Source organism: Ruegeria sp. SCP11 (genome assembly GCF_040329455.1).
Lineage (GTDB): Bacteria > Pseudomonadota > Alphaproteobacteria > Rhodobacterales > Rhodobacteraceae > Ruegeria > Ruegeria atlantica_E.
In genome coordinates this window covers 173,015-219,057 of sequence record NZ_JBDZYG010000010.1, presented here as the reverse complement: position 1 = coordinate 219,057, position 46,043 = coordinate 173,015, and the positions used below count along the sequence as shown (strand labels likewise).

The following is a 46,043-nucleotide window of genomic DNA, read 5'->3' as shown; positions in this document are numbered from 1 at the left end:
AGATGGACAGCACAGTTAGATATCTGGGCGTCGAACTTGAAGACGCTCTAGCTATCGCCGAAGCCATTGAAATCTAGTGCAGTTGGGTCGCTTTCACAGGCGGCCCAAACCAGTCATTCATCTTGCCAGGCGGTGCCGCAGTGCAGCTTCACCGAAGCTGCCATTTGCTGCACGTACGAGATCAAAGCGTTTCCCAAGGCCGACTGTGCGCAACAAAAGGGGCCTTGGAAATCGAGATGCCAGATGGTGCTTCCTCGTCACGACTTCTATCGAGGCTAAAAACAATTGCTATGGGAATTTCGGAGACCAGAAGTTGGTCATGTAGCCACAATATATCACCGAACGATGACTGCATTTTCTCACCGGCAATGGATTCTTCGAGGCTGATACGCTAGAATCTGTAGCTAGGGAGGGTGGTCAATGGAGCGCCGCCTAGCCGCCATACTCGCAGCCGACGTTGTTGGCTTCAGCCGCCTGACTGAGGCCAACGAGGAAGGGACTGTTACCCGCCTCAAAGAATTGCGCAGCGAAATCATCCATCCGGAGATCGCCGAACATCGCGGTCGCGTTGTAAAGCTCATGGGCGACGGCGCGCTCGTCGAATTTGCAAGCGTCGTCGAGGCCATAAGTTGCGCTGTGACTGTCCAGCGCGACGTAGCCGCCTACAATGCCGAACTCTCCGAGGACGACCGCATTGAATTTCGCATGGGGATCAATCTCGGCGACATTGTCGTTGAAGACGACGACATCTACGGCGACGGCGTCAATATTGCGGCGCGTCTTGAGGCCCTGGCTGATCCAGGCGGCATCTGCATATCGGGAACGGCGTTCGACCAAGTCAAAACTAAGTTTGGCGCCGGTTTCGAGTCGCTCGGCGCGCTTAAAGTCAAGAACATTGCAGAGCCGGTTCGCGCATACAGGGTGCTCTTGGGGCCGGAGGATGCAGGAAAGGTTGTTGGCGTGGCAAGGCCGGTGCTGGCGCGCTGGCTCCCCACGGCTATAACCTTCGCCATTCTGGCACTTGTTGGCGGGGCATTTGGTATCGCGTGGCAAAAACCATGGGCGTCCAATCAAGAACAAGTTCCAGTTGCGAGCTCGGCACTGCCTCTACCTGATAAACCCTCGATTGCGGTACTACCCTTCGCAAATATGAGTGGCGACATGGAGCAGGAGTATTTCGCGGACGGGATGACCGAGGACATCATCTCAGATCTATCCGATTTCGGGCTTTTCTTTGTCATCAGTCGCAACTCCAGCTTTGCGTACAAGGACGTCTCTGTGGACATTAAGGATGCCGCACGCGAACTTGGAGTTCAGTACATTCTGGAGGGCAGCGTCCGAAAATCCGGCGACAGCCTCCGGATCACGGCCCGGTTTGTCGACGCACTCGCGGACAAACACATATGGGCGGAGCGATACAACCGAGAGTTACAGGAAATCTTTCAAGTCCAGGACGAGATCACCCAGCGTATCGTCACATCGGTCGCCCCCGAATACCTTTCCGCAGAACTTAAGCGCGCTCAGCGAATGGAAACGCACAATCTCGATGCTTGGGACGCCTTCATGCGCGGCTACTGGCACTTACTGCGCTATACCAAAGACGACAATGCCAAAGCGCAACAGTTTCTGCGTCAAGCCATCGACTTAGAACCGAACCAGGCAAACTCTCATAGTGTTTTGGCTGTGACGTATCTGATGGACGGCTTTTTTGGCTGGAGCGAGTCGCGAGAAGAGTCGTTTCAGGAGGCCCTCCTCAGCGCGGAACGTGGTCTCGCGTTGGATAGTCAGGATTCTCAAGCGCTCAGGTCGATAGGGCTCGTCCACTTCTTTTCGAACAACCACGACGCCGCGCTCGGGTACTACGAGCGTGCCGTCGCCGCCAACCCGAAAGAAGCTGAAAATCTTGCTCTATTGGGGGCAGCTCTCGGGGTTGCGGGCAAATATGATGCAGCGCTCGAACAGTATGAAGCCGCATTTCGTCTAAGCCCGCGCGACGTTCATATCGCGACCTGGTATGGCTATTTGTCAATTGCCGCTTTTGTGGCTGGCTTGGATGAGGAAGCTGTCGGGTGGGCGAGAAAAGCCGTTGAGGCAAACCCTCAGTTTCCGGGCGGGTATCGTACGCTTGCCGCGAGTGCAGGAAATTTGGGGCAGTTTGCAGAAGCAGAAGCCGCACGCGGAAAGCTTCTGGAATTGCTGCCTCATTTAACAATCGCTCAACTTCGAGAGAACCTGCCCTATTTTAAGAACACAGGCGATTTGGAGCGCTATCTTGACGGATTGCTGAAAGCCGGGTTGCCTGAAGGAACAACTGAGTAGTTGCGGGCAAGTCAGCGGCGGCAACAGTCTGTTCCGGGTACTTGCAGAACAAATCCCTATGGAACGTCCGCATTTGCATTCTTGCCTGGAAACACCACTACGATCGGAATGATCGCCAATAGAACTTACCAGCAACCTTCGTTGGATATAGTAAAGGCTGCAACGGGCTCGTTCCAGACCTTGGAGACAGCGCAGCATCGGCCGAACAACAAGCCACGCTATCCTCATGGACGGCCCAAAGCTGCCGTTGACCATCACACTCGGTCGCTGCGCTGCAACTCGTCGAACCTGCCGTTCGCTGCGCCTGCGAGTTATCCTGCAGAACATGCGTCGAACCAGGCTGCGGTGGACTTGGCAGCATTTATTGATTTGGACGAAGGCAGCGTAAGAAAACGTCTTTCAATCTATCCGCAACAGCTGTCGCCCATCTGAATGGGCGGGCATGATACGGTGGCGTAGGAGCAGTATACGCAGCATTCACCTTCGAGTGGCTTCAACACTGCCTTGCGCGACTTGCATTCGTAGAACCACTGGCAGGCGTCAGTCGGCATTTTCTCAGTTTCTTTGTGTCCACATTCTGGACAGGTCAGTGTGCTTTCCCGCACAACGGTTTGTTCTGACATGATCTTACATCCGCATGATTAGGTAATCGTTGATCTGGGCCTCGTTGAGCACGATTGCCCATGCCAAGCACGTCATTGCTGTGCTTCCGACAAGCCACCATTTCAGTCGCGCCATCGATCCGCGTCGGTGAGAAACCAGCCACGATACCACTACCAGCGCAGTTGAAATGGTCAGCACATAGAAACTTGCCGCTGCAATTTCACCGAAAACAGCCAGCCAACTGCCACCCAACCCCAGCAACATCATAACCATAGGTAAGACGCAGCAGGTCGCCACACCCAGGGCCGACAACGATCCAATGTAACTGAGGCCAAGGTATTTATGCACTCCGTCCCTCCAATGGTCGCCATGGACTGCGTTGCAGTTATGGCTGTTGCCTGTATAACTTCTGTAGTTACTACAGGATCAAGAAGGGAAGCTTCACATGATTGCGATTGGAGAGGCCTCCCGACAAAGCGGCGTTGGGATTGAAACGATCCGCTACTATGAACGTGAAGGAATTGTACCAAAACCCGAGCGGGCTCCCAACAATCGTCGCCTCTACTCGGCTCATGACGTTGGCAGACTTCGCTTTCTGAGAAAGTGTCGCGATTTGGGGTTCCCGCTCGCAGATGCAAAGACATTCCTTGATTTGTCTGAGGGCGGCGGTGAAGATTGCCAAACCGTTAAAGATATGGCTGAGCTCCATATTTTCAAAGTGCGCGACAAGATAAGCGAGCTTCGACGTCTGGAAGCCGCACTGATTGAACTCACGACAAACTGTGACAGCGGAAATGTTTCCTGCCCAATGCTTTCTCGACTGCAAACTGCGCAAGACCACCCATAGTTCTTTGGGCGAAATCACCCCGGTGATACTCCTTGGTTTCACCGGAGGCTCCAAAGCAAGGAAGTATAGAGCGACAAAAGGAATAACTGCTGACGCCCCGAAATCTCCAAAAAGGGGCAAGCACCCCTACCGTGGTATTCTTAGGTTGGAGACCGCCGATCAGGCCGCCGCGTAGTGGTTGAACACTTCTGTGGTGCCATCCTTGCGGATCAGGAAGACCGAATAGGCCTCCCGTTCGCTCTCCGGCCCCATGCCGGGCGAGCCAAAGGGCATACCGGGAACGGACAGCCCCACCGCATCCGGGCGCTCGGCCAGAAGGCGCCGGATATCGGTTGGCGGCACGTGGCCTTCGATGACGTATCCCTCGACCAGGCCGGTGTGACAGGAGGCCATCTCCTCCGAGACACCCTTGGTGGCTTTATAGTGCGACAAGGTCTCCCATGAGGCGTTCTGCACCTCCATCTCGAACCCTTCGCGCTGCATGATGTCGATCCAGGCGCCGCAGCACCCGCAGTTGGGGTCTTTGAGGACCTCTACCCGCGGTTTGGCAGTTGCCAGGGCTGGTGAGGCCAGAGCGATGCCGGAGGCACCGAGGCCAGCCAGGAAGAGGCGGCGGCCGAGTATCGGGGTGGTCATTTCATTTCCTTTCCGTTTTCGCGCCTGCGGTGTGACGACGGTTCTTGTGACCGAAACCGCGGGCAATTGTCATGATATGTGTCAAGCGGGCGCTCACGAGCCGCCTTGCATCTGTTCGCTTTCGGTGCGCACCGCCTGCATCTCGCGGATGCGCTGTGGCCACGTGGATTTGATATAGCCCAGGATGTCCCAGATCAGCTGATCGCTCAGGCTGTCTCCGAACCCCGGCATGCCGCTGGCAAAATTGGACACGCCGCGGGCTTCCAGCGCCGCTTCACCGCCCTGTTTGGTGTAGTCAAACAGCAGCGCATCCCCGTGATGCCAGGTATGACCGGTCTCGTCGTGAGGCGGAGCAGGAAGGGTGCCATCCTCATTTGGAGCGCTCCAATTGGGCTGCCCCTCCAGTTCAGCGCCGTGGCAGGAGGCGTAGAATTCGGCATAGAGCACCGCGCCCTCTTCAATATCGGACTCTTTCGGCTGCACCGGCGGACCCGCCTGCGTGCTTGACGGCGCGAGCCACACGACCGCAGCACCGGTGACGACAATCCCGGCCAGGACAAATGCAAAGATTGTTTCGGTTTTCATTGCCTCATCCCCCTTCATGTTCGTCCATCAGATAGGTCGCGATAGCCATCTGGTCGGCCTCTGTCAGGAAACTTGTGCCGTAAATCACGACCTCGCCCATGGATCCGCCAAATGCATCCCCTTCGGGCGTGATGCCGGTGCGCAGGGCATAGGCCAGGCTGGCCACGTCCCATCCCTTGCCCGCCAATGTCAGGTGATCGATGGCTGGCGCTTTCTCTCCGCCGGGCAGCGCATTATTGCCCAGGAAGTGTTCCGTGTCGGATTTGCGCGCGCCAGCGAGGTTGCGCGCCGTATGGCAGGCCGCGCAATGGCCGGCGCCTTCGACCAGTTCGCGACCGCGGTTCCATACCGCGTCCTTACCCGCCACCGGTCCTGTCCGTGGAGACTCCAGATAGGTGGCGCGCCAAAGTTTCAACCCCCAGCGTTGGTTGAACGGAAAGACCATCTCAGGTGGGCGCGATGGTTCGGCGACCGGTGGCACGATTAGGAAGGCGGCCCAGAGATCGGCAATCTCTTGATCCGAGAAATTGGCATAGAAAGGATAAGGGAAGGCCGGGTAGTAGGCATGCCCGTCAGGCGAGACCCCTTCGCGGACGGCGCGAGCGAACTGTGCCTGGCGCCAACCTCCGATCCCGTGGTCAGGGTCGGTGGTGAGGTTCGGCGAATACAGCGTGCCAAACGGGGTTTCCAACGCCACTCCGCCCGCCAGTGGCGCTCCGCCTTTCGCGAAATCGGTATGACACGCGATGCAGCCGGAGGCGCGGGCCAGATAGGCACCGCGGTCAACATCCCCCTTGAGGGTTATGGGCGCGAGCGGCTGGCCGATCGGCCAGGCCATCAGGCCGACAAGGCTAACTGCGGCGATAACAGCCCCAGCCAGCCCCAGACGACAGAACATACGCATCATCCTGGCCTATTTCTCGACCCGAAAGCGTGTATGGCAGGCCGAGCAGACCTGTCCCATCATAGTGAAAACACGGTCGGCCGGCATCTGCGACAGGTCCATCATATTGGCGCCTACACCGGTTCCCATCGTGCTGCCACCCATCATTGAGCCGCCCTGACCGCCCATCATATCGCCGACTGCTGGTGCTTCGCCCGCCATCATCAATCCGTTTTCGGAAGCTTCCGCCAATCCGTCCGCCATCACACGTAACTGATCGGCAAGGGCCGAAAACGCCTCCCAATCCTGCCAGATCTCAGGTTTCGCCTCTGATGGTGCATCAAGGCTGCCTTCGGGGAACAGTCTGGTCAGCGCCTCGCCCGCATGGCGGCTGATATCCTCAGACCGTTCGCGCACCACAGCAGCATCATAGTCTACCTGACCCCGCATAATTGGCGTCAGCACTTTCATCGCCTCTTTCATCACGCCCATGCCATCCATGCGTTCCTTGACAACGCCGGTGGCACCGCCATGCGCAAACACCGATTGGCTTGCCACAACCAGAACGGACGCAACCACCGCGCCCAGCAACAGTTTTTCAGTTTTCATCGGTTTTCCCCGTCTGAGTTATCTCATCACGCCAAAGGGCGTGTGCGGATACGGATCAGATCAGGGATTTGGGTGGGGGCGGATCAAAATTCGAAACAACCGGGATGCCTTCCGTCGCGCGCGGCAGTCCATACCGTTCACTGCATCCGAATAAATCCGCGTTCAGATTCGACAGTTGGACGATCGCAGGACCGCTGCAGAACGCCCCACCGTGACAATGGCCCTGATGGTCCTCTGCAGCATGTTCAGCGTGCGTTTGAACTTCGACAGACACCACGGAGGGCTCATGTTTTCCATGGGCCTCAGCAACACCGCCGGACAAAAGCAGAGCAGCGGCGAACACGCCGGCCGCGACGAGCATCAGCCCGATCCATCTGCGATTGTCCAAAAGCACCGCTCAGCTCATCCCGTTGTCTTGTTCCAATTCTCTCACCGAGGCGATGATGTTCTCAACCTCCGCGCGGGTCAAGCCTTCGACCAGCGACAACTCGCCGAACCGCCAATGACGTGCGACTAAGCTCAACAAAACGTTCAAACATTTTGTTCCTCAGCTACCGACACCGCTAAATTTTCCTATTCGCCTGCCGTCGACTATGCTTCATCCATGTCAAACTTCTTCGAACGAAGGCTGGCCGCTATTCTGGCTGCGGACGTGGCAAACTACTCCAAACTCATGGGGGAGGATGAAGCCGCCATATTGACCGCGCTGCGCCGTTTTCGAATCGACATTCTTGTTCCAAAAGTTGGTGAGCACAGCGGCCGGGTGGTAAAAAGCATGGGCGACGGCTGGCTGGTTGAATTTCCCAGCGTGGTCAGTGGCATCGAGTGCGCAATGGCTGTCCAAAACGAACTGAGCAATGATCCTCAGTTCACGTTGAGGATAGGATTGCACAGCGGCGATGCGAGTTTTGCCGATGGAGACGTCTATGGCGACGGCGTCAACGTGGCCGCACGTCTTCAGGACCTGGCTGAACCCGGTTCACTCGTGATTTCCGAAACTGCGCGGCGCAGCATTGATGCTAAGCTTTCAAATCGGTTCACTTGTCTTGGCTCTCAAAAACTCAAAAACATTGCAGAGCCTTTGGTCGCCTATGGTTGGGGAATGTCAGCATCAGCCATCCAGAGGCACCTTTTTGAGTTACCGGAACGACCTTCGATTGCGGTCTTGGCCTTCGAGAATTTGTCCGACGATGCAGATCAGACATTTTTCGCCGAAGGTATCGCCGAAGATATCATTTCTGCGCTGTCCAAGTTTCACTGGTTCTTCGTGATCTCTCGAAATACAAGCTTTTCCTACCAAGGTCGTACTGTCGGGATAGAGCAAATCGTCCGGGAACTGGGAGTGCAATACGTTCTTGAGGGCAGCGTTCGAAGGGTCGGAAACAGGGTTCGCGTCTCAGCGCAACTGATCGACGCCGTTGCAAACCACTACGTCTGGACCGAACGATTTGAGGGTGTGATTGAAGACATCTTCGATCTGCAGGACGAGGTCACAAAAAGAATTGTGGGCACCGTCGCACCTGAATACCTGTCTGCTGAAATGCGTCGGGCACGGCGCAAGGTGATACCCGGGATGGACGCCTGGGAACTGACCGCGCGCGCTCACTGGCATCTCTCACAATTCACAAAAGCAGACATAGCCGAAGCCCAGAACCTATTGCTGAAAGCCGTCGATCTGGACCCGCAAAGCTCATTCGGGCTGGCGGATTTGTCATTTACGCATCTGATGCAATGCGTGAACGGCTGGAGTGATGATCCTGACGCTTCCAAGTCCGAAGCGGTAAGACTGGCGCAACGGGCGGTTTCGATGAGCGGCCGCGACGCGTATGCGATGGCCCTACTTGGTGCAGCGGATTTGTTTTCAGGCAATCATCACGACGCTGTGATGAAGTTGCGGGATGCCATATCGCTAAACCCCAACGACCCTCATGCCTATGCTTTACTTGCCAGATCCCAGGTTTACCTGGGCGACAGCAAAGAAGCCCTCAGCAACATCATGGCCGCGATCAGGCTCAGCCCGCGCGATCCTTTGTTGGCTTTGTGGTATTCCATTCGCTCACTCTGCGGATTTGTTGCAGGCCGATATGAAGAAGCCATCGTGTGGGCCGAGGCGTCAATCCGGGTCCAGCCAAACCGCAGCAGCTCTTATCTTGATCTTGCCGTGAACAATGCCATTTGCGGCAAGCTCGATGAGGCGAGGCAGGCTGTTCTCGACCTAAAGCGTCTTGAACCCGGCGCCTCTCTTCAGTTGGCAGAGCGCGCGCACCCATTCGCGCGATCGGAGGATCATAAGCGCTATCAACAGGGTTTGCGCACAGCGGGCTTGAATAGGTGAACGCGGCCCTTTGCAGACACTCAAAATTGTTCGCACCGCTGCATCGCAGCGTCCCTTAAGCAGACGTTGCATTTGCTTCCTATCATTGACTTAGGCTCAAGAAACCTGTCGTTTTTATACGTACAACTCGCCTCAAGCCTTACATTGAATACAGAACGTCACGTGAGTGGATTAATTTCGAAGCACCGCTATGAACTACGCAGAACGCTTTGGACATCACGTCCCGTGTTTGTTTTGAGACAGCTCGATACTGCGACTATGAGCAGCCTGCGCAGTCCTTAGAATGAGCGGGAGCACCCCTTTATCAAGGGACCTAAACTCATGCAGGCCGGCTTCAGTTGTTCCATTTGGGGATGTAACCTGATTTCGAAGTTCGGCAGGTGAGTTTGGGCTGAGCCGCATCAAATCGCCGCTCCCCGAAACCATTGCAGATGCCAGTTTGGCCGCAACTTCTTGAGCCAAACCCAATTGTCTCCCGGCTTCTGCCAATGCCTCTGTCATCGCAAACACATAGGCCGGACCACTTCCAGAAATCGCCGTCACTGCGTGAAGCATTTTTTCATCTTCTAGGACCACGGTCTCTCCAACTGCCTGCATCAATTGTATTGCAAGTTCCATATGACTGACGGTAGTGCATGCATTGCCGACAAGCGCGGTGATGCCAGAACCGACCGATGCAGGTGTGTTTGGCATTGTGCGTACAATTGGTGTCTGCGGACCCAGCAACTCTTCATATGTCGAAATCAAAGTGCCAGCGGCAACCGATACGAAAAGAGTTTGCCCGAACCCATGCAAACTCGGGTCCGACAAAGCGGAAGTCATGACCTGAGGCTTCGTCGCAATTACCGCAACAGCAGGCGGCTCATCTGGTTGTTGGTTCAATCGCAGACCGCGTCCCACAAGGCCCTCCAGCCAGTCTGATGGACGCGGGTCCAGGACGATGATCTGTTCGGGCTCCAACCCGGCATTGAGCCATCCGTTTAATAGAGCCGATCCCATCTTGCCGCACCCCAAAAGCAATAAGCCACGATCACCGATCTCTATCCATTTGTATTTCAACGCATCCCGGAACCAGTCGGCATCATAGCCACGATTCCTGAGCAGCCAGTCCGCATTTGGGATGCTTCTGAGCATAGTTTAGGTTTCAGAGAGTCCTGGTGGTCAGATCGTTTTGCTTGATCAGCAGCTTAGTTTGTTTAAAGTCGCCGAGGCAGTTTGGCCCGTTCAAAACTTTACAGCAGACCAGCTTTGAATTCTGTTTGATATGTACTCAGTCTCCGTCGCGCAACTTAGTCATGATCGCGGAACGCATTTCTGCAAAAATCGGATCGTCTTTCAGTTCCGCGATTTTTGCCCGGCGCCATGCGACCCCTTTGTCATGCAGCGTTTTGATCTTTGAATCTGCGAGCATCGCATCCATTTCTGCCAACATGGCGTCACGGTGTCGCAAGATACTGGTGTCCTTGGCGCCTGATTTATTCATCTTATCCCAGTAATCCACGTCCATCGTTTGCCGATAGTGGTTTACCCGTCCGCGGTCACGCTTGACGAGGAAAGCATCAACAGATCCGACAGCGTAATGGTTCACTTGGGCCGCTTCATAAGAAAAGTTGCGGACAGGGCGAGTCAGGTTGTCGTCTTCCCCTAATATGCGCCCGCTGGGCGACATCCAGACGAAATCCGCATCCGCAGCGACTATGGGGCCATGGGTGCCGAACCGCTCGACATCCTCGGTTGGCCGGAACAGCGTTTTCGCAAACCTGTTCTCTACGCCGCCGGCACCGATGGAGCGTTCACTGTCAAAGAATGTACTGATAACCGGTTGATCGGCGTATTCGATCACATCGCCGCACCCAAACAGTTTCCAAGTCACAGGAATGGCATCCGCGCCCGGAAGACTGTCAATCAATTCATCTACGGTGCCGCTACCGATATGAATGTTCAGAAACTCGTCGATGTCAGAGACCAGAATCCAATCTGCCTGTTCCACATCTAGGTGCTCGCGCGCATACTTTAGTGCGCTTTTCTGAGGTCCCCGGCGCAAAACGCGGTTTTCTTCATGCGACAGATACCCTCTTGCTTGCAGCGCTTTCAGAAGCTGGACGGTATGGTCACTGCAATCGTTGGTGTACACTAGAAAATTATTGAACCCGATCGCACGGTGATACGCTAGCCATTCCAGAATATAGGACGCCTCGTTTTTCATCGCGGTCACAATCAACTTGTGCCGATCTGCTTTGTGGCGCCCGCTCAGGGGAACCAGCGGCGGCCGGTTCCCGCGACCTCCAAAAACGGCTGACATCGCGTCTTGCAAGGGCGGATACGCCTCAAGCGCCTGACTGCCGATGCTGCGGTCCTCTTTCCAGCCAGTATTCAAGTTGCGAAAATGCCAAAGTTCAAAATCCGGGTCGACCGGGTCGCGGCGGCTCTGAATGAAATGGGTTAGCCACTGGCGTCCCGCCTGCGCCCCGGTCGGCGCGACGGCATATTTCCTGTTGGATTTCGGCCGGCCCCTTTTGGTGACAAACCCGTGATGCCGGTGCCGCGGCAGAAACTCACCTTTGATGTTATCGACATACACCCAACGGGCGTCGGCGCGGACATAACCGCTTTCACTTGTGGCAGTTGCGTCAAAAATCGAACGACCTGATTTCGAATGGAAAAGCTCATCGATATCAGTGTTTATGACGGCCCGCGCAGCCCCTAGAAAACGACGGCGGAAAAGCTCCGCCAATGAGCGCTGTAGAAACAAAGCGTTGTCATATTTTTCTTGCGTAGGACCAAACCGGTACCGGGCCCGAACCACCGTTGCCTGTTCTATGCCCTCGACCTCGGCAATGGCGCGAACGAGTTCTTCACGGCTGTAATCAGTCGACACATTATCCGCAAATACAACCGCATTCGCCCCATGGACCTTATGGTTGTAGTACAGCCAATCCTGAATCCACGAGAGCTTGTTGTTTTTGGAAAGAGCGAACAGCGCGTTGGTATCGCGATACGCCTCAATGAAAGACGCGCCAACCGGAATGTTGCTGCCAAACCTGTCATGGCTGAGTGTCAAGACGCTGGGCGTTCTGCCCGCCGTCGGCAGTGTCACGACCGAGCATCTTGAGAGTTTTTCAACAGCCAGCGGCTTAACCAGCAACCCATCCAGTCGGAAATCGGTTTCCTCAAGGAGCCGGCTCAGATTAAGAAGCTGCGGCCCAAGCAAGATGACTTGGGTTCCGGTTTGATCAAGAAAACAATCGTAAAAAAGTGTTTTTTGATCATATCTTTTGTAATAACTTTCCGGGTCAGCAATGTCTTCGTGGATGTCCCGGCGCATCAGCCGGTCGTCATCATAGGGTAAAACAAACCCCGAGAGCTCAATGTCACGCACCTTCAGGGTCATGAAAGATCAAGCTTCTTTTGGGGGTCGGCCTTTACGCGGCCCGGCAGCATATCCACGTATTTGTCAAGCACGCTGACGTCCAAGCGTTTGCGCTTGTGAAGCGCATCAAGGCATTTGAGCGTGACGTCGAAACTCTCCACCACTGCATCTGCCAGCAAGGCAATGCAGCAAAGCTGCTCGTCCGAAACGGTCTCTACATCACGCAAGTCTTTTAGAAAGACACAATCGCCATCCAAAAGCTGGCTGCCAACGCGTCTTTTCCTGAGATGGCTGATATGAGAACTGTCAACGGGGTTGGACTTCAGCGTCATGAACTTGTGAATCGAAAATCCCATACCCCGAAGCACCCTGATTTGTTCGTCAAACAGGTGTTCATCCTCATAAAGCTCGTAAAACCGGACTTCCGAAATGATCATGACCGCATCACGAAGCTTCTCGCGGCCATTCTTAAAAATGGCAACCTCGGCGCCTTGAACGTCGATTTTCAACAGGTCCAAATGGGTAATTTCTGCGATATCATCCAGCCGCGCCGTCCGCATCTTGACTGAATTCAGCTGCTTCGCTGCACGCTTAGAGCGGCCCAGAAACGCGCGGGTCTTTTCACTCAATGGGAAAATGGAAGACAAGCCGGACCCGGCATAGATATTGAGCGTAGCCTCTGTTCCGTCCCCCAATGCCAGGGGGAAGTAAGTTTCATTGTCTCCCTTAACCTCCAACAGCTCCTGATAGGCGCTTTCTTGCGGCTCGAAGCCGATCACATCGCAAAATCCTTGAGTCATCAAGGGTTTATAGGCTGGGTCTTCCAAAGGATTTGCGCCGACATCGACGACAACCGGGTTGCGCTCTATGGGGAGAACCTCGTGCAGGAATGCCCACCGTTCCGCCTGTGCCTGTCTCATTTGGTTACTGTCTTGTTTCAAAAGTCATGTTTCCCCACTACTTTACTAAAGGGGCTAGAACAAGCTGCGCTTTCTTGCAACGAAGCATAGTTGTTGAGAGCCAAAAGGCGCCAGCGCCTCCTTGCAGCACAGCACTAAATGGCGCACCATCGGATGGTGCTAGGGGAGAGCAGACCAGCCTTGACGCGGTAGGTTCCCGACTTCGAGAGCCTGCTGGGCAAAAAATAAAAGCAGAATGTTATGAAACAGACTTCAAACGTTAGAGTTAAGATCACTGGGTTTTCACATAAAAAAAAGCGTAAAGTGCTCGAAAGTGAAATCGATATGCCCCATTGCGCGGCTGACGATATGATTTTCGAAATGATTAATTCTGGAATTACGGGGGCCGATGCTTTTTCAGGTTGCTTGCAAGAGTTTCATTTTCCTATCTCTGAAAAAACCTTGAGATTTATACAGGAAGAGTTCCAAAGTCTGGCCCTTGCCAATTACTTAAGCGCTCATTTTGAATCCAATGACGACCTTCAGGGGGCAGTTGCGATATACTTCCCGAACGCTGCTTCAATGTGATGCGAGTGCACCCTGTCTAGAGAACCGCAAACTTCGGTGCAGTTGTTTTTTGGTTTGAGGGTTTAAGGAACGTGGAGCTTGTAGTGGGATGCGGTTGCAAGGTTGCCATACGGGCCAAACTCCATCTAGTTCAAGACTGACAAACCTTGGCTTCCGGTCTAAACATTGGATATGCTGCAAAGTTTTAGACCGTTGACGGTTACCAATGTAGCGAGCCAACGGCTATCGGTATTGCTGGTCGCAGGTCGTTCAGGTTTTCACTCCAAGCCGCACAGCACCCGAAGGATGTGAGCCTATTCGCGGCATTCTTGTATGTCCGTTACGGTGTGTCCTATCGCGATCTGGAAGAGATCATGCACGAGCGAAGGGTTGCGGCGATTCACACCGAGCTGAACCGCTTTGAGACACGGCATGCAGGCGCAATCGCAGGAGGAGCGCGTCGTCGCAAGGGACCGTGCGACCGTTCGTGGAGAATGGATGAAACGTACGTCAAGGTGAAGGGCGAGTAGGTGTATGGATGTCGGGTCCTAGACAAATCGGAAATAGTTTCACGGCGAGGGCTTTGACGTTTCATAAGTCAAATCGTGAAAAAGGCTGCAAAATGCTGTGGATCGGGTATCTATATTCTATTCGATAATACAGTTTTCGTTCTGTACTCGCAGGGCCGACATCTTTTTAGGAGAGTTCAATGTCCATGACTGCCCGCCGTGCAAACACTGCTGCGCATTCCATCCAGAAAGTCGAAACCTTCTTTACAACCTACAATGCCGCAGTCAAAGAAACGCCAGCTGTCGCAGATTTCACGTTTGGCAATCCGCACGAAATGCCTTTGCCCAGTGTCGTCGATGCGCTGAAAACGCACGCTGAACCTCAGAGCGTGGACTGGTTCGCGTATAAGACCAACGAAGCGGACCCGTGCGCGCTTCTGGCGGACGCCTTGTCCCAGGAGTTGGGGCTTCCGTTCGAGGCGGAAGACATCGCGCTGACGAAAGGCGCTTTTGGGCCATCAAGATGTGTTTCACCATGCTTCTTGAGCCCGGAGACGAATGCATCGTGACTCTGCCGGGCTGGTTCTGCTACGGACCGATGCTTGCCGCAGCCGACGCCAAAGAGGTGCAGGTGCCTCTAGATCCTAGCAGTTTTGACCTTGACCTAGAGGCTATTGCCAGTGCCATCACCCCGCGGACCAAGATCGTAGTTGTTAATACGCCTCACAAACCGACAGGTCGTATTTACTCACGTTCTGATCTGCAAAAGCTTGCCGACCTGCTCGAGGCTAAGTCAACTGAGGTCGGCCATCGAATTTGGATATTGTCTGACGAACCCTACCGCCGTATTCGGTTTGACGGGTTTGGTTTTACGACACCGGCCGCTGTCTATCCACACACTCTGATCGAATATTCCTATGAGAAATTTCTTCTCGCACCCGGTCTGCGCCTTGGCTATCTCGCGATCTCTCCGACCTTGCCTGCAGCGGAACGCAAAGAGCTTCAAACTTTGCAGTTTGCCGTGCAGATGGCGGATGGTTGGAATGTTCCGGATGCTCCATTGATCTATGCGCTGCCGGATCTTGAAAACGTCTCAATCGACATTGCCGCCCTGGCTCGCCGACGTGAACGTATGCTTGGTGCTTTGGGCCAATGGGGATACAGAATGACAAAGCCAGAAGGCACCTTTTATCTATGGGGGCGGGCCCCGGGAGGTGATAGCGACGCCTTTGCTGAATATCTTCAAAAGCATGGCGTCTATGTAATGCCAGGAACAGTTTTCGACCGGCCAATGGATTTTCGCATTTGCCTTACAGCCACTGACGAAATGATAGAAATTGCAATGCCTGCATTTCAGGCGGCCGCGAACCAAATGTTGGAATGAGAGCTGGCCTCCGATCGAGCCAGCGGCCCCTCGATCAAATATCAGCTTACTCCGTGATGTTTCAGTTCGCGCGAAGCTAGATCATGCTAGAGCAGCGAACGTCTCCTTTGACGGGCAGCAAATGTGGCCAACGTCTGCTTTGAGTTGAAGCGCCCTAGAGTAAAGTGCCGCAGTCACCAGCATTCATGCTGCCAGAAAGATATGACTTGGCTTCAGAGCTCGTCAAAGCTCACACTTGCCGGCTGCTCGTTAGCGCGCATTCGAGCGGTCTCCAGAAGGTCAAGGTCGTCTAAACGATCCAGCATCGCCTCATAGGTGTCCGCTGGCACGAAGTACGCCATCACCCGGTTATGGTTTAATACTGCGACGGCACCATCCTGAGCGTCGTCTATGACCGCAGTCGGACTTTTCTTGAGTTCCGATAGACGGCAGCACTTACATGCGCATTGATCAGGTCATGCTGGGCCAGATGGCCACTGCCGATGAGCTTGGTCGCTACGGGCTTGCGGTGCGTGTATCGGAAGTGGCGCTGGTGGTGCCGATGGCGCTTGGCACGAGCATCATCCGCGCCGAGGCGCGCGGCACGCTTCCAGAACAGGGCCAGCGTCTTTACAACGCGATGACGCCTGCCGTTGCCGCGATCTTCGGGCCCGCTTTTGCGCATGGCCTCTGGCCTACTCTCGTTCTCATTCTGGGCCTGCCCTTCTATAGTTGGGGCGTTGCGCGGGAAAAGGTGCTTCTGGCGCGGCGTCAATACTGCTCACACCGGTTATCGCGCTTTGTGGGGCCGCGTTGAACATCGGTTTGAACCTCGTGCTCATCCTGCATTTCGGCGGCATCGGTGCGGCCTGGGCCACGGTCGCAACATTCCTCGCCACCGCCCTTGGCGTTGCCATCATTGTCCCGGCCTTGAGATTCGAAGCTCGTGGCATGCTGCGTTCGCTCAACCTCTGGCGCGCCACGCAAAGATTGCACCGCGCCCTTGCCTAGCCGTCAAAGCCGCCAGAACCCGGCATAAAGCCAGCCGTGGGGCAGCGCGCCTTCGTCCTGAACCGCGTCCGTATGCCAGATCAGGCGAACCTCAGTGCCAACAGGGCCGCTTATCGTGACCACTCCGCTCCCCTCGATGATGTCTCCGCCCGACACGCGCCTGCCGTCGATTATCAACGCAACCGGGCTTTCCAGACGATATCGCCCCGGGATAGGCAGCGCGTGAGCCGTCGTTTCGGACCCAAGCGTCATCTCCAGACCTGCAAGCCATATGGTACCGGAGTAATGAACGTAAGATGCCCTCAATACGGCCTGGTCATCGGGCAAAAGCGTGTAGGGAAGATCGGTTATTTCAGATGCGGTCATCGTTTGATGAAGCGCCCAGCGATTGGTCAGCAGAAGCGGCGGCGCGTGCTTTTCGAGATAGGCGGCCATGACCGGTTCGCCCACGCCATGATAGCTCTCGATTCCCCAGCTCGACATAAAGAAGAGCTCACGCGGGAAGGTCGAGATCATCGCATTGTGATCGATGTAGTGGACGGGCTCGGGAAACAGGCGATGGACCTCGGCAATGGTCGCACGCTGCAGCCCGGCATTCTCGCCAAGCGCCTTCATGCCCTGCCAGGTGCCACTTACCAGCGAAAGGGCGATGATACTTGCCAGAAGCGGACCACGCCCGACGCGCATGGCCCCGAAGGCGACGACCACCATCAGGGGCGGCACGATATAAGGGAAGAAATACGGAAATGCATTGCGATAGAAAATCACTGACGCGAGAAGCGGTAATGCAAAGGACACAAGCATGATACCCCGTCGCAGGCTTCCGGCGCGCAGCATTCCGATGGCTGCCAGCGTGATGGGGCCAAGCGACAGGACCGCCCACAAAAGCGCTGTCTCGGACCGAGGGAAAAATCCCGATTGCACCAATGTCTTGCTGGCGGCGGCGCTGGCGTTGTCCACGGTGCTTGCCTCGGGTGGCGCGGGCAGTGCGGAGACATGAAGTGCGAACAGACCTGCCGTGATAGCCAGAGCGATCATGCCAGCCAACACGATCCGGCCAGCGACGGCGATACGATCCGACCGCCAGACCAAAGCACCCAGAAACGCCGGAAGATAAAGCGCTGCCTTGATCGTCACCAGAAGGGCAAGCGCGCTCAAAATCGCGACTGTGATTATCTGCCAAAGCGACATGCGCCCTGTCATCATAATCGAGAGCGCTCCCATCAGACAGGCCGCAGCGATTGGGTCGGCGCGAAAGCTGGTGCCATGGGCCAGTGCGAAACCCGAAGTTAGGAATGCCAGAACGGCGATATCCGCCGCGCGGCGGTCGCAAAGGTGCGTCGCGATCCGGTGAATAGACCAGGCGGTCCAGGTGAAAAGCCCGGTCATGCACAGCCGGGCCACGAAAATCTGCATCATCTCGTTGCCTGGCACATGCGCAAGCCAACCGAAGGCATGCACATGGAAGGTCTGCATCGGGGTTTCGAGGCGACCGGCGAGATTGTCATGGATCAGCGAGAGAAAATAGAATTCGTCCCAGTTGACGTTCCGTGTCCAGCTCAGGACCACGAGAAGCGCAAATCCGACCAGGATTGCGCCCCGTACCACCCCCGATGAAGTCAGCATGTCGGATCGGTTGGGCTCTGGCGCGGCGCCCGACAGCGTTGCATCAGGATGCATCGGTCAACTCGGCTATGCGGATCGGAACCGCATCGCTGCTATTGCGCGGCGCTCGAAGAAGTTCCCGGGCGCGGATGTCTTCCAGCAGGCTCCGGTTCGCCGAAATCAGATCTGCAAGCACGCCGACCGCCAGAAACACCGCCGACATGGCCAGAAGGGCTGCAGCAAGGATCAGCGACTGAATGTGACCGGTCCCGTCGCCGCTGACATAAAGGATTAAGAACCGGCTGATGACGATCAGAGCGGGCAGCGCTACGACTGCGGCGATCGTGGAAAAGAACCTAAGCGGCGCATAGATGACGAAGACGCGCAGGATCGTCTTGGCAGAGCGCAGAATGTATTCGAGCATGCCCGAAAACAACCGTGAGGGGCGCGTCACCGTGTTGACGCGCACGGGCACCGATGTCATCGGAATACGCTTTCGCCCGGCCTGAATGATAGTTTCTAGCGTATAGGTATAGGTATTGATCACGCAAAGCCGCGCCGCCGCGTCGCGTGCATAGGCGCGAAAGCCAGACGGGGCGTCAGGAATAGTAGAGCCGCTGGCCTGCCGGACAGCCCAGCTTCCCAGTCTTTGCAACACCTTTTTGAGGGGCGAAAAGCTTTCGATCTTGGTGATCGGGCGTGCGCCTACGACGATCTGTGCCTGGCGATCGAGAACCGGCTGGATCAGAGACGGGATGTCATCCGCGCAGTATTGATTGTCGGCATCCGTGTTGACGATGATGTCCGCGCCAAGCGACAGCGCCTCTTCGATCCCTGCGGTAAAGGCGCGCGCTAGGCCCACGTTGCTTGGCATGCGCAGGATATGATCTGCACCCGCCTCTTTCGCGACTTCGACCGTGCGGTCAGTGGACCCGTCATCGATGACCAGAATCTCGACACTTGAGATGCTGGGAATGTCGCGGGGAATGGCCCTGATGGCGGTGGCGAGGGTTTCCTCTTCATTCAACGCGGGAATTTGAACAATCAGTTTCATGATATCTCGTTATAAACGGAAAATTATCCAGTGTCTGACCATTTTTTGTGGCAAGAATGCGGCTTGCTTTGGGAATTGTTTCCGCTTTCTGATTTTTCCCCGGTTTTTTGTGCATTGTCGCCAGAATCGCCGCAATCGCGATCCGCGAAGGGATGCAGGTCATAGCGGACCATCCAGGTGCCGTCCGTCCGTCGATGATGTGGACCCGGATACAGGCGAAAACGACCGTATTAAGCGAAAGGGTTTTGGCAGTGGGTTTGTGCCACAGACCACATCGCTCAGATTTAGAAGGCGCTCATGGTGCAGTTCTGTTGGACTGGAGACATGCAAATCTGCGTCGTAGAAAAGAAGAGGATGGAACACGCAACGTCGAGATGCGCTTGAGCCTCGGCCGCAAGCTCTTTCGCAACAACGAAAAGGTTTGGACGGAGGTTGGCGAAGACAAGCTACTGTTCTACCCCGATGGAGGTTATTGGTCTTGCCCAGAAATGTCAGGCTACTATGCCAGCCTCGAAGACTGCGAACGCGGCGCGCGCTCTGATCTCGGTTGGCCAGAAAGCCGCTAATGTATCAAAATCCATACGTTTCTGGCTCGGCGATAACGATTGTTTTTTGCCGAGCTAACTGAAAGCGGTTATTGTGACAAGTGTAACGAAGGGCCGCTTTTTCCGCATTGCGTGAGTTCACGCGGAGTACCGCAAATGTTTACATCGAGCCCAATATGGGGTTCTCGTAACGAAGCTACGGTATGTTGCATAAGCAAGTGATTGTTTTGTTTGGTTTTCGTTGCAATGAATTAGTTAAGTTATTGATTTTATTGAATCTGGCCCTTGAGGTGGGTTAGGTCCATATTTTCCTCATTTTGGAGGAGAGTGATGATTCTTGAGGATGCCAGGATTGGTGCGCGTGCGTTTTCGAGCCCTTTGAGCGAGCTTGAGATTGATTTGTTTTCTACTCTGAGTCCTGAAGAAATTTCCACCGTTTGCGATCGCCGTGGGAGGCTCAACCGGCTTGGTCTTGCCCCGCATCTGAGCGTTGTGAAGATGACCGGTCGTGCGGAACTTTCAACGAATCTGGTTCCGCAGGCGGTGCTTGTTCATGTTGCGGGTCAGTTGGATGTGCCGTCGCCGAGTCTTGCGTCATTGCGGTCACTATACCGGGACAGGTCCAGGTTGATTAGGCATCGCAAAATGGGTGTTGAACTGGCCGGGTTTCGCGGGGCCGACACCGGTGCCCCGTTTGGCCTGCTGCAGTATCTCCGGCAGGAAGTCTTGGCAACAACAGCAGCGGACGTGCTCCGGGGCAAGGTCATGCGATGGCTGCATGCGCGGAAGTATGTTGTATTCCCGGCCCGCGACATTCGCAGTCTTGTCCGGCGCGAGGTGGAGCGGCGGGAAAAGAAGCTGGCAGCCTTGATTAATGGCGATGAAGGATCGAAATCGCGCCAATGGATTGAAGATCTGGCTGTCGATCTTGAGCCGTGTTTGAGGCGATTTGAGTGGTTGTTGGCCGGACCCCCCGCAAAAGCATTCCGGCACTGGAAGCCCAGGCGGCCAAAATCGCGTTTCTGCGGGGCATCGTTGCTGATCGTTTGTCATTGGACTTGTCCGATGCTGAAGTAACACGTCTTGCCAGACGGGTCACATTGCGCAAGACGTCCAACCTCGAACGGATCGCTGAGCCTCAGCGAACAATAGAGCTAGCCTGTTTTTTGAAGCATAGGCTGGAGGTGCTGACCGACGGTGCGATCGACCTCTTCAATCATCTGGTCAATGACATCATCCGCCGCGCGCGCGACCGAGCAATCCGCACCGTGGCACGGCAGGCATCACCCTTGCAGGCGTTGGTTGCGCAGATTGATGGGCTGGTTCAGAACGAGGACCTAACGCGTGATTCGCTTCGCGCAAGTCTTGTAGCTTTGATCAAGCCTTTCCGTTCGGAACGGCGGCCGATCACGCGCGCCATGGCAACGCGCCTGGGAGGAGTTCGTTTCAGATGGCGATCGCAAAGTGGCGCATAGCTCCTGGACGGTGGCAACCGTATTGCTGATCAAACGAAGCCTGCGCAACGGGTAGGCCAGTATCCCTCACAGTTGTGACCACCGTGATCTCGACAAGCATCTGATCCCAAATGATATATGGGAGAAACATCGGGGTCGCTTCCGCCGCAATCCTAGCGCTCGGGTCTGATCTCACACCCGCCGACATCGAGCGGATGGTGGCGAATGTCAGTGCCGAGAGTGTCGGTCAGATGATGCGCAAGCTGGAAGCATCGGGACGACTAAGGGAAGCAAATGACGTCCTCGCAGCCTTCACCGCAAAGCTTGATGTCACCCAAGCCTGGGGCGGGGGTATGACCGCGTCTGCGGATATGATGAGCCTTGATGCGACGCGCACGCTGTGGTCTGCCCGCTCCGACCCGCGACGCAAGACGCCAGCCATGGGAACTTATGCCCACCTTTCTGATCAGTGGACATTGATCCACGATCAGCCTCTCGTGTTGAACCAGAGACAGGCCGGTGCGGCGCTGGAAGGCGCACTACGCCACGACGGTGGAAGTCTCGAGAAAGTCGCCGTCGATACCCATGGTGTGACCCATTTCTCGATGGGCCTGGGCAAGCTTTTGGGGTCTGATATCCGCCCTAGACTGGCGCGTTTAGCAGATCGAAAACTCTATGTCTTTAAGGATACCAAAGTTCCGGAATCGCTCGAACCCATCGTCTCTCGAACTTTGTCGAGACGGGCAATCGCCCTTGGCTGGGACGGTCTGCTGAGGCTCGCCGCCTCAACTCAAGCCGGATGGTGCAGTGCTGTCTGGGCGGTAGAGCATCACAGTTCCGCGTCAATCGGCATGTCGGTTTACAAGGCCGGCGAGACCCTTGAAAACTCCAGAGATCAGTGTTCCTGTGTGACTATTTTGGGCGGCCTGCCTTCCGGCAGGAAATCCAGAGGCTCCTAAGCCAGGTCGAATCCATGCACACGCTGCAACGCGCCATCCACAATGGCCCGATCTCACCGCGAAGGGGCCGAACGCGCGAGCAAATGACAGCGATCTCCGGCGCCCTCACACTACTCACCAACATTGTCATTGCCTGGAACGCGCATCAATATGAGCAGGTTTTCAAACGCCCCGATTGGGGCCGACCGAAAAACCATATGCGCCACATCGCCCCGATCGCGCACGCTCATATCAATCTCAAAGGTACGATCACCTTCAATCTTGAGCAGCAAAAATATCCGGGTCAGAATAAAGGAGCAGATCCACAGAATGCATCAAATGAACGCCACTGAGGACCTGATACAATACAATCAAAAGCTTAACCGAAGTGTTGCGGCAAAAACAATTCAATAACAATCACTTGCTTATGCAATATACCGCAGCTTCGTTACGATAACCCCTATTCGATCCGAATCCAAAACCGGCTGCACCGCACACGAAAAATTGCTGACGTGACGTTGGAAACGAACGTCGCCAGCACATGCTGAATTCCCAATGGTACGGCTTTCAGAAGCGGCGGCGAGTAAATCGGATCGCGGAGCTGTTCCGGCGTTCCGATGGATGCATCTGAGATTGTGTCTTTCTTCCCTCGAGATACGTCGACCGGCTCCTCTTTCGGCGACGTTCCTCATTCCGTGATAGTAAAGGCCTCCTCGAACCAATGCTCTTCGAGGTTGGGTCCGGTTCCTATTCGATCCACCACCGCAAAAAGGCCGGGAGTATGAAGTGGGGTCAGTACTCCATGCCATGTATTGCGGTGATAATTCACGCCTTGCCCCGGTGCGGTTTTGAAAGCGATGGGTTGTCCCGGCGTCCCGTCTTCGTCGGGTGCCACAACTACAACAAAGGGTTTGTCCGACAAAGGCAGGAACGCCTGACTGCCATCCGGGTGACGCTCCACCATTTCCAGTTTTATGGGCAGGTTGAAAGCCTCTGACTGAAATACGCTGATTCCCGCTCGCCCATCATGGAAATCCAACACAGCCCGGTCGTGATATCGCGCGCATTTGCCTTGGTTGATGTATTTGTCTACGTCGCCAGACACTTCGATCACATCACCAAACGGCGCAAAGGCCTCCGCAGTCAGAGGCCGGAGTTTCAACCCAGCCGTCATGCCGCGAACTTCTCTATCAGGCGCAACTCGGCGATCCGTTCAACCTGGCGGCAAGCCTCTGCAAATTCGGTGTCGCGATCGCTGTTGATGCGGTGGTGAAAGGCTTCCAGAATACTGGCTTTCGTGTTGTCCTTGACCGCGATGATGAAAGGGAAACCGAATTTGGATGTGTAGGCCTCGTTCAACGACGTGAAGGTTGCGCGCTCTTCATCCGTCAGCATATCCAGACCCGCCCCTGCCTGCTCAGCGGTACTTTCCTTTGTCAGGCGCCCAGCCGCGGCAAGCTTGCCTGCCAGATCCGGGTGAGCGGTCAGGACACCGAGGCGTTGTTCCGCAGTTGCGGATCGGAATACCCGCGCCAGCGCATTGTGGACACCGTCGGCATTGTCATGCGTTGGGCCAAGTTCCAAATTAAACGCACCTTCAGCAATCCATGGGCTGTGTTCAAACACACCGCCGAATTCAGTGACAAAGGTTGACTGATCCATTTCGGACGGGGTCAGACGTTGCATTGGTGGGTGCTCCTTAGCCCAGTGATCAGCGATCTGTTTACGCGTAGCGAACCAGACACCGTCATGTTTTTTAAAATGTTCCAGCGCGCGCTTCAGCGCCATCGTGCGACCCGGGCGGCCAATCAACCTGCAGTGCAGGCCAATCGACAGCATTTTAGGCGCACCAGCCTCGCCCTCGGCATACAGCAAGTCGAAGCTGTCTTTCAGATAGCTCTCGAACTGCTCGCCATTGGTGTAACCCGCCTGGATCGCAAAGCGCATGTCATTGCAGTCCATCGTGTAGGGCACAATTAACTGATCTTTGCCGCCAGCCTTTGTCCAATAAGGCAGATCGTCGGCATAGCTGTCGGCGATATAGGCGAAATCGCCTTCTTCAGCCGCCAGATCGATAGTGCTCATCGAGCAGCGTCCTGTGTACCAGCCACGTGGCGGCTGGCCCGTGACCTCGGTATGAAGCTGGATCGCGTTACGAATCTGAGCCCGCTCTTCTTCCGGATCCATGTCCTTGTGTTCGATCCATTTCAGACCATGGCTGGCAATCTCCCACCCGGCTTGCTTCATCGCCGCTACCTGCTGCGGTGCGCGCGCCAAGGCAGTTGCAACGCCGTAAACTGTCACAGGCAGGTCTTTCAAAAGGTGATGCACCCGCCAGAAGCCGGCTCGGCTGCCATACTCGTAAATGGATTCCATATTCCAATGCCTTTGCCCCGGCCACGGGGCGGCACCTGTGATTTCGGACAAAAACGCCTCAGAGGCCGCGTCACCGTGCAAAACGTTGTTTTCGCCGCCTTCTTCGTAGTTCAAAACGATCTGAACCGCGATCTTCGCCCCGTTCGGCCAGTTCGCCGTCGGCATTTGCCGGCCATAGCCGGTCATGTCTCTTGGATAACGCGTCACGTCACTTTCCTTCTTCTTGAAATGATGAATAACCCAGATAATCGCCGATGTTTTTCAAAAAATATGCGAAGGAGCCTTTGGGCAGACTGCCTTTGCCTCCTGTGACGAAATCAGATTAAAAAACTTGAAAACTTGAGGAGAGGCACAAATGACCGGTTATCTTACAACACATGTGCTGGATACGGCTCGTGGGTTGCCCGCCGAAGGATTGAAAATCGAACTGTTTCGAATTGAAGGCACAGATCGCACGTTGCTGAAAACTCTTTTCACAAACGATGATGGTCGTACCAACGAACAGATTCTGCGCGAAGCCGAGTTTTCACTGGGCGAATACGAACTGATCTTCTACGCGGGAGAATACCTCGATGCCTCTGGCACCCCGCCGGAAGACCCACGTTTTCTTGATGTGATTCCAATCCGCTTCGGGATGTCCGAGCACTCGCACTACCACGTCCCGCTGCTGCTCTCGCCCTTTGGTTACTCCACCTATCGCGGTAGCTAAGCAACCGAGCGAGACGTATTTGTCGCAGCAATCGTTGATCCGATGCGATCTATCATGAACTCCATGAAGAGACGCGTTTTCGGATCCTGCATACGTCGGTGCGTAAACAGACATGCCATCTGTATCGGTTCCGGAGGTGTTTGTTCTGCCACCGGAACCAAAGTTCCGGCCCCGAGATGCTGAGCAACCTCGAATATCGGCTTCAGGGCGATACCATGACCGGCTAGGGCCCAATCAGTTAGCACGTCACCGTCGTCTGACTCGTAGCGTCCAGAGACGCGAAATCGTTTTGGTCCTGTGTCTGTTCTCAACAGCCACTGGAATTCGGTCGCACCAGGAAAGCGTAAACTGAGGCATTCATGCGCATCAGCAATGATGTCGTCGCCGCTTGTGGGCATCCCTCGTTTTTTGATGTATTTCGGGGATGCACAAAGAACCCTCTCAACATCTGCTATTTTTCGGATGCGTAAATTGCTGTCCTCGGGCTGACCCAGGAAAAACGCCAGATCCAGGCCTTCGGTCGTCAGATCCACCTTTCGATCAGTCAACCGCAGTCGAACGTTAACCTCAGGGTATTCAGCGAGAAACTTTGGCACTTGGGGCGCGATCAATCGCCTGCCTACTCCCAATGGTGCAGCAACGTAGAGTGAGCCTTTCAGGTTCTCTGTAATGTTTACAATTTGAGCTTCGGCCCTTTCGACCGCTTCAAGGATTTCAGCCGCCCCCCCATAGAAAGATTTTCCTTGCTCTGTGGGAGTGAGGCTGCGCGTAGTGCGCTGAAACAATCGCACGCCAAGGTGCTCTTCGAGTTGTGAAATTCGCGCCGAAGTTACTGCCGGAGAAACCCGCAAATCACGACCTGCGGCAGACATGCTGCCCAGTTCATACACCCGGACAAAGGTTCTGATGTTATCAAGGTAAGACATTTTTTTGCATTTTTTGATACTGCTTGGTCTTTGCCAGCAATACCAGAATAAAGCAGCCTCGCATAGAGTGCCAGGAACTATAGAATCTAAGGAGCAAAGCCATGTACGACTTGGCCGTTATATGGGAGTGGATCGCTTTTTCCGTCCGCTGGCTACATGTGATCACCGCGATGGCCTGGATTGGGGCATCATTCTACTTTATCGCGCTTGACCTCATGTTGAAGCCGAACCCCGCCCTGCCAGATGGGGCATACGGCGAAGAATGGGAAGTGCATGGAGGCGGGTTCTACCACACCGTCAAATATCTTGTGGCGCCCGCCCGGATGCCCGAGCACCTTACGTGGCACAAATGGCAAAGCTATACGACATGGCTCTCAGGCGCGGCGTTGCTAATGATCATCTACTGGGTTGGCGGTGAGCTGTTCCTGCTCGATCCAACCAAAGTGGATCTTGCGCTGTGGCAGGGTATCCTGATCTCTGGCGGTTCACTGACCATCGGTTGGTTGCTCTACGATCAGATGTGCAAATCGAAACTGAGCGATCACCCGACCGTTCTGATGCTGCTGTTGTTTGTAATCCTTGTGATCATGTCCTGGGGCTACAACCAGATATTCACTGGTCGTGCTGCGCTTTTGCACCTTGGCGCGTTCACCGCGACGATTATGACGGCCAACGTATTCTTCCAGATTATGCCAAACCAGCGCATCGTGGTGGAAGATCTTAAGGCGGGTCGGACGCCCGACGCCAAATATGGGAAGATCGCCAAGGTGCGCTCTACGCACAACAACTATCTGACCTTACCGGTCGTATTCCTGATGCTGTCGAACCACTACCCGCTGGCCTTCGGAACAGAGTACTCGTGGATCATCGCCAGCCTTATCTTCCTGACAGGCGTGACCATTCGGCACTACTTCAACACGATGCACGCAACCGGAAAGGGCCCGCACTGGACCTGGGGAGTCACCGTTATTCTCATGGTTGTGATCGCTTGGCTTTCATCCGTCAGAAACGGTGAGACTTGGGAAGACGCAGAAGCACGTGAGCTGACGCCATACGAACAGAAATATGCGTCAGCCGCCGGGTTTGAGGAAGCTTATGACACGGTTCTTGGCAATTGCTCCATGTGCCACGCCCGCGAGCCTGTTTATGGCACCATGAAATGGGCCCCGAAAAAGGTCTATCTTGAAACACCCGGAGACGTCGCCCGTCAGGCCGATCAGATTTATTTGCAGGCCGGGATCAGCCACGCAATGCCGCCACCATCGGCAGTTCAAATGGATGAAGAGGCGCGCCAGACAATCATCGCATGGGTGCGTGAGGTTCGGGAACAATAGACGCGTGCCAAAATGATGGCGGCTGGTAAACTGGGCTTATACGCCCAGTTTTTTGCTTCATATGACTAAGTAAAAAAGCGTTTGCTGTGTTGCGCAATATGTTCGACGAACAGACGAATCTTTGGGTCCTGGAGCTTTTTGTGCGGATAAAGACACCCAAAAATCGTCGGTAATGGGGGTGTCTCGGGCAGAACTTCCACCAACCGGCCATCCTCAAGATACTCCCGCACGTCAAAGCGCGGCTTGTTGACGATCCCCCTACCCGCCAATGCCCAATCAGTCAGCACATCACCGTCGTCCGCATCGTACTTGCCCCGCACTTCGAGTTTTCGCGGGCCCATGTCGGTGAAGAGCGTCCAGAAGTATTCGGGTGATCTGGGATAGCGCAGCAAGAGACAGTTGTGGGGCGTGTGCAGCAAGTCATCCGGCGTACTGGGCGCACCAAATTTTGACAAGTATTCCGGCGAAGCACACAACACGCGATCACAATCCGCAAACTTTCGTAGCTTCATCGTAGAGTCCCCAGGCTCTCCGACAAAAAATGCGATGTCCAGGCCATCGGCAAGAATGTCCACCTTGCGGTCGGAGAGACGCATGCGAATCTCTGTTTCCGGGTAGCGATCCGAGAATTCCGGAACCAGTGGTGCAACAATTCTCCGCCCAACACCCAGCGGCGCGGTAATGCGGATTGCACCTCTGGGGGCGTCTGAAAAACTTGCCACACGCGCTTCAGCGTGGTCGAGTGCCAGTAGAACGGCCTTAGCTTCATCGTAAAAAACCATTCCCACTTCGGTCGGCGTCATTGATCGGGTTGTTCTGTTGAAAAGGCGAACGCCTAGATGGTTTTCCAGCTCCTTCAAGCGTTTACTGGCCACCGCCGGAGTTAACCTTAGATCGCGCCCCCCGGACGTTATGCTGCCCAGCTCCATTACTCTGACAAAGACCCGCAGGCTTTCGATATATGACATTCAATCCTCCCGATCCGGAAAGACTGCGCCATGGTTATTTCTTTTTCAACGTTCTGTTGAAAGTATTTGTCGTTTCCGATGATTTTCAGGCTCAATTGTTACTTCTATGGTCACCCCGATCACCCACCGGAAGGCAGGGTTAGAGGGAGAATACCATGACGCATCGCACCGACATCCGATTTGTCCTTAATGGCAGGGATGTGTCCGTTCCAAGCGTCGCAGCAGATCAGACACTTCTGGACTTCCTGCGATTGGAGCGCCGACTGACAGGAACGAAAGAAGGCTGCGCCGAAGGCGACTGCGGAGCGTGCACTGTACTTGTGGGTCGCCTCGGCGATGCCGGCCTGATCTACGTTCCAGTGAATGCCTGCATTCGATTCCTTGCTTCTGTTGACGGATGTCATGTTGTGACGGTCGAACACCTGTCCGGCCCTGATGGTCGTCTGCACCCGGTTCAGCAGGCTATGATCGATCATCACGGCAGCCAGTGCGGTTTCTGCACACCGGGTTTCGTCATGGCGCTTTATGCGCTTTGGATGCAAACACCCGAGCCAACGGAGGCGCAGGTCGAAACCGCGTTGCAGGGCAACCTGTGCCGCTGCACCGGGTATGAACCGATCATCCGGGCGGCCGTTGCCGTCAGCCGCTATGGCACCCCTGCGTCGGACCACCTGAACACCGAACGTGAAACCATGACGGTGCGTCTGGCCGCCCTCAAAGATGGTCGGCGCGTGGTGTCCGGACCAGAGGACAACCTGAGCATTATCCCGTCCAGTGTTGATGATCTTGCCGAGTGTTTGCAGACATATCCCAAGGCCACAATTGTCGCCGGGGCCACGGATGTAGGCCTTTGGGTCACCAAATTCCTGCGCAACATTGGGCCAGCAATTTTCACTGGTCATCTCGAAGATCTGAAATCAGTCAAGAAACAGGGTTCCCTCCTCCTGATCGGTGCTGGCGCTAGCTACACCGATTGCCAAGAACTCCTGTCAGAGCACTTGCCACACCTGTCCTCCTACTGGGATCGCATCGCAGGGTGGCAGGTGCGGAATATGGGAACTGTCGGCGGAAACATCGCCAACGGTTCCCCCATCGGGGATACGCCACCGGTTCTCATTGCGCTCGGCGCAGAAATCACGCTGCGGCGCGGTTCCGAAAGCCGGACACTGCCTTTGGGTGATTTCTTCATCGACTACGGAAAGCAAGACCGCCAACCCGATGAGTTCGTCGAAAGTATCCGTGTCCCCCTGCCCGGGTCCAACGATCTGGACGCGGCCTATAAGATTTCCAAGCGTCGCGACGAGGACATCTCGTCCGTAGCTGCCGGCATCCACATGACAGTCACAAATGGCTCCATCAGCAATGCGCGCATCGCATTCGGCGGCATGGCTGCCACGCCCAAGCGTGCATCGGCTGCCGAGGCGTCGCTGAACGGCCAACCCTGGGCGCGTGAAACCTTTGAAGCCGCCGCTGTCGCGCTGGCGCAGGATTTCGCGCCTCTGACCGATTGGCGTGCATCGTCTGACTATCGAATGCTGACCGCTCAGAACCTGCTGCGCCGGTTCTTCCTCGAAAATGACACCCAAACCGACACCCCCGTTCAACTGGCTTGCGCCTAATTAGGAGACGACAAAATGAAAGACAACGTTTCCATCATCGGGGCGGCCCACACCAACGTGAACCACGACAGCGCAATCAAGCATGTCACAGGACGGGCTGATTACACTGACGATATTGCTCAGCCCGAAGGCACCTTGCACGCATATCTTGGTGTGTCCGACGTCGCGCATGCCAAACTGATGGGCATCGACTTCACTGAAGTGCTGGCCACGCCCGGAGTCGTGGGTGTCCTGACCGCTGACGATGTACCTGGGGCCAATGACATCAGCCCAACACACCTGAACGACGAACCGGTTTTCCCGACTGACGCTATTCAGTTTCACGGACAACCTCTGTTTGCTGTGGTTGCCGAAACCCGCGACATCGCGCGCCGCGCTGCGGAATTGGCGAAGATTGAATACGAAACACTGCCCCATGCGTTGGACCCTATCGCCGCGCAGGAAGCCGGATACCCGCATGTCACAGCACCGCTCAAGCTTGAGCGCGGTGACGTTGCCCCAGCACAGGCGACCGCACCGAACCGGATCAAGGGCCGGATGAATGTCGGCGGTCAGGATCACATGTACCTCGAAGGGCACATCGCCATTGCCATTCCGGGCGAAGACGATGATGTGGTCGTACATTGCTCGACGCAGCACCCGTCTGAGGCGCAGCATATGGTGGCCCATGTTCTTGGGGTGCCGTCCAACGCCGTAGTGGTCAATGTGCGCCGCATGGGCGGTGGATTTGGCGGCAAAGAAAGCCAGATGAACCTTTTCTGCGCCGTTGTCGCCATGGCTGCCAAAAAGTGGAACCGCGCCGTGAAAATCCGCCCCGACCGGGATCAGGACATGACGGCAACCGGTAAACGCCATGACTTTGTGATCGATTATGATGTCGCCTTTGACGACGATGGCCGCATTCAGGCAGTCGAAGGCAGCTTTGCTGCGCGCTGCGGCTTTTCGGCGGACCTGTCGGGCCCTGTGACCGACCGGGCGCTTTTCCATGCGGACAACGCCTATTTCTATCCGAATGTGCGCCTGAACAGCCATCCGATGAAGACCAACACGGTGTCGAATACCGCGTTCCGCGGATTTGGCGGGCCGCAAGGCGTGATCGCGGCAGAGCGGATGATCGAAGAGATTGCCTATGCCACGGGTCAGGACCCGCTGGATGTGCGCAAGGCCAATTTCTACGGCACCACGGACCGCAACATAACACCGTATCACCAAGAGGTCGAAGACAGCATTCTCGACCGGTTGGTCGGAGAGCTGGAAGAGACGTCCGAATACCGCAAGCGCCGTCAGGACATCATCGCGTTCAACAAGACATCACCGATCCTGAAAAAAGGCATCGCGCTGACACCCGTCAAGTTCGGCATTTCCTTCACGGCGACTTGGTACAATCAGGCCGGTGCGCTGGTGCATGTTTACAACGACGGCTCGATCCACCTGAACCACGGCGGTACCGAAATGGGGCAAGGCCTCAATACTAAGGTTGCGCAGGTCGTGGCCGAAGCGTTTCAGGTCGACTTCAACCGGATCAAGATCACTAAGACCACCACCGAGAAGGTTCCCAACACCTCGGCCACTGCAGCGTCGAGCGGGACTGATCTGAACGGCATGGCCGCGTTGAACGCGGTCGAACAGATTAAAGAACGCCTGGTGAAATTCGCGGCTGAGAACTGGAAAGTCGCCCCTGAGGAAGTAGCCTTCCTCGCCAATCAGGTGCATATCGGCCAAGAGGTCCTGCACTTCGACGCGTTCATCAAGCAAGCCTATTTGGCGCGTGTGCAGCTGTCGGCAGCCGGGTTTTACAAAACACCGAAAATCCACTGGGATCGGGCCAAGGGACAAGGCCGCCCGTTTTACTATTACGCCTATGGTGCGTCGTGCTCGGAAGTGACGATTGACACCTTGACCGGCGAGTACCGGGTAGATCGCACGGATGTGTTGCACGACGTCGGGCGCTCGCTGAACCCCGTTCTCGATAAGGGTCAGGTCGAAGGCGCCTTTATTCAGGGCATGGGATGGCTCACCACCGAAGAGCTTTGGTGGGACGACGCAGGGCGGCTGCGCACTCACGCTCCGTCGACATACAAGATCCCTCTGGCGTCCGACCGTCCGCGCATCTTCAACGTGAACCTTGCCGATTGGTCGGAAAACCGCGAGTTGACCATCAAACGGTCCAAAGCCGTTGGTGAGCCGCCGTTCATGCTGGGAATTTCGGTGTTCGAGGCGCTGTCGATGGCCGTGGCCTCGGTTGCCGACTACCGGGAATGCCCGCGCCTTGACGCGCCAGCCACGCCCGAGCGTGTGCTGATGGCTGTCGCACGACTGCAAGAAGGTTCCTGAGCCATGGCCGCCCCGGGTTCCCTGAACGAATTTCTGTCCGCTCAGCGTCGCGTTATCCGCGTTGCGCTTACCCGCGTGCGCGGATCTTCTCCGCGCAACGAAGGGACAGAGATGTTCGTGGCTCCAAAGACACTTTGGGGAACAATTGGTGGCGGGCAATTGGAGTTCATGGCTATCAATGCCGCGCGGGACATGCTGCGTGACGGCACACTGCACCAGGATTTGGATGTACCGCTTGGCCCTGAAATCGGGCAATGCTGTGGTGGTCGCGTCGAGTTGCAGCTGACCCGTATGCGAGTGTCAGACAAATGGGCCGCAACAGAACGCGCGGCCCGGCGCGAGGAAGCTTTGCCGCATGTATACGTCATGGGCGCAGGCCACGTCGGACGTGCATTGGCCAATCAGTTTCAGCACCTGCCAGTACGTTGCATCCTCGTCGACACACGGGCTGACGAAGTCGACCTTTGCACCGCAAATGTTGAAACCCGAGTAAGCGCTATTCCAGAAGCCGAGATCTGGAGCGCCCCAGCAGGCAGCGCATTTATTGTTTTGACCCATGATCACGGGCTCGACTTCCTGCTTACGTCTGCAGCGCTCGAACGTCAGGACGCCGCTTATGTGGGGATGATCGGATCCGCCACCAAGCGGGTAAAGCTCAGAAACTGGGCGCAAAAAAACTGTGACGGACAGTCTATCGAACACTTGTATTGCCCCATTGGGGCAAGCGGTAGCCGCGACAAGCGGCCCAGCGTCATCGCCGCCTTCGTGGTGGCCGAAGTGATGGCTGAATTGACCTCTGAAACTGCCGCGACCGCCCTGACCGGGGCAAACCAAGCGCCCCTCGAGGGCCACCATAGCGACCGGAAAGGGAGAACGGCCTGACATCTGTCGGGCAATTCCGGTCAAATCAGAGGAGGAGACCGTCATGGACGGGAGGACCTACGAATACAAGCTGTTTACCCGCAGCGATTTCAGCGCTTTCTGGGCGCTATTTACCGATAACCTCGTAAACTTGCTGATCCTTTCCGGGGTCTGTCAGTTCGTGTTTCAGATGCCAGCGGAAATCGTCTTCGGCCGCATCGTTCCCGGTGCAGCCATTGCGATTTTAGCGGGCGTAGCTGTCTACACTTACCTCGCCAAATGGGCAGCAACTGTTCAAGGTAAAGACGTAACCGCGTTGCCCTACGGCATCTCGACACCGGTTATGTTTGTCTACTTGTTTGGCGTGATCGGGCCCATCTACTGGGCGACCAACGACCCGATGCTTGCATGGCAAGTGGGCATTGGCGCCGGGTTCATGGGCGGTATCGTTGCTGCTCTGGGTTCCGTGGTCGGACCGTACCTGAAGCGGATCACACCACGTGCCGGTATGCTGGGCACGCTTTGCGGGATTGCATTGGTCTTTATCGGTTCCGTACCGCTGGCGGAAGTTTTTGAAAACCCAATCATTGGCTTTACGTCGCTGCTGTTTATCCTTTGGGGCCTGATCGGTCGTTTCCGCCTCCCGCGTAATGTACCTGCAGGTCTCGTCGCGATTGCTGCCGGTACCGTGATTGCCCTTGTTCTTGGTGAATCCGAAATCGACGTGAGCGGAATTGGATTCTATCCGCCGATCCCCTACATCGGTGACCTCATCGCGGGTGTACAGTATCTGTTCGCAAACCCAGAGCTGTTCCTGGTGCTGATCCCTGTGCAGATCTACAACTTCATCGAAACGATGAACAATGTGGAGTCGGCTGAAGCGGCAGGTGACCATTACCCGGTTGGACTGTGCCAGGTAACGGACGGTGCAGGCACAATGCTGGGTGCGCTCTTTGGTTCACCCTTCCCGACAACCGTTTACATCGGCCACCCAGCCTACAAACGGCTTAACGCTCACGCAGGATACATCGTCGGTGTGGCTGTCGTTATTGCCGCGGCTGCTTTCCTCGGCTTCCTGTCTTTCCTTGCAGGCCTGATCCCGATTGCCGCCGCCGCTCCAGTACTGGTCTTTGTCTCAGTAAGCCTGATCACCAATACGGCCTGGGCTGTAAAGCCGATGCACATGGCAGCGGTATCCTTCGCGATCCTGCCCCACATTTCGGCCTTCCTGATGGTCAAATGGGGTTCGTTGATGAATGCACTGCGCAGTACCGGTGTCGAAGGTTTGCCCTCTCTGGGTGATGAGGGTCTGACTGCGGCCCTTCTCATGGAAGGTGCCCATTACGAGGGGCACCTTGCGCTGAGCCAGGGCGCGATCATCACGGGTCTGATCTGGGGTGCCATTGTGGCCGATGTGATCGACGGCCGCTTCCGGATGGCAGGGGCGTTTGCTGTAGCAGGCGGGCTGATGTCTTCTGTAGGGATCATTCACTCCTACACGCTGCAGATGCCTCAGTTCGACGGGATCACAATCGGCTACCTGATTGTTGGCGCGTTTCTCTACATTTACCCGGTGCTCGCACCGAAAGAAGACCTCGAGCATCGCGTCATCGTACCGGATGAACCTGATCTCATCGATGACGACTCGCCTGCACAACAGGCCTAATCCAAACAGGGGCAGTCGCTGGGCTGCCCCCTACCCTTACCTTTCGTACAATCGAGACGATTCATGACACAGAGATTGCTTCGCGGTCGCCTGCTGACCTTTCATCGCGAACCGCAGAACGGCGAAGATTCCGATGCATACACCTATCTTGAAGACGGTGCATTGCTGATCCAGGATGGCATTATTCAGGATACCGGCCCCTACGCCGAGATCAGCATGAATGCCGGGGGTGTGCCGGTGACAGACCACCGTCCTCACCTGATGATGGCTGGATTTATCGACACGCACGTCCATTTTCCGCAGGTGCAGGTGATCGCCTCGTGGGGGGCGCAGTTGTTGGACTGGCTCAACAACTACACGTTCCCGGAAGAAACCCGGTTCGCTTCGGACGAGCATAGCGCACATATGGCGCGGGCGTTCTACGATCAGCTCCTTTCGCACGGTACGACGACCGCTGTCGCGTATTGTTCGGTCCACAAGGCTTCAGCGGACGCCTTCTTTACGGAGGCTACAAGGCGCAACATGCGCATGCTCGGCGGCAAGGTCCTGATGGACCGCAATGCGCCCGAGGGCCTGCTGGACACACCACAAACCGGATATGATGACACCAAGGATCTAATCAGAGACTGGCATGGTAAGGGCCGGAACGGCTATGTCATTACACCTCGTTTTGCGATCACCTCCACGCCCGAGCAAATGGCCATGGCACAAGCCCTCGCGCAGGAACATCCGGACTGTCACATCCAGACGCATCTGTCGGAGAACAAGGATGAGATCGCCTACACCGCACAGCTATATCCGAGTGCTCGTGACTACCTGGACGTCTATCAGTCTTATGGTCTGTTAGGCCGAAAGACGCTGCTGGGCCACTCCATCCACCTGGAGGCGCGCGAAGTCGACGCCCTTGCGGAAACCGGCGCGCATCCGGTGTTCTGTCCGACCTCAAACCTGTTCCTCGGCAGCGGCCTCTTTGATCATGGTGGTCTGAGCGCGCGTGGTATCTCGAACGGTATAGCTACAGATATTGGCGCGGGCACCAGTTACTCTATGCTCCAGACCCTCAACGAAGGTTACAAGATCCTGCAGTTGCAAGGGCTGGCACTGCATCCTCTGCAAGCCTTCCACTGGGCAACTCTTGGCAATGCCTGCGTTCTGGGGCTGGAAGATAAAATCGGAAACCTGGCGCCTGGTACCGAGGCGGATATCGTTGTTCTGAACGCGCGCAGCACTTCCGCCATGGCACTGCGTATGGATCGCGTTAGCAGTCTTGCCGAGGAGTTGTTTGTTTTGCAGATGATGGGAGATGATCGCGCTATTGAGGCAGTCTACGTTTCGGGCTCGCCAAGTGTCGGATGCCCGGTGAGTACACCAGGTCAGGAAACAGCAAATATCCCTGTAATGACACCACGGTGACACACAGCACGCAATAGACGTTTTGTACAATACATCCTTGGTGCCTATGGCCCAGATCGTGCGAGATTGGATTCTGTCTTGTCGGCAACTTAGTTGACCGGACAGAACCCAACTCCGCATTAGAAACCAGTCAACTAATCGACCACACGCGCCACGGCCGGACGGTCACTGAGCGTTGCCTAGTGCCTCCCAAAGGCCTTCTTCTTCAGCGAAACACTTGGTGGACAGGACGGTTCCATCTTTGCCCAAAGCGCAGACAAAGGGTGAGCCTTCACGCTCTAGCCGTTCCATCACTTCGTTTTGCTCATCCCAAAGGATTTTCAAAGGCAGGCCAAGCTGTTGTGCCAAACCTTCTGTCTCGTGGCGGTGTTCATCGGAATGTGCATAGTTTGAGCTGCAGACGACATGCACACCCGCGATGATTTCAGGGCAAGCCGCATGCAATTGAGCCAAGCGTTCGATTTCCAAATTGCCGTAGTAATTCGAACGGTAAGGTCCGTAGATAACAAGTATTAAAAGTTGCCCTTGGCTCATTGCGGCCAGCTCATCTTGCAGACTAACGGCTTCACCTGAACAGGCGATTTCACCGACGGGATCGGTGTTCGGTAATGTGTAGGTGAACGGGAATGCCTCATTGGTTGGGGCGGGTTCTGTCAACTGCGGTTGTTCACCTGTCAGGGTCCAAAAAAACAGTTTGAGTGCTTCGTATTCGGGCCGCATGGTCCATGCGCCTTCGGCCCAATAAGTCGCCTCTTCGACATCTCCTTCAGCAAGGAATACCTGAGCTTTGACGAAATAGTTGATGGCGAGCAAATCACGCGAGAAACTGACCCGCCCTAACCTGCCACGCGCATCTTCGGCAGCCCTGCTGGCTTTTTTTGCCAAATCGAATTTCTTTTGTTCTAAATACCCGAGTGCCAAGAAATCCAGAAACTCGTCATCATCGCTAATGGGAACCGAGTCATATTTCCTGAGCGGCCTGAAACCTGCTCTGGCAAAAAAGCTTTGCTTCACACCAAGCGCCGTCTGGATTTCAGGGATCAAGTCCGAAAAGGCTTCGAGTTTGCCGAGCGCGAACCTATCTATAAGGGTTGCCCGATCTTCCTCGGTCAATTCGTCGAATTTCACGCGATGCCGAAAGAACGGATCAATGGGTGGCAACAGCCGCAAACCGAATGGGAACCGTTGGTCTTCCCAAAGGTGAATGTTGCCCTCTTCATCTACGAAACGCAAAATACAGCTGTCGGAGGACCGTGCGTCGCAAAGCCGATGGGCAAACACTGTTCGGTTGTCGATCGTCTGAAGCTCCCACCCGACTTTGATTCCGGATCTAAACGCGGGGCTGCCAGGGTAAACATGCGTCACCCGCCAACCCGGTCTATCGTTTTTCTTCTCGTCTTGCCCGGGAACCAGCGTACCTTGCCAGGTCATCGTTACTGCCTTTTGAATTGTTTAAAGAAATAAGCTGGCGATGACAGCCTATCCATCACCCGCATCTATCTTGGCCTTGGAGGCTACTACTTCCGCCCTGACACCTTTGCGGAAAATCAACAAGGTCAGCAGGGTCATGAGCACCAGCACGGGAAAGAGCATCAATTGGGTTGCGCTCAGGCCCATGTAGAGCGGTTTGTTTGCGACCGCTTCAAACAGGTTAAAATGCAGATTGACGTTGTAATAATCATGATCGTCGACGAAATCCGCCCCCTCTCGCCAGGCTCCCTCGTCGCCGGGTTTCAACGTGGTTTTCTTGGTTTTTAGGGTCCACTCATAGCTCAGAACCGCCTCGGCTTCGTTCCAGTCGCCGTAAGTGGAGAATTTTATGAAACGGTTTTCGAAGCTTTGGCCTATCGGCTGTTCCAATGGTGCCGGGACGTTACGCATGACCACTTTGTGAACAGCGTGCATCGGGTCATTTACCTGCGATTGCCCTGCCAGTTCTTCGTCTTCATCGAATTCATATAACTCGCCCGAGACGGCATAAGCATAATGGCTCAGCTTGTCCCACAAACCCTTTTCATCGAACCCGTCCCGCGGCAAATGATATCGCTGCACTAGTTTCAGGACATTGGCGTCAAGATCGTCTTCGACAACCATTTCCTCTGGGTGCGTAGCCCCTGGAAAACGTTTGGCGTACCACTCTTCATAGTTCTCTCGCCGCTCTTCATCATCCTGACCGTCATGCCGCCAACGCCTGTAGTCGGCGTCTATTCCGCGCCAGGTCTCGGTGACATCCAGTATGGCGGCTGTCGGCCCTTCATCCAGTAGAGTGTATTCCTGCAGCACTTCGAATGTGGGTTCATCTGACACCTGCCGGACGATCTCGACCAGCTCTGTGCTGTCGGCCGACAGTGGCAGCCCCCAGGCGAAATCGGTCAGCGGGATGGCCCGACCGATTCCACCTTGCAATAGGTCCGTGGGGTCTGTGAACCAATCACCGTGATCGTCGCGGACGCGAACGATGGCATGGTCGAACACAAAAGGTGATGGCAACATACGTGGCAAGGCTGGGCCAATGTCATGATCCACGATCACCACGTCGGCCTGGATATTCAGCTGTGCCAGCATCGAAATCAATAGCAACGCTTTGTCTTTGCAATCACCATAGGCGCTGGACCAGACAGTACCGGGCGCACGTGGAATCCAGCCCCCTTCACCAATGGACACGCTGAAGTATCTCACACGGTCCTGAACCAGCCGCAGGGCCTGGGTCGCCCGCCATTCAGGGTCTTCGGACTGCGCAGCGATATCTTTAAGTACGGCCACAAGGTCATCCGGCAGCAAGTCCGGTCGGGGTCGATAGTCCTCGGCAAACTGCTGCGCTATCTGCGACCAGCTTTGAAAGGTGGACAGCTGCAACCCGTCATTCGACACATCCCAGTCCTCTGCAGTACGCAGGTTGCGATCGTCTTCTTCGATCTTGTTCAGTGCCCAAGTCAAAACCGTCCGACCGTCAGCTTCACGACGGGTGACGGCGAAATCACTTGTGTGTTCCAGTGCAAACCAAGTTGAGGTGGGAAGGTCGATGCTGGTCCGCCTCAGCTCCCACCCCCAGTCTTTCGGCTTATCGGCAGTAAAATGAAACTGGTCTGGGAAGACCGGTGTCTTGGCCGTTTTTGACCATATCATTTCGACGGAATCCCCTACGCGTAGATCGGCAATCTGGCCGAAATACTCTACGTCACCTTGCATGACACCGGAATCCAGCTTGGGTTCTAGGTTAAGCTCGTTGAACGGCAGCATCAGCTGATCGACAATTCGACCGTCCCGATGAATCCGCAATCGATGTAATGTGGCGCTTTCAAAATTCGGATCTACTTGGAGGCGAATTTCACCAAGGTTTTCCAGCATGGAGCGATCGTGCACGACAAAGACGCTCTGCCGAACGGTCTGATACCCGTCCTGTTCGACGCGCACCTTTTCATCAAAGATGGGAAGCGTCACAGACCTGTCCGCCGTCAACGCGGCCTTTCGGTCTTGCGGCGAGATTTCTTCGTACCATGCGGGCAGGTGTTCATTCCTCAGCAGTTCCGCTTTGGCAGACTTGGCTCCGAATACGTTCAACAAACCCAGCAAAAGCAGGAAAATAATCACCCAGAACGCGATACTGGCGGCATTTGATTGCCACCATTTCTTTTTCTTTTCTTTCGGCACTGTGACGCGTCTGGCATCAGACCACGGCCCTAAACCATTTGCAGTGCGAGAGGCCGCCAAAAGATTTGCTGCGCTGGGTATTTCGGGAACGACATGCATTTGATCTGCCGTCGTCTCAATGATTGTCAGATTGTTTTCACTGTGCACTGCGCGCACGAGGGGCCAATCGATGCGCAAGAGTCGGCCTTCCCGCCAAACCTCGAACCCAGTTTTGTCGCATGTCACGGCGGTTGGGCCCCAATCAAATCCCCGCATCAAACCGTGCCGGAAATAGTGCAGGTGGTGCAGCTTTGGAAGAAACGACCAAATCTGCGCAACCAACGCGACCATAGCCATAGTACCCAGAACGAAGACCAATTGATTGAACAAGACAAAACCCGAAGACTCGACGCGCGCTTGAGTAATACTCCAAAGCAGAAACACTGAGGCGCCAGTCAGAAACAGCACAATCAGATAGCTGAAAAAGGAGCCCGTCCACGCAGGGCAAGCAGTGCCTGTTTTTTTCGACACCTCTTCCAACGCGTGGAAAGCGGATCGGGCGGAGATGTTCTGAAAAATGGCTGAGTTCGGTGCGCCCTGCACTGAAAATCCGCTGTTCCCTGTGGGCCTGCACTCTGCTTTGAGCTTGGTCAGCAGATGTTGGGCATCGTCTTCTGAGGGCAATGGTGTGTAATAGAACCTGTCGGCAGGTCTCTTCCAGATCATGAACCGCCCCATGCGGACGGGTCTGGCGACATGCGCAAAATGCCAAGACTCACTGTGATGAGGTTCTTGGGCCGTGATGTGATCCGTGTTTATGGTGTAAGAGACATGGCTGTCAGCCCTTTCAGCGTGGCTGAGGGTAACGGGTGCCACCCCCCTCCAAATCGCCCAATAGCTGCCCGCACTCAGGGCATATGTCCACATAAAGAGTAAGCACAGCAGAGCAGGCATCAACGGTGCCCATAGCTCTGCACCAGCGGTGCTAAGCGCCAGATCGGAATACCAGATTGCAGCCAGCGCACCGAAAGTTTTAGTGAGAAACTTAACCGAAAAGCCGCAAGCAGCCAGTGTGAGCAACAGGTACAGTTTAAACTGCTGGCGTGCCTGCAGCCGGCACCGCTCCGACCGCAAGTCGCGGGTCAATTCGGTTTCAAGACTGTAGATCGGAGCATTGACAGGCGCCGATGGGATGTCAGGAAAAATCGCGTTCACACCAAAGAATCCCAAAAAACCAATACTCGCCAATAGATTGAATTATCGTGGCAGAATTATGGTTCTTGTGGAATTTACTTGGCGGCTATGTTCGACCAACGCGCGGCCGTGGGGTTGCCAATTCGCAGGGAATCTACCGACCGGGCTGCGATCTGGTCGACCACATCGTCAAGGTCTTGTGGCCCAAGATAGAAGGCAGGTACCGGTGGCATGATCACCGCGCCCATCTCGGTCGCGGCTGTCATATTGCGCAGGTGGGCGAGTGTCAGCGGTGCCTCGCGAGTCAGTAGGATCAAGGGGCGGCGTTCTTTGAGTTGCACGCTCGCCGCGCGTGTCAGCAGGTTGTCGTCTAGGCCCAGTGAGATTGCGGCAAGCGTGCGCATCGAACAGGGTGCGACGATCATTCCGGCAACCGGGACCGAACCAGATGCGATGCTTGCGCCCACATCTTCGGTAGCATGATGCCTTGAAGCCAGATCGCGCAGTTCGTCCAGAGCATTCGCTCCGCATTCCTGCGCCAATGTCAGATGCGCTGCAGGGCTGACGACTAGATCAATCTCGATCCCTTGCCTTGCGAGATTGCGCGCTACCGCAAGGCCAAGCGCTGCCCCTGACGCCCCAGACACCCCCAGTACGACGCGCGGATTGGTCATCGGACCAACTCCGGCATGATCCGATCCAGCAAGTCTGTGGCAAAAGCGGCGTCAGCGTCGGCAGTGCGCATGACCTCCCCCCATTCCCGGTTTGTTTCTGAACCGATTTTGGTGGTTGCATCGATGCCCATTTTTCCCGCCAACCCGGGCTGAGGCGACGCAAAGTCTAGGTAGTCCATGGGTGTATTTTCCAACACCATCACGTCTCGCACCGGATCCATGCGCGTGGCCAGCGCCCAAGCGATATCGTCCCAATTTGCAGGGTCGATATCGGCATCGACGACCACGATCATCTTGGTATAGCTGAACTGCGGCAACATTCCCCAAAGCGCCATCATCACGCGCCGCGCCTGTCCGGGATAGCGTTTGTCGATACTGACTACCGCCATGCGATACGAGCACGCGGCAGGAGGCAGCCAGAGGTCTCGAACTTCGGGGATTTGCGCGCGAATAGTGGGCAGAGAGAGACGGGTGAACACCTCTCCTATGATCGCGGGTTCATCCGGGGGACGTCCAGTGTAGGTGGACAGGTACAATGGTGTTTCTCGGTGGGTCACGGCGGTTACCTGCATAACCGGAAATGGTTCGGCCGGGTTGTAGTATCCGGTGTGATCGCCGAACGGACCTTCGGGGGCGGTTTCGGTGGGCGAGACCCAGCCCTCTAACACAATCTCGGCATCCGAGGGCACCAGCAGCGGGACGGTTTTGGCTGGGACCAGCCGGGGTCGCGTGCCATTCAAGGCACCCGCAAAAGTCAGCTCGGAAACTGTTTCCGGCAGCGGCAACGCCGCCGATAAAAGTGTCGCAGGGTTCGCGCCCAGAACAATAGCCACAGGCATTTTTTCACCGCGGTTCACCCAGCTGCGATGATGTGCGGCCCCACCACGATGAGGCAGCCAGCGCATTATCAGACGAGTTCGATCCAGAACCTGTACCCGATAAATTCCGGCGTTGTACCGGCTGACTGTATCGGCTTCGCTCCCATAAGGGCGAGTCACAACGACCGGCCAAGTGATCAATGGCCCGGCGTCGCCCGGCCAATGGGTCTGAACGGGTAATGTGGACAGGTCGACCTCGGCACCATTGTAGACAACGTCCTGAACCTCTGCCGAACGAACATGTTTCGGTCGAGCCGCCAGCGCCGCTTTCAACATCGGCCAGCGCGACAAAGCATCGCGTAGCCCGTCCGGTGGCGCCGGGCTGCGAAGCGCAGCCAGAAAGGCCCCCAACTCATCCAGACCATCCGGCGAAACGCCAAGCCCAGCTGCGACACGATCGGCTGTCCCGAACAGGTTCACGACCACAGGAATATCCGATCGATCACCCTGAGCGTTAACAGGATGATCGAACCGAAATACCGGGCCTTCAGCTTCAAGCACAGCACGGTGTACGGCAGTCATCTGGTGGCACAGCGACACCGGATCAGACACGGCGCGATATTGGCCAGTGTCGTCGCACCAGCCAAGGAAGTCACGAAGAGTGGGGTATTGCGGCAAGGTACGAATGGGACAGCTCCGGTAGTCTGCCCCTCCCCTAGCAGCGAAATTCTGGCGCAGAATTGACAACCGTCAATTTCCCGCCTTTCGCGCCACCTTAGGACAACAGCACATATCCAAGCCGCTGAGACCGCAGGAGGTCTGTTTGTCCGAGCCCCAAATTCCAATACCGCACTGCCCTGCGCCACTTGCGGCGGCACTTCGGGTTTTACCGCTTGCCCCCCTTTCGCTTTCGCTGACTATGTTTTCGCGTAAAATCGCTCGCAACAATCCCGGGCTATTTCAGCGTCTGGGCGCATATGCCCGGGCTGATTTCGTTCTCGACCCTGTTGACCTGCCGATAGTCCTTTGCCTCAGCCCCAATGACGGTCGACCAAAAGTGACCTTGACCCGAGGTCGCGGCGACGGGGTGGCTCGGATCTCGGGTCCGCTGGCGGCGCTGCTTGGATTGGTGCACGGAGCTTTTGACGGTGACGCGCTGTTTTTCTCGCGTGATCTGGTGGTCGAGGGGGATACGGGTGCGGCCCTCGCCTTGCGCAATGCGGTCGATGACGCCGAACTGGATCTGGCGCAAGAAGCCGCCGCTTTTGCAGGGCCGTTTTCACGCCCGGTGCAACAGCTGGTTGCCCTTGCCGAACGCCAGACCGGCCTCTGCCTGACCCGACCCGAGGATGCCACGATATGGTAATGGAAATTGTTTGTCCGGCGGGCACACCCGCCGCCCTGCGCGCTGCCGTCAAGGCCGGGGCACATACCGTTTATTGTGGCTTCAATGATGAGACCAATGCGCGCAACTTTCCCGGCCTCAATTTCAATCGTGCCGAAATGCGAGATGCGGTAGCATTCGCGCATCGACACGGTTCGAAAGTACTGGTTGCCATTAATACGTTCCCCCGCGCGGGTGATGAGGCGATCTGGCATCGCGCTGTTGCGGATGCCGAATCCAGCGGCGTGGACGCCGTGATATTGGCTGACCTCGGGCTGCTGGATTACACCGCTCGCGCCCACCCTGGCCTGCGGCGACACCTATCGGTGCAAGCTGCCGCCGCAAACGCGGACGTCATCAACTTTTACGCGGACACCTTCGGTGTCAAAAGAGTGGTCCTGCCCCGCGTCTTGTCCGTGCCTGAGATCGCTGCCATCAATGCTGAAACCGAGGTCGAAACCGAGGTCTTCGTCTTCGGTGGCCTATGCGTCATGGCCGAGGGACGTTGTTCTTTGTCTTCCTACGCCACCGGACTGTCGCCGAATATGAACGGCGTCTGTTCCCCAGCCAGCCATGTGGATTACACCGAGGATCAGGGTGTTCTGGACGCCCGCCTAGGCGGTTACTTGATCCACCGCGTCAACAAGGGAGAGCCCGCACCCTACCCCACGTTGTGCAAGGGCTGTTTCACTGCCAGTGACAAGACCGGCCACCTGTTTGAGGACCCCGTCAGCCTGAATGCCGAGCAATTGATCCCCCAACTGCAAAAAGCGGGCGTTACAGCATTGAAGATCGAAGGACGGCAGCGATCTAAATCCTATGTCGCGCAGGTTGTGCAGAATTTTCGCGCGGCGGTTGATGCGCTGGAGGCAGGGCGACCGATGCCCGAAGGGATGCTCGCCCGCCTGTCCGAAGGGCAGGCAATGACAACCGGCGCATACAAGAAAACGTGGAGATAACGCGATGGAGCTCACAGTCGGACCCAGCCAGTTCTTTTGGCCAGCAGAGTTCTGGAGCAGTTTCTATCAGGACTTGGCCCAATTCCCGGTGGACCATGTGGTGATAGGAGAGTTGGTCTGTTCCAAACGCCTGCCTTTCTATCAGGATCACATCCCCGATGCTATTTCTACGCTGATTGCGGCAGGCAAGCAGGTTGCCCTGACCAGCTTGGCACTGGTCACGTTGAAACGCGAACGCAAACTGACTGCAGAGCTGGCTGAGATGGGGGTCATGGTCGAGGTTAACGATCTGACCGCCCTAGCCCATCTGCCCGAAGGCACTGCGTTTACGGTAGGACCGTTGGTGAATGTCTACAATGAAGGGACGCTGCGATGGTTGGCCTCTCGCGGTACACGGCGGGTGTGCCTGCCGCCTGAATTGCCTCTGGCTTCGGTGGAAACATTGACCCGGACCGCTGGCGATCTGGGTATTGCGGTCGAAGTATGGGGCCACGGACGCCTACCACTGGCGATTTCAGGGCGCTGCTATCATGCCCGCTTGCACGGGCGCACCAAAGACAATTGCCAATTCGCCTGCGAAGACGACCCGGACGGATTGGAAGTGCGGACCCGTGACGGCAAGCCCTTTATGGCTATGAACGGCGTGCAGACTCTGTCCGACAGCTATGCCTGCACCGACCATCAGATCGAACAATTGCGGGCGATCGGTGTGTCAGCCCTGCGCCTGTCGCCGCAGTCGCAAGGGTTCCCGCGCCTTTGCGCTTTGTATCGCCAGCGTGTAGATCAGAGCTTACCGAAAGGTGAGGTGGCAAAAGAGATCATGGAAAAAACCCCAGACCTGCGTCTGAGCGATGGATTCCTGACCGGATCATGCGGCGCAGCTTGGTCCGGAGAGATGATCCCTTGACACAAACCGCCCCGGGGCTTGCTGAATCCAGTCTGTACTTGGAAAGGATCGAACAATGAAACTCGCAAGTGTTTCCTCGACACAACAGGGTGAGACAGACCGAATACTCTCGGAACTGGCAAGTGACCTGCGAGCCGCC

46 protein-coding genes and 5 pseudogenes (1 of these 51 cut by a window edge) are annotated in these 46,043 nt (G+C 55.9%); 27 read left to right on the top strand and 24 right to left on the bottom strand.

Going from position 1 to position 46,043, the window contains the following annotated elements:
* The 3 genes and pseudogenes from ABLN94_RS16650 to ABLN94_RS16640 all read left to right on the top strand — a co-directional run.
* Nucleotides 1-77, top strand: a pseudogene (locus ABLN94_RS16650) (integrase); the annotation flags it as partial.
* A 343-nt stretch (nucleotides 78-420) separates the two neighbouring features.
* A complete protein-coding gene (locus tag ABLN94_RS16645) occupies nucleotides 421-2,319 on the top strand; it encodes an adenylate/guanylate cyclase domain-containing protein (protein WP_352994364.1) in 1,899 nt (632 codons plus the stop codon).
* A 141-nt stretch (nucleotides 2,320-2,460) separates the two neighbouring features.
* A complete protein-coding gene (locus ABLN94_RS16640) occupies nucleotides 2,461-2,751 on the top strand; it encodes a hypothetical protein (RefSeq protein WP_352994379.1) in 291 nt (96 codons plus the stop codon).
* Here ABLN94_RS16640 and ABLN94_RS16635 read toward each other — a convergent pair.
* The gene (locus tag ABLN94_RS16635; RefSeq protein ID WP_425328920.1) at nucleotides 2,724-2,870 is read right to left on the bottom strand and encodes a GDCCVxC domain-containing (seleno)protein; all 147 of its coding nucleotides are present in this window, start codon (nucleotides 2,868-2,870) and stop codon (nucleotides 2,724-2,726) included. The genes ABLN94_RS16640 and ABLN94_RS16635 overlap by 28 nt on opposite strands.
* Nucleotides 2,871-2,946: 76 nt before the next feature.
* A complete protein-coding gene (locus tag ABLN94_RS16630; protein ID WP_352994359.1) occupies nucleotides 2,947-3,270 on the bottom strand; it encodes a hypothetical protein in 324 nt (107 codons plus the stop codon).
* A 97-nt stretch (nucleotides 3,271-3,367) separates the two neighbouring features.
* On the opposite strand from ABLN94_RS16630, the gene ABLN94_RS16625 reads away from it, so the two are divergent.
* Entirely contained in the window at nucleotides 3,368-3,769 is a 402-nt protein-coding gene (locus ABLN94_RS16625) for a MerR family transcriptional regulator (protein WP_352994357.1), read from the top strand.
* A 159-nt stretch (nucleotides 3,770-3,928) separates the two neighbouring features.
* Here the strand turns inward: ABLN94_RS16625 and ABLN94_RS16620 are convergent, their stop codons facing one another.
* The 6 genes from ABLN94_RS16620 to ABLN94_RS16595 form a co-directional block, all read right to left on the bottom strand.
* Entirely contained in the window at nucleotides 3,929-4,405 is a 477-nt protein-coding gene (locus tag ABLN94_RS16620) for a DUF411 domain-containing protein (RefSeq protein ID WP_352994356.1), read from the bottom strand.
* Nucleotides 4,406-4,498: 93 nt separating this feature from the next.
* On the bottom strand, nucleotides 4,499-4,990 hold the full coding sequence (locus tag ABLN94_RS16615) for a c-type cytochrome (protein ID WP_352994354.1): 492 nt from the start codon (nucleotides 4,988-4,990) through the stop codon (nucleotides 4,499-4,501).
* 4 nt (nucleotides 4,991-4,994) lie between these two features.
* The gene (locus tag ABLN94_RS16610) at nucleotides 4,995-5,894 is read right to left on the bottom strand and encodes a cytochrome c (RefSeq protein ID WP_352994378.1); all 900 of its coding nucleotides are present in this window, start codon (nucleotides 5,892-5,894) and stop codon (nucleotides 4,995-4,997) included.
* Between the two features lie 9 nt (nucleotides 5,895-5,903).
* Nucleotides 5,904-6,482 carry a c-type cytochrome gene (locus tag ABLN94_RS16605; RefSeq protein ID WP_352994352.1) on the bottom strand — a complete coding sequence of 193 codons (579 nt, stop codon included), beginning with the start codon at nucleotides 6,480-6,482 and terminating at the stop codon, nucleotides 5,904-5,906.
* 55 nt (nucleotides 6,483-6,537) lie between these two features.
* On the bottom strand, nucleotides 6,538-6,843 hold the full coding sequence (locus ABLN94_RS16600) for a hypothetical protein (RefSeq protein WP_352994349.1): 306 nt from the start codon (nucleotides 6,841-6,843) through the stop codon (nucleotides 6,538-6,540).
* Nucleotides 6,844-6,879: 36 nt separating this feature from the next.
* On the bottom strand, nucleotides 6,880-7,005 hold the full coding sequence (locus ABLN94_RS16595) for a hypothetical protein (protein ID WP_352994347.1): 126 nt from the start codon (nucleotides 7,003-7,005) through the stop codon (nucleotides 6,880-6,882).
* Nucleotides 7,006-7,086: 81 nt separating this feature from the next.
* On the opposite strand from ABLN94_RS16595, the gene ABLN94_RS16590 reads away from it, so the two are divergent.
* The gene (locus ABLN94_RS16590; RefSeq protein ID WP_352994344.1) at nucleotides 7,087-8,817 is read left to right on the top strand and encodes a tetratricopeptide repeat protein; all 1,731 of its coding nucleotides are present in this window, start codon (nucleotides 7,087-7,089) and stop codon (nucleotides 8,815-8,817) included.
* A gap of 216 nt (nucleotides 8,818-9,033) precedes the next feature.
* On the opposite strand, the gene proC is transcribed toward ABLN94_RS16590, so the two are convergent.
* From proC to ABLN94_RS16570, 4 genes and pseudogenes are all read right to left on the bottom strand, one after another.
* Nucleotides 9,034-9,831 (bottom strand): pyrroline-5-carboxylate reductase, encoded by a 798-nt coding sequence (gene proC / locus ABLN94_RS16585; protein WP_352994375.1) that lies wholly within the window; start codon nucleotides 9,829-9,831, stop codon nucleotides 9,034-9,036.
* Nucleotides 9,832-9,858: 27 nt separating this feature from the next.
* A pseudogene (locus ABLN94_RS16580) lies at nucleotides 9,859-9,951 on the bottom strand (IS5/IS1182 family transposase); the annotation flags it as partial.
* 136 nt (nucleotides 9,952-10,087) lie between these two features.
* Complete coding sequence (locus ABLN94_RS16575) at nucleotides 10,088-12,208, bottom strand: glycosyltransferase family 2 protein (RefSeq protein ID WP_352994341.1); 2,121 nt, start codon at nucleotides 12,206-12,208, stop codon at nucleotides 10,088-10,090.
* Entirely contained in the window at nucleotides 12,205-13,107 is a 903-nt protein-coding gene (locus tag ABLN94_RS16570) for an FkbM family methyltransferase (protein WP_352994339.1), read from the bottom strand. Before ABLN94_RS16570 ends, ABLN94_RS16575 begins: the two co-directional genes overlap by 4 nt.
* 240 nt (nucleotides 13,108-13,347) lie before the next feature.
* Between ABLN94_RS16570 and ABLN94_RS16565 the strand changes: the two genes are divergently transcribed.
* From ABLN94_RS16565 to ABLN94_RS16550, 4 genes and pseudogenes are all read left to right on the top strand, one after another.
* On the top strand, nucleotides 13,348-13,674 hold the full coding sequence (locus ABLN94_RS16565; protein WP_352994337.1) for a hypothetical protein: 327 nt from the start codon (nucleotides 13,348-13,350) through the stop codon (nucleotides 13,672-13,674).
* A 230-nt stretch (nucleotides 13,675-13,904) separates the two neighbouring features.
* A pseudogene (locus tag ABLN94_RS16560) lies at nucleotides 13,905-14,180 on the top strand (hypothetical protein); the annotation flags it as partial.
* A 182-nt stretch (nucleotides 14,181-14,362) separates the two neighbouring features.
* Nucleotides 14,363-14,731 (top strand): hypothetical protein, encoded by a 369-nt coding sequence (locus tag ABLN94_RS16555; RefSeq protein ID WP_352994334.1) that lies wholly within the window; start codon nucleotides 14,363-14,365, stop codon nucleotides 14,729-14,731.
* Nucleotides 14,698-15,546, top strand: a complete 849-nt coding sequence (locus ABLN94_RS16550) for an aminotransferase class I/II-fold pyridoxal phosphate-dependent enzyme (RefSeq protein WP_352994331.1) — start codon at nucleotides 14,698-14,700, stop codon at nucleotides 15,544-15,546. Before ABLN94_RS16555 ends, ABLN94_RS16550 begins: the two co-directional genes overlap by 34 nt.
* A gap of 212 nt (nucleotides 15,547-15,758) precedes the next feature.
* On the opposite strand, the pseudogene ABLN94_RS16545 reads toward ABLN94_RS16550, so the two are convergent.
* Nucleotides 15,759-15,959: pseudogene (locus tag ABLN94_RS16545) on the bottom strand (antitoxin); the annotation flags it as partial.
* A 26-nt stretch (nucleotides 15,960-15,985) separates the two neighbouring features.
* Here ABLN94_RS16545 and ABLN94_RS16540 point away from each other — a divergent pair.
* Complete coding sequence (locus tag ABLN94_RS16540) at nucleotides 15,986-16,342, top strand: hypothetical protein (protein WP_352994329.1); 357 nt, start codon at nucleotides 15,986-15,988, stop codon at nucleotides 16,340-16,342.
* Complete coding sequence (locus tag ABLN94_RS16535) at nucleotides 16,339-16,536, top strand: polysaccharide biosynthesis C-terminal domain-containing protein (protein WP_352994327.1); 198 nt, start codon at nucleotides 16,339-16,341, stop codon at nucleotides 16,534-16,536. Before ABLN94_RS16540 ends, ABLN94_RS16535 begins: the two co-directional genes overlap by 4 nt.
* Before the next feature lie 3 nt (nucleotides 16,537-16,539).
* Here the strand turns inward: ABLN94_RS16535 and ABLN94_RS16530 are convergent, their stop codons facing one another.
* Both ABLN94_RS16530 and ABLN94_RS16525 read right to left on the bottom strand, forming a co-directional pair.
* Nucleotides 16,540-18,216 (bottom strand): hypothetical protein, encoded by a 1,677-nt coding sequence (locus ABLN94_RS16530; RefSeq protein WP_352994325.1) that lies wholly within the window; start codon nucleotides 18,214-18,216, stop codon nucleotides 16,540-16,542.
* On the bottom strand, nucleotides 18,206-19,195 hold the full coding sequence (locus ABLN94_RS16525; protein WP_352994323.1) for a glycosyltransferase family 2 protein: 990 nt from the start codon (nucleotides 19,193-19,195) through the stop codon (nucleotides 18,206-18,208). The genes ABLN94_RS16530 and ABLN94_RS16525 overlap by 11 nt, the downstream gene beginning before the upstream one ends.
* Nucleotides 19,196-19,506: 311 nt before the next feature.
* Here ABLN94_RS16525 and ABLN94_RS16520 point away from each other — a divergent pair, with 311 nt between their 5' ends.
* From ABLN94_RS16520 to ABLN94_RS24725, 5 genes are all read left to right on the top strand, one after another.
* Nucleotides 19,507-19,761 (top strand): hypothetical protein, encoded by a 255-nt coding sequence (locus ABLN94_RS16520; RefSeq protein WP_352994321.1) that lies wholly within the window; start codon nucleotides 19,507-19,509, stop codon nucleotides 19,759-19,761.
* A gap of 309 nt (nucleotides 19,762-20,070) precedes the next feature.
* Nucleotides 20,071-20,817: a DUF4158 domain-containing protein gene (locus ABLN94_RS16515; RefSeq protein WP_352994318.1), complete on the top strand. Its 747-nt coding sequence runs from the start codon at nucleotides 20,071-20,073 to the stop codon at nucleotides 20,815-20,817.
* 89 nt (nucleotides 20,818-20,906) lie between these two features.
* Complete coding sequence (locus ABLN94_RS16510; RefSeq protein ID WP_352994315.1) at nucleotides 20,907-21,215, top strand: hypothetical protein; 309 nt, start codon at nucleotides 20,907-20,909, stop codon at nucleotides 21,213-21,215.
* Nucleotides 21,216-21,325: 110 nt separating this feature from the next.
* Nucleotides 21,326-22,153, top strand: coding sequence for a Tn3 family transposase (locus ABLN94_RS16505; protein WP_417750529.1), 828 nt, complete (start codon nucleotides 21,326-21,328; stop codon nucleotides 22,151-22,153).
* The gene (locus ABLN94_RS24725; protein ID WP_417750528.1) at nucleotides 22,093-22,485 is read left to right on the top strand and encodes a Tn3 family transposase; all 393 of its coding nucleotides are present in this window, start codon (nucleotides 22,093-22,095) and stop codon (nucleotides 22,483-22,485) included. Before ABLN94_RS16505 ends, ABLN94_RS24725 begins: the two co-directional genes overlap by 61 nt.
* A gap of 109 nt (nucleotides 22,486-22,594) precedes the next feature.
* On the opposite strand, the pseudogene ABLN94_RS16500 reads toward ABLN94_RS24725, so the two are convergent.
* The 3 genes and pseudogenes from ABLN94_RS16500 to puuE all read right to left on the bottom strand — a co-directional run.
* Nucleotides 22,595-22,766 (bottom strand): annotated as a pseudogene (locus tag ABLN94_RS16500) (purine permease); the annotation flags it as partial.
* Between the two features lie 54 nt (nucleotides 22,767-22,820).
* Nucleotides 22,821-23,306: an ureidoglycolate lyase gene (locus tag ABLN94_RS16495; protein ID WP_352994312.1), complete on the bottom strand. Its 486-nt coding sequence runs from the start codon at nucleotides 23,304-23,306 to the stop codon at nucleotides 22,821-22,823.
* Nucleotides 23,303-24,715 carry an allantoinase PuuE gene (puuE, locus tag ABLN94_RS16490; RefSeq protein WP_352994309.1) on the bottom strand — a complete coding sequence of 471 codons (1,413 nt, stop codon included), beginning with the start codon at nucleotides 24,713-24,715 and terminating at the stop codon, nucleotides 23,303-23,305. Before puuE ends, ABLN94_RS16495 begins: the two co-directional genes overlap by 4 nt.
* Before the next feature lie 148 nt (nucleotides 24,716-24,863).
* Here puuE and uraH point away from each other — a divergent pair, with 148 nt between their 5' ends.
* Nucleotides 24,864-25,217, top strand: a complete 354-nt coding sequence (gene uraH / locus ABLN94_RS16485; RefSeq protein WP_352994306.1) for a hydroxyisourate hydrolase — start codon at nucleotides 24,864-24,866, stop codon at nucleotides 25,215-25,217.
* Here the strand turns inward: uraH and ABLN94_RS16480 are convergent.
* Nucleotides 25,214-26,143, bottom strand: coding sequence for a LysR family transcriptional regulator (locus tag ABLN94_RS16480; protein ID WP_352994303.1), 930 nt, complete (start codon nucleotides 26,141-26,143; stop codon nucleotides 25,214-25,216). The two genes, uraH and ABLN94_RS16480, sit on opposite strands and share 4 nt — an antisense overlap.
* Before the next feature lie 101 nt (nucleotides 26,144-26,244).
* On the opposite strand from ABLN94_RS16480, the gene ABLN94_RS16475 reads away from it, so the two are divergent.
* Nucleotides 26,245-27,477: a urate hydroxylase PuuD gene (locus tag ABLN94_RS16475; RefSeq protein ID WP_352994300.1), complete on the top strand. Its 1,233-nt coding sequence runs from the start codon at nucleotides 26,245-26,247 to the stop codon at nucleotides 27,475-27,477.
* Between the two features lie 65 nt (nucleotides 27,478-27,542).
* Here the strand turns inward: ABLN94_RS16475 and ABLN94_RS16470 are convergent, their stop codons facing one another.
* Complete coding sequence (locus tag ABLN94_RS16470) at nucleotides 27,543-28,445, bottom strand: LysR family transcriptional regulator (protein WP_352994297.1); 903 nt, start codon at nucleotides 28,443-28,445, stop codon at nucleotides 27,543-27,545.
* Between the two features lie 155 nt (nucleotides 28,446-28,600).
* Here ABLN94_RS16470 and xdhA point away from each other — a divergent pair, with 155 nt between their 5' ends.
* The 5 genes from xdhA (at nucleotide 28,601) to guaD (ending at nucleotide 36,338) form a co-directional block, all read left to right on the top strand.
* Nucleotides 28,601-30,064, top strand: a complete 1,464-nt coding sequence (gene xdhA / locus ABLN94_RS16465) for a xanthine dehydrogenase small subunit (RefSeq protein ID WP_352994294.1) — start codon at nucleotides 28,601-28,603, stop codon at nucleotides 30,062-30,064.
* A gap of 15 nt (nucleotides 30,065-30,079) precedes the next feature.
* Nucleotides 30,080-32,398, top strand: a complete 2,319-nt coding sequence (gene xdhB / locus ABLN94_RS16460; RefSeq protein WP_352994291.1) for a xanthine dehydrogenase molybdopterin binding subunit — start codon at nucleotides 30,080-30,082, stop codon at nucleotides 32,396-32,398.
* Nucleotides 32,399-32,401: 3 nt separating this feature from the next.
* A complete protein-coding gene (gene xdhC / locus ABLN94_RS16455) occupies nucleotides 32,402-33,280 on the top strand; it encodes a xanthine dehydrogenase accessory protein XdhC (protein ID WP_352994288.1) in 879 nt (292 codons plus the stop codon).
* A 43-nt stretch (nucleotides 33,281-33,323) separates the two neighbouring features.
* Nucleotides 33,324-34,925, top strand: coding sequence for a xanthine/uracil/vitamin C permease (locus ABLN94_RS16450; RefSeq protein ID WP_352994285.1), 1,602 nt, complete (start codon nucleotides 33,324-33,326; stop codon nucleotides 34,923-34,925).
* Between the two features lie 63 nt (nucleotides 34,926-34,988).
* A complete protein-coding gene (gene guaD, locus ABLN94_RS16445; RefSeq protein WP_352994283.1) occupies nucleotides 34,989-36,338 on the top strand; it encodes a guanine deaminase in 1,350 nt (449 codons plus the stop codon).
* Between the two features lie 165 nt (nucleotides 36,339-36,503).
* Here the strand turns inward: guaD and ABLN94_RS16440 are convergent, their stop codons facing one another.
* From ABLN94_RS16440 to ABLN94_RS16425, 4 genes are all read right to left on the bottom strand, one after another.
* Nucleotides 36,504-37,769: a hypothetical protein gene (locus ABLN94_RS16440; RefSeq protein ID WP_352994280.1), complete on the bottom strand. Its 1,266-nt coding sequence runs from the start codon at nucleotides 37,767-37,769 to the stop codon at nucleotides 36,504-36,506.
* Nucleotides 37,770-37,817: 48 nt separating this feature from the next.
* The gene (locus ABLN94_RS16435; protein WP_352994278.1) at nucleotides 37,818-41,183 is read right to left on the bottom strand and encodes a DUF3857 domain-containing transglutaminase family protein; all 3,366 of its coding nucleotides are present in this window, start codon (nucleotides 41,181-41,183) and stop codon (nucleotides 37,818-37,820) included.
* 74 nt (nucleotides 41,184-41,257) lie between these two features.
* Complete coding sequence (locus tag ABLN94_RS16430) at nucleotides 41,258-41,836, bottom strand: UbiX family flavin prenyltransferase (protein WP_352994276.1); 579 nt, start codon at nucleotides 41,834-41,836, stop codon at nucleotides 41,258-41,260.
* Nucleotides 41,833-43,341: a UbiD family decarboxylase gene (locus ABLN94_RS16425; RefSeq protein WP_352994372.1), complete on the bottom strand. Its 1,509-nt coding sequence runs from the start codon at nucleotides 43,339-43,341 to the stop codon at nucleotides 41,833-41,835. Before ABLN94_RS16425 ends, ABLN94_RS16430 begins: the two co-directional genes overlap by 4 nt.
* Before the next feature lie 136 nt (nucleotides 43,342-43,477).
* Between ABLN94_RS16425 and ubiT the strand changes: the two genes are divergently transcribed.
* The 4 genes in view from ubiT to ABLN94_RS16405 are tightly spaced (at most 55 nt apart) and all read left to right on the top strand, a layout consistent with a single transcriptional unit that may run on beyond the window.
* A complete protein-coding gene (gene ubiT / locus ABLN94_RS16420; RefSeq protein ID WP_352994274.1) occupies nucleotides 43,478-44,020 on the top strand; it encodes a ubiquinone anaerobic biosynthesis accessory factor UbiT in 543 nt (180 codons plus the stop codon).
* Nucleotides 44,020-44,997 (top strand): ubiquinone anaerobic biosynthesis protein UbiU, encoded by a 978-nt coding sequence (gene ubiU / locus ABLN94_RS16415; RefSeq protein ID WP_352994370.1) that lies wholly within the window; start codon nucleotides 44,020-44,022, stop codon nucleotides 44,995-44,997. The genes ubiT and ubiU overlap by 1 nt, the downstream gene beginning before the upstream one ends.
* 4 nt (nucleotides 44,998-45,001) lie before the next feature.
* Entirely contained in the window at nucleotides 45,002-45,904 is a 903-nt protein-coding gene (gene ubiV, locus ABLN94_RS16410) for a ubiquinone anaerobic biosynthesis protein UbiV (protein ID WP_352994271.1), read from the top strand.
* A gap of 55 nt (nucleotides 45,905-45,959) precedes the next feature.
* Nucleotides 45,960-46,043 carry the start of a DUF2478 domain-containing protein gene (locus ABLN94_RS16405; RefSeq protein WP_352994269.1) on the top strand. Its footprint extends 429 nt past the window's final position, so the window shows 84 of its 513 coding nt (coding positions 1-84); its start codon is at nucleotides 45,960-45,962; the stop codon falls past the right edge of the window.

Bases quoted from the DNA above. Each gene is read 5' to 3' on its own strand.
- ABLN94_RS16430 (WP_352994276.1), bottom strand. From the start codon at position 41,836: ATGACCAATCCGCGCGTCGTACTGGGGGTGTCTGGGGCGTCAGGGGCA.
- ABLN94_RS16515 (WP_352994318.1), top strand. From the start codon at position 20,071: ATGATTCTTGAGGATGCCAGGATTGGTGCGCGTGCGTTTTCGAGCCCT.
- ABLN94_RS16575 (WP_352994341.1), bottom strand. From the start codon at position 12,208: ATGACCCTGAAGGTGCGTGACATTGAGCTCTCGGGGTTTGTTTTACCC.
- ABLN94_RS16450 (WP_352994285.1), top strand. From the start codon at position 33,324: ATGGACGGGAGGACCTACGAATACAAGCTGTTTACCCGCAGCGATTTC.
- ABLN94_RS16505 (WP_417750529.1), top strand. From the start codon at position 21,326: ATGATATATGGGAGAAACATCGGGGTCGCTTCCGCCGCAATCCTAGCG.
- ABLN94_RS16550 (WP_352994331.1), top strand. From the start codon at position 14,698: ATGCTTCTTGAGCCCGGAGACGAATGCATCGTGACTCTGCCGGGCTGG.
- ABLN94_RS16525 (WP_352994323.1), bottom strand. From the start codon at position 19,195: ATGAAACTGATTGTTCAAATTCCCGCGTTGAATGAAGAGGAAACCCTC.
- ABLN94_RS16590 (WP_352994344.1), top strand. From the start codon at position 7,087: ATGTCAAACTTCTTCGAACGAAGGCTGGCCGCTATTCTGGCTGCGGAC.
- xdhA (WP_352994294.1), top strand. From the start codon at position 28,601: ATGACGCATCGCACCGACATCCGATTTGTCCTTAATGGCAGGGATGTG.
- ABLN94_RS16530 (WP_352994325.1), bottom strand. From the start codon at position 18,216: ATGCATCCTGATGCAACGCTGTCGGGCGCCGCGCCAGAGCCCAACCGA.
- ABLN94_RS16605 (WP_352994352.1), bottom strand. From the start codon at position 6,482: ATGAAAACTGAAAAACTGTTGCTGGGCGCGGTGGTTGCGTCCGTTCTG.
- xdhB (WP_352994291.1), top strand. From the start codon at position 30,080: ATGAAAGACAACGTTTCCATCATCGGGGCGGCCCACACCAACGTGAAC.
- ABLN94_RS16495 (WP_352994312.1), bottom strand. From the start codon at position 23,306: ATGACGGCTGGGTTGAAACTCCGGCCTCTGACTGCGGAGGCCTTTGCG.
- ABLN94_RS16540 (WP_352994329.1), top strand. From the start codon at position 15,986: ATGCGCATTGATCAGGTCATGCTGGGCCAGATGGCCACTGCCGATGAG.
- uraH (WP_352994306.1), top strand. From the start codon at position 24,864: ATGACCGGTTATCTTACAACACATGTGCTGGATACGGCTCGTGGGTTG.
- ABLN94_RS16555 (WP_352994334.1), top strand. From the start codon at position 14,363: ATGTCCATGACTGCCCGCCGTGCAAACACTGCTGCGCATTCCATCCAG.
- ABLN94_RS16475 (WP_352994300.1), top strand. From the start codon at position 26,245: ATGTACGACTTGGCCGTTATATGGGAGTGGATCGCTTTTTCCGTCCGC.
- ubiV (WP_352994271.1), top strand. From the start codon at position 45,002: ATGGAGCTCACAGTCGGACCCAGCCAGTTCTTTTGGCCAGCAGAGTTC.
- ABLN94_RS16625 (WP_352994357.1), top strand. From the start codon at position 3,368: ATGATTGCGATTGGAGAGGCCTCCCGACAAAGCGGCGTTGGGATTGAA.
- ABLN94_RS16440 (WP_352994280.1), bottom strand. From the start codon at position 37,769: ATGACCTGGCAAGGTACGCTGGTTCCCGGGCAAGACGAGAAGAAAAAC.
- ABLN94_RS16480 (WP_352994303.1), bottom strand. From the start codon at position 26,143: ATGTCTTACCTTGATAACATCAGAACCTTTGTCCGGGTGTATGAACTG.
- ABLN94_RS16565 (WP_352994337.1), top strand. From the start codon at position 13,348: ATGAAACAGACTTCAAACGTTAGAGTTAAGATCACTGGGTTTTCACAT.
- guaD (WP_352994283.1), top strand. From the start codon at position 34,989: ATGACACAGAGATTGCTTCGCGGTCGCCTGCTGACCTTTCATCGCGAA.
- ABLN94_RS16600 (WP_352994349.1), bottom strand. From the start codon at position 6,843: ATGCTCGTCGCGGCCGGCGTGTTCGCCGCTGCTCTGCTTTTGTCCGGC.
- ABLN94_RS16635 (WP_425328920.1), bottom strand. From the start codon at position 2,870: ATGCCGACTGACGCCTGCCAGTGGTTCTACGAATGCAAGTCGCGCAAG.
- ubiU (WP_352994370.1), top strand. From the start codon at position 44,020: ATGGAAATTGTTTGTCCGGCGGGCACACCCGCCGCCCTGCGCGCTGCC.
- ABLN94_RS16615 (WP_352994354.1), bottom strand. From the start codon at position 4,990: ATGAAAACCGAAACAATCTTTGCATTTGTCCTGGCCGGGATTGTCGTC.
- ABLN94_RS16645 (WP_352994364.1), top strand. From the start codon at position 421: ATGGAGCGCCGCCTAGCCGCCATACTCGCAGCCGACGTTGTTGGCTTC.
- ABLN94_RS16620 (WP_352994356.1), bottom strand. From the start codon at position 4,405: ATGACCACCCCGATACTCGGCCGCCGCCTCTTCCTGGCTGGCCTCGGT.
- ABLN94_RS16470 (WP_352994297.1), bottom strand. From the start codon at position 28,445: ATGTCATATATCGAAAGCCTGCGGGTCTTTGTCAGAGTAATGGAGCTG.
- xdhC (WP_352994288.1), top strand. From the start codon at position 32,402: ATGGCCGCCCCGGGTTCCCTGAACGAATTTCTGTCCGCTCAGCGTCGC.
- ABLN94_RS16610 (WP_352994378.1), bottom strand. From the start codon at position 5,894: ATGCGTATGTTCTGTCGTCTGGGGCTGGCTGGGGCTGTTATCGCCGCA.
- ABLN94_RS16570 (WP_352994339.1), bottom strand. From the start codon at position 13,107: ATGAGACAGGCACAGGCGGAACGGTGGGCATTCCTGCACGAGGTTCTC.